Genomic DNA, 57,671 nt, shown 5'->3' with positions numbered 1-57,671 from the left:
CAAAGCCCGCAAAATCGAACACAGCGCCGGCATGCCCGCGCTGTGGCTCGACACCGACCACAGTTCACCCGCATCCGCCCCGCAACCCACCCACAGGAATACCCGTCCCATGTCCACCCCCATTTCCACCATCCCCGAAATCCTGGCCGACCTCAAAGCTGGTAAAATGGTCATCATCACCGATGCCGAAGACCGCGAAAACGAAGGCGACCTGCTCATGGCCGCCCAATTCGTTACCCCCGAAGCCATCAACTTCATGATCAAACACGCCCGCGGCCTCGTGTGCCTACCCATGGCCGAAGAGCTGGTGGACAAACTCAAACTCCCCCTCATGACCCAACACAACGGCGCGCAATACGGCACCAACTTCACCGTATCCATCGAAGCCGCCCACGGCATTTCCACCGGAATTTCCGCCGCCGACCGCGCGCTGACCATCCAAACCGCCGTTTCCCCCGCCGCCCGGCCGGAAGACATCGTCCAGCCCGGCCACATCTTCCCCCTGCGCGCCCAAAAAGGCGGCGTATTGGTGCGCGCCGGCCACACCGAAGCCGGCGTCGATTTAGCCCAAATGTGCGGCCTCATCCCCGCCGCCGTTATCTGCGAAATCATCAATGACGACGGCACCATGGCGCGCATGCCCGAACTCACCGAATTCGCCCGGCAGCACGGCCTCAAAATCGGCACCATCACCGACCTCATCGAATACCGCAGCCGCACCGAAACCCTGCTTGAAGAAATGGGCAGCAGCCCCATCCATACACCCTGGGGCGACTTCCGCCAGCACGTTTATGTAGACAAACTCTCCGGCGAAACCCACCTCGCCTTAGTGAAAGGCAGCCCGCAGCCCGACACCGAAACCCTCGTGCGCGTACACGAGCCCTTCAGCGCCATGGATTTCCTGCAAACCAACCCCCGCCACTCCTGGCCGCTGCCGCGAGCCCTCGAGCGCATCCAAGCCGCCGAACACGGCGTAGCCATCCTGCTGCACCGCACCGAAGACGGCGCCGCCCTACTCGACCGCACCCTGCCCAAAGGCAAAAGCCAAACCCGCCAGTGGGACAGCAAAACCTACGGCATCGGCGCGCAAATCCTCGCCAACCTCCACGTGAAAAAAATGCGCGTACTCGGCCAGCCCTCCTCCCTCACCGGCCTCACCGGCTTCGGGCTGGAAGTAACAGGGTTTGAGAGCATGGAATAAAAGCGATTGCTGCCAATAAAGGCTACCTGAAAACGAACGAAGTGAGTTTCTGCGAAGCTAAAACGAACGAAGTGAGTTTCTGCGAAGCTAAAACGAACGCTAGTGAGTTTCTGCGAAGCTAAAACGAACGCTAGTGAGTTTCTGCGAAGCTAAAACGCAGCGCAGCCAAGTTCCTGCGAAGCTAAAACTTTCAGGTAGCCTTTGCTTACCCGCCAATTTATATGGTGATCGGCACATCATCAGCCCGTAGCAAGATGGCAATCTCTCGCTCATACAAAACCCTCCCCATTACTGTAAACCGTAGATCAGGCATTTATGTCCAATAGCCCTCAACCGAGAAACTTAAAATAAAGGCTACCTGAAAACCTAATTTCGCACTTTCAGGTAGCCTCTCATTCGCGGCCATTGCCTTTATCTATCAAGCCCAAACGACAGCCGCCAAGCGGGCTGACAAGGGTTTCAGCCACGGCGTATAATCCCACAAGTTATCCGAAGCTCTGCCGATAACCTGCCTACCACACCAATTAACAGCTAAACAACTAATAAACAATAACAATTTTAGAACAATCCAAAGGAACACCCTCATGGCACAACCCGCAGCCCAACCACCCAAAGAACAGGTGATTTCCCTGTATCAGGGCGCGAAACGTATTCATCCCAAGCTGGCCAAAGGCCGTTTTGCCAACCTGCGCCTGTGGGCGATTCTGGCCACGCAATTCGTGTTTTATGTTACCCCTTGGTTCAACCTGCACGGTCGTCAGGCAGTGTGGTTCGACATTCCCGGCCGCCGCTTCCACATCTTCGCCTTTACTTTAGTGCCCAATGATTTAATCTACCTCACCGGCCTGCTGCTTCTCTCGGCCTTCGGCCTGTTTTGGTGGACCACCATCGCCGGGCGCTTGTGGTGCGGCTATGCCTGTCCGCAAACGGTCTATACCGAAATCATGCTGTGGATCGACCACTTAGTGGAAGGCGACCGCAACAAGCGGCTCAAGCTCGATAAATCACCGTGGAACTTCACCAAAATCCGCATCAAGGCCACCAAATACCTGCTGATTTTCTTGGTGTGCGCTTGGACGGGCATTACCTTCGCCGGCTGGTTCAGCCCCATCCGCGCGCTGGTAACGCACATATTCACCTTCAATTGGGCGGCCATTTCCGGCGCAGCGCTGATTGCCGCCACGCTGTATGGCGGAGCCACTTGGCTGTTTGCCCACATCATGCGCGAACAGGTGTGCAAATACATGTGCCCCTACGCCCGCTTCCAAAGCGCCATGTTCGACCGCGATACGCTGATTATTTCCTACGACCCGGCACGCGGCGAGCCGCGCGGGGCACGCAAGAAAAATGTGCAGCGCGAAGACTCCGATTTGGGTGACTGCATCAACTGCACCCTGTGTGTGCAGGTGTGCCCGGTGGGCATCGACATCCGCAACGGCCTGCAATACGAATGTATCGGCTGTGCCGCCTGCATTGATGTGTGCGATGAGGTGATGGACAAAATGGGCTATCCGCGCGGCCTCATCCGCTACACCACCGAAGGCGCGTTGGAAAAAGACTATCCGGAAAACAAAATCCCACGCCGTATGTTGCGCCCGCGCGTGTTGGGCTACGGAGCGGTGTTGGCCGCAGTGGCCGTGGGTTTGGTGGTCGGTCTTCTGCTGCGCCAGGATGTGCACATCGACATCATCAAAGACCGGGGCGTAATGGTGCGTCAAAACCAAGACGGCTGGCTAGAAAACGCCTACAACCTGCGCATTACCAATGCCAGCGAACACACCAAAATCCTCACTGCTTCGGTGGCCGGCTTGGAAGACATCAAAATCACCGGCCTGCCCGAAGGCGGCCTGCGCCTCAACGGCAGCGACAGTATCTCCATTCCTGTTCAGGTAGCCGTGCTGCCCGATTATGCTGAGCCGGGCAGCAACCCCATCGTCTTCACCTTCCGCTACGCCGACCCCGAAAAGCCGAACGAAGCTGAAACCTTCACCACCAAAAGCACCTTCACTGGAGAATAAGCGCATGAGCACGCCCACCCCGCCCCACGCTGGCCGCAGCCCGGCTAAACCGTGGTACAAATATCCTTGGCCGTGGCTGCTGATGGCCGGGCCGGCCATTGTGGTGGTGGCCGCTTTCTATACTTATCACCTCGCCGCCACCCGCAACAATCCCTCGTTGGTTACCGACGACTACTACCGCGAAGGCAAAAACATCGCGCTGCAAATGGAGCGTGATGAAGAAGCCGAACGTCGGCAAATCCGCGCCGAGTTGCTCATCAGCCCCGACAACAACCGCGCTAAAGTCCTGCTCAGCGGCAATATTGAGCCCAATGTGCCGATCAAACTGCTGTGGCTGCACCCCGCCCGCAGCGAATACGACCAAACCGTCGAGATGCAGCAGCAAGGTAGTGCCGCAGCGGCAGCGAATCGGGTAGAATATGCCGCTGTCTTCCAAACCCTGCGCCCTGCCGACCATTGGTATGTGCGCCTGGAAGACGGCACCGGCAAATGGCGTGTGCAAGGCATTTGGTACCCCAAACGCGGCAATAGCCTGAGCCTGGTGCCGATGCCGCAGCCGGTGGCGCCCAATCCGCCGAAAACCGAGCAATCCAGCTAAAGCCCTTCTTACCTTCTAGCAAGCCTAGCTCAATCTGTATGAAGCAAGAACCGCTGCGGCTATCGTTGCTTTATTCGGCGTAGCAGCGCAGATTACGATTTCATTTTATTGATGCCTCCACTTTCAGGTAGCCTCACTCTTCCACCCATCATTAAGGACTATATTCCATGGACGATATGCTGAAACAAGCCGCCCTCGATTTTCACCAATATCCGCAGCCCGGCAAAATTCAGGTAGCCCCTACCAAGGCGCTGGCCACCCAGCACGACCTGTCGCTGGCCTATTCCCCGGGTGTGGCTGCTCCCTGCCTGGAAATCCAAGCCAATCCGCAGGATTCCTATAAATACACCGCACGCGGCAACCTGGTGGCCGTGGTTTCCAACGGCACGGCCGTGCTCGGTTTGGGCAATATCGGTGCCGAGGCCAGCAAACCGGTGATGGAAGGCAAAGGCGTATTGTTTAAAAAATTCGCCGGTATCGACGTATTCGATATCGAAATCAATGAAACCGACCCCGAAAAACTGGTAGACATCATCGCCTCGCTCGAGCCCACTTTCGGCGGCATCAACCTGGAAGACATCAAAGCGCCCGAATGTTTCTACATTGAGAAAAAACTGCGCGAACGCTGCAAAATTCCGGTATTCCACGATGACCAGCACGGCACGGCCATCATCACCGCCGCCGCCGTTCTCAACGGCCTGCGCCTGGTGGGCAAAGACATCGGCCAAGTGCGCTTGGTATGCTCTGGTGCCGGTGCGGCTGCCATTGCCTGCCTCGACTTGCTCGTGGCTTTGGGCATGAAACGCGAAAACATCACCGTATGCGATTCCAAAGGCGTGATTTACCAAACCCGTGAAGACCGCGAACGCATGGACGCAAGCAAAGTGCGCTACGCCATTGCAGACCAAGGCTGGCGCAAACTGGGCGACGCCGTGCCCGGTGCCGACATCTTCCTCGGCCTCTCCGGCCCCAATGTATTGAGCACCGACATGCTCAACCAAATGACCGCTTCGCCCATCGTGCTGGCCATGGCCAACCCGCAGCCCGAAATTTGGCCGCCGGAAGCCAAAGCCGCCCGCCCCGACGTGATTATCGGCACCGGCCGTTCCGACTTCCCCAACCAGGTGAACAACGTTCTCTGCTTCCCCTTCATCTTCCGCGGCGCACTCGATGTGGGCGCCACCACCATCAACGAAGAAATGAAGCTGGCTGCCGTGCGTGCCATTGCCGATTTGGCCATGGCCGAGCAAAACGACAAAGTCGCTACCGCCTACACCGGCGCCGAGCTGAAATTCGGCCCCGAATACCTGATTCCCAAACCCTTCGATCCGCGCCTGATTGCCCGCGTGGCGCCCGCCGTGGCCAAAGCCGCCATGGATTCCGGCGTGGCCACCCGCCCGATTGCCGATTTTGCCGCTTACGAAGAAAAACTGAACGAGTTTGTTTATAAATCCGGCCTGTTCATGAAACCCATCTTTGCCCAAGCGCGCCAATCGCTCAAACGCGTGGTGTTGGCCGAAGGCGAAGACGAGCGTGTACTGCACGCCACCCAACAGATTGTGTCTGCCAAACTGGCCACGCCGATTCTCATCGGCCGGCCGGCAGTAATCGAAGCCCGTATCCAAAAAATGGGGCTCACCATCCGCCCCGGCAGCGATTTCGAAATCGTCAACAACGAAAACGACCCCCGCTTCCGCGAATACTGGCAAACCTACTACAACCTGCAAAAACGCAACGGCATCAGCCCCGATTTGGCGCAACGCCACGTGATTGCCAACCCCACCCTCATCGGCGCGCTCATGCTGCACTTAGGCCACGCCGATGCCATGGTGTGCGGCACAGTCGGCCACTTCCGTCATCATTTGGATGTTGTTTCTAATGTTGTCGGCTACAGCAACCCCGAACACACCGCCTGCGCCATGAACGCGCTGATTTTCGGCGGCCAAAGCCTGTTCATCGCCGATACCTATGTAAACGCCAATCCGACCGCCGAGCAGATTGCCCAAAGCACGCTGATGTGTGCCGAAGAAATCCAACGCTTCGGCATCACGCCCAGGGTCGCGCTGTTGTCGCACTCCAACTTCGGCTCTGTGCCCGCTGAAAGTGCCGAAAAAATGCGCCGTGCGCTTGAACTCATCCGTCAAGCCGCCCCGCAGCTGGAAATCGACGGCGAAATGCAGGGCGATGCCGCCTTGGTGGAAAGCCTGCGCCAGCAAAGCATGCCCGACTCCACCCTGAAAGGCGCTGCCAACCTCCTGGTGATGCCCAATGTGGAAGCCGCCAACATCAGCTGCAACCTGCTGCGCGTCGCCAGCCCCGACGGCGTAACCGTGGGTCCGATTCTGCTGGGCATGAAAAAGCCTGTGCACATTATCAACCAGCTCGCCTCTGTGCGCCGCTTGGTAAACATGGTGGCACTGGCCGCCGTGGATGCACAACGCCAAGGCTAAACAGCTGAAGCAGCAAAAATCAAGGCTACCTGAACTTTCAGGTAGCCTTTTCTTTACTCCGCACATTTGCCGCCCACAAACACCGAATTAGCTTATAATCCAGCCTTCAAACACATACCCACCGCTGTGAGCAAAATAATGAACTACTTTGAACAAGCCCGATTCAACATGGTCGAACAGCAAATCCGCCCCTGGAGCGTATTGGATTTCGACGTTCTCGACGCCTTGGCCGAAGTGCCGCGCGAACAATTCGTTGCCCCCGAACAGCAAGCCTACGCCTATGCCGATCTTTCCCTGCCCCTGCCCAACGGCAGCGCCATGCTCGAACCCAAAGTGGTTGCCCGACTGATTCAAGGCCTGAAGCTTACTAAAAAAGACACCGTGCTCGAAATCGGCACCGGCTCCGGCTACGCCACCGCCGTGCTGGCTAAACTCGCCGGCCGCGTCATTACCATCGACACCGACGAAGCCCAGCAGCAACAAGCCAAAGCCGTGCTCGACCGCCTTGGCCTCACCAATATCGACTACCGCATCGGCGACGGCCTGGTAAACCCGCCCATCGCCACCGTAAGCGCCATCTACGTGGGCGGCTCCTGCCCCGTGATGCCGGAAACCCTGCGAAATAAATTAATCGCCGGCGGCCGCATGGCCGTAATCGTCGGCCAAGAGCCCGTAATGCGCGCCCTGCTCGTGCAATGCAACGGCGAAGCCAGCTACGAACAAAGCGTGATGTTCGACACCGTTGCCCCCGCTCTCGGCGGCCCCGCCGTGAAAAAAGCCTCATCATTCCGCTTCTAAAAATTTTCAGGTAGCCTCACTGGAAAGGCTACCTGAAATTTATAGTCGTCAGCTGGTATAAAAATAAGATGAATCAACACCGTATCATGCCATTTTAAAACGACCAAGCAACAAAAAAGCAGCCAAACGGCTGCCTTCCTAAAAACTGGCGCACCCAACAGGGATCGAACCTGTGACCTTCAGCTTCGGAAACTGACACTCTATCCAACTGAGCTATGGGTGCGAGAAGCGCGTAAGATTAACCCAAAACCGGCACAAAGGCAAAAAATTTTGTCTCCTTCCGGCGGCAAAGCAGCACAGAATAGAATTTTACGATTGGAAGCTATAAGCGAATTCAGTATAATTTCGCACAATCTTACAAACCGAAACCAAACCTGTATCAGCCGGATTGAACGTGAATCCCAAAGAAGCTTTCAATAATCTGATTATGCGAAGGTTTCACACCAATAAACAAGCATGCTGCCGCATGCGCCCATAACGACCACAAACCATAAAGCCCATACCATGAACACCACTGCTAACAACATCAAAGGCTCAGCCGCCATCACCTTTATCGGCGGCCTGCTCGTTTTGCTGATCACCCTCTTCCTCCTGGTTAAGCTTGCCACCACCGGCTACTACAGTAACGTTTCCGATATGCAGCCCAGCGCTGTGGAAACCCGCATTCAGCCCACCGGCCGCCTCACCATGGGCGATGGTACGCCCGTAGGCGAACGCGAAGGCAAGCAAGTGTTCGACAAAGTTTGCATCCAATGCCACGGTGCCGATAAAAACGTTGCCTTCGCCCCCAAAGTTACCCATAACGACGAATGGAGCGCCCGCATCGCCAAAGGCTTCGACACGCTCGTTGCCCACGCCGTCAACGGCTTTAACGGCGCAGGCCAAATGCCCGCACGCGGTGGCGACAGCACCCTCACCGATGATGAGGTTGCCCGCGCCGTGGCCTACATGACCAACCAATCCGGTGGCAACTTCACTGCCCCCGCCGTACAAAAAGGCGATGCTGCCGCCTCTGGTGCATCCGCCCCTGCCGGCCAATCTGCCGCAGCCAATGGCGAAGCCGTGTTCAACAAACTTTGCATTGCCTGCCACGCTGCCAACTCCGCCTTCCCCAACTCGCCCAAAATCACTCATAACGATGAATGGGCACCGCGCCTGGCACAGGGCCGCGCCACCTTGGTGCAACACGCCCTCCAAGGCTTCAAAACCATGCCCGCACGCGGCGGTGATGCCAACCTGAGCGATGCCGACGTGGAAGCTGCCGTGGTGTATATGGCCAACCAATCCGGCGGCAAACTGTAAGCCTGTCCTTCCATCATAAAGGCTACCTGAAAATTTTCAGGTAGCCTTTATTTCGCATATTAATCAAGCGGCCGAGCTATCCTGCCGCTTGCAAAAACGCCGCCATCCGTCGCTCGAATGCCCGCACTGCCTGTCGATCGGCACGCGGCGCCGTACACAACTGCGCTTGGCGGTAACCGTTCAACGGCCGGCAGCGCACGCCGTCCAACTTATCCCAGCCGACGTAGGCCTGCAAACCACGCCGGTTAAACAGGAAATAGCTGCTCGGCACCGTGCTCGGTTGGCTGTCGCCTTCCGCATACAGCCCTTCCCAAATATTGCCTTCCAGATTTTGCAGCTTATACTGCTCGATCAGCGCACGGTCGGATGCGTGTGGCGCCGTTTTCAGCAGTTGCACGGTTTCACCGCGTAAACGCTGAATCTGCTGCGCCGAACCATATTGCTGAGCCAGAGCCGTGCCGCCAACGGTAAGCAACAATGCTGTCAACATCATCTTTTTCATCATTTTCTCCCAATCAACCGCGGATACTCCGCAAAACTAAAAACTGCCAGCAGTCTAACACCCACCCTAAATAACAGGCTACCTGAAAAACAAGCTTCCTTGCCTTCCGGCAATATTTTTGGGGCTTAGGAAGCAAAATTTATTTTAAAGGATTTTCCCGCAACATTCTCAGCAGTATTTTATATAAATCATCATGCCTGTGATTGAAGCGGAACTCGGTTTCTTTTAAATGCAGGTAAAACGTATGTTTCGGCACCCCGTTAAATTGCACCAAGCGATGCTTGGCGTAACTCCAAAAAGATTCAATACCGTTAATATGCCGCGTACCACGGACAAACTCATTGTCACCATGATGTACCCTGAAATGTTTGGCAAAACCCATGTCAACCAATCCCTGATAACCGCGCCAACCGTCGGTATTGATGACACTCTCGATACCGACACGACCTCTAATGACCTTTTGCAGCGTTGCCTTGGAGGCATCGGGAACAATCTCGGTATAAACCTTGTCCCCGCGTTTCAAAATGCCGAAAACGATGGTTTTCCCACCCGCACCGCGCCCGCGTTTGCCTCTGATGCGTTTGGCACCAAAATAGGATTCGTCCAATTCTACAATGCCGTATAAAGGTGCCTGCCTCCCGCATTCGTCAGCCAAACGCCGGCGCAATTTCAGGTACAGGTTATTGACACTTCTGATGCTGACACCCGTCAGTTTTTCGGTATCGGAGGCAGTCAAATCCAAAGCAAACAGCCGCAGGAGCTGGCGAAATTTGGGCTCGGTAATTTTACTGAACTTTTGGTACTTGTTTTTTAAATTCATTTCAGAAGCTTATCACTATATTGAGTGATTTTGCTTCCTAAGCCCCTATTTTTAATTTTGCTGATTTCAGGTAGCCTTTCCCTGCCCTGAACCAGAAGCTGCACTTAAAACGATGAGCCCGGCTCTTGCAAAAATGCCAGCTCCTCGGCGGTACTCTGCCGCCCGAGTACCGCATTGCGGTGCGGATAGCGGCCGAAACGCTCAATGATTTCCCGATGTTTGATCTCAAAATCCAGCACGTATTCATTGGTATAGCGGGCAAACAGCTCCACTGCCTGCTGGTGGATAGCGCGGCTTTCGCTATGCATGAGCGGCATCAACATAAACTGCCGCTCTTCCGACTGCATTTCGGCAAAGCCTTGTTCCCGCACGGCTTCTTGTGCCAGCACCACAGCCATATTGTCTTGGGCGAAAGCCTGCGGGCTGTTGCGGTGCAGATTGCGCGAAAATTGGTCGAGCACGATGATTTCCGCCAGCCGCCCGCGTAGATTGCTGCGCCAGCTGTTTAGCTCGGATTGCGCGGCCTGCGACCATACCACAGCGAAACGTTCGCGGATTTGTTGATCGAAATCGGGGTTTTTGGCAAACCAAAATGCTTGATTGGTCGGGTTAAACCAAAAATCTAACACGTCATCGGGGCAGATGGCATTCATGGAGTTTCCTTTCATATGGTATGAGTAAATTAACTTACCCCTTACTTCCACTATGATAAAAGGCTACCTGAGAACCAGTTTTTCTAGTTGTCAGGTAGCCTTCTCATATTCGGCGCTGTGATTTAGTGCTTCATAATCAGCAAATAATAAAACAGCTGCATAATCAATACTGTGAGTGCGGCCAGCGAAGCCAGCGTCCAGTTGAATTCGCTGTGTACGGCAGCGGCAGATGCAGGAACACTCGGATGGCTAGAAGGCGCAGAGAGCAGGTTGTCGGCGGGCTGCTCGATAATGGCGGGCAGCTTGGCTGCGGCAGGCAGCTGGATGCCGCCGGGGTCGCGGCCGGATACTAAGTTGAACACCAAGCTCTCGGCCTGGATGTGGATGTTTTGGGTTTGCCCATGGCCGGCAGCGGCAGATTGCGCGCTTTTGAGCAGGGTGTCGATGCTGGGCAGCACGGCGGGCGGCGGCGGGGTGGCAGCAGAGCGTTGCAGCAGGGCTTCGATGGCATCGGTGCTGTTGGCAGTGCGATCGGCTTCAGCCAATTTGAAGGGCATGGCGTGGCCGGTGTCGTTATCCAGCGCCATGCGCTGGCGGCGCAGGCGGCTGTCGATTTCGTCCAGCTCGGCAGCCAGCGGTTTTTTCTGGGTGTGCAGGGATTCGTCGGCGTCTTGCCCCGCCTGCTTTGCCGCCAAGGCGGCAGATTGTTGTTTGAGGCGGGCAAGTTTCTCGTGCAGGGGCATTTTGGCGTGAATCACGTCTTCCTGCAGAATCTCGGCTTTGGCAGCGGGCGCACTCTGGGCTTTTGGCTTGCGCGTTAACGTGAAGGCATGCCGGCACTGGCTGCACTGCACCCGCCCGTTGGCTGCCTGCAAATCGGCTACGGCATAATGATTCTCCGCTTGGCAGCGGGGGCAACTGAGTTTGACGGTTTTCATGTGTCGGCAATCCAAATACTGATGTTTCGGCCGCTATTTTAAGAAAATTAATGCGCTTTTACCATTTTCAGTTAGCCTTTTAGCGGCTAACTGTCGGTTTTTTGTATATTTTGCAGGGGATTTATGCTGGCGGTTCACTCTCGCCAAACCATTTGCCATGAATTTAGCCGTTCCAAAAAAGAAGGATACGCGGCCTTGGCTTGCCCGGTTTCACTCCCATTCGAAACGGCTCTATGGCACTACCGGCAGGTTATCCGACTTTGCGCACACCCACTAAACGCACCCAGCCGCCTTCGGCAACCGGCGGCTGCATATCGAACCATTCGCTATAGATGCCGTTTAGCTCTTCGGCCTGCTCTTCCAAAATACCGGAAAGCACAATCCGCCCGCCCGCCTTGGTGCGTGAGGCCAGCATACCGCCCAACAGGCGCAGCGGATTAGCCAGAATATTGGCCACCACCACATCGTATTCCGCTTCCGGTAAGTCGTCGGGCAGGAAAAAACGGGCGGCAGCTTCGTTTTGCTCGGCATTGCTGCGGCTGGCAACAATGGCCTGCTCATCGATATCCACGCCGTCGGCGACGGCAGCGCCAAGTTTGAGCGCGGCAATAGCCAAAATGCCGGAGCCGCAGCCGTAGTCGAGCACGCGGTCGGCAGCTTGGATATTTTCATCGAGCCACTGCAGGCACAACCGGGTGGTGGGGTGGCTGCCTGTGCCGAAAGCCAAGCCGGGGTCGAGCCGCAGGTTGACGGCCGATTGGTCGGCAATATCGTGCCAGGTGGGCACAATCCACAGCCGCCCGGAAATGCGGATGGGGTCAAACTGCGATTGTGTCAGGCGTACCCAATCCTGCTCCGGCAGCTGCTCGATGCGGTAGGGCGGCACTTCCAACCGGCATTCCTTGGCCGCGGCCGCCACGGCGGCAGCTACGTTGCATTGATCGTCAAACAAGGCAATCACCAAGCTGCGCTGCCAAATTTGGCCGTTTTCTTCGCCCGGCTCGCCGAAAATAGCCTGTTCTTCGTCTGTGCCGGCATAGGCATCTTCAATCGCGGCCGACAATGCGCCGGCGGCCATTAAAGCATCGGAAAACTGCTCGGCACGGTCGGCACCAATCGGAATACTGGCTTGTTGGTAGGGCATAATCGCATTTCTTTCAAACGGTAAGGGCGCGTATTGTATAGCAAGCCGCCGCCCTTCCGCCAGCCGCGGCGCTTGCGGGCTACCTGAAAGCGGGTGCGGCAAGCTTCGCCAAAACCGCCCGCCGCCGTTTTCAGGTAGCCTCATCTTGGCGTTTGCCTATACAATTCCATCTTTAGAAAAGGCTACCTGAAAGCACACACATGCCCCGCGAATTCCAACTTTTCAACCTGCCCGCGCAGTTCGACCTCGACCCCGCCGCGCTGGAACAAACCTACCGCCAACTGGCCGCCCGTTTCCATCCCGACAAAACCGCCACCGCTTCCGCCTTCGAGCAGAAACAGGCCGTGATGATGGCCGCCGCCGTCAACGAAGCCTACCGCTGCCTCAGCCGGCCGCTGGAACGCGCCGTTTTGCTGCTGCAGGCGCAAGGCATCCAGGCCGATTCCGAAGAGCGCACCGCTTTCGACCCCGAGTTTCTGATGCAGCAAATGGAATGGCGTGAAGAGCTGGCCGCCGCCCGCGCTGCAAACTCCGCCGAACGGCTTGCCGCACTGGATAGCCAAGTGGCTGCCGAAGAGGCTCGGCTGCTGACCAAACTCAGTACTGCCTTTCGGCAGGCAGACTACGCCCAAGCCGCCGAACTCGTGCCGCAAGGCCGTTTCCTCGATAAAATCCGACAGGAAATCCGCGCTGCGTTGTAAGCCTGAAAAGGCTACCTGAAACCCCAAAACCACAATATTTTGCCATCTAATTTTTTCAGGTAGCCTACCGCCTACTCTTCCAACCAACCAGGGAAACCATAATGGATAATCAACAATTCAACCGATATGCCCCGCCGCGCACCAACGGCGAACCGGATTCCACCCGCCACGGCAACTATTTGGCCGAGCCGCAGGCTTTGCCTGCTGGTAATGCTAAAGAGTGGATTGGCGCTGCCTGGCGTTTGTTCAAACTGCGCCCGGGCAAACTTATTGGCGCCGCGCTGTTGTTTGGCGCCATCAATATCGGCTTGGGCATGATTCCGTATATCGGCGGCCTGCTGCAGGCGGCCATCTCCATATTTGAAATAGCCGGCTTTGCCTTTATTGCCAAACAATTGGAAGAAGAAGGCGATTTTGAATTCGGCCAGATTTTTATCGGCTTTCAGGAAAACACCAAATCGCTGGCGATAATCGGCGCAATCGGCGCGGTAGTGGCTTTAATTAGCAACCTTGCTGCAATCATCTTGTTCGTCGGACAAGTAGGTGATGTGAGCAGTGCTGCCAATCTGGATCTAGATGAAGCACAGATGATGTCTGCCGGCCTTTCCGTGATGGCACTGTTTCTTATACTGGGCATAGTTTATTCTGCCTTTACCTTCCTCGCCCCAGCCTTGATTATCTTGGAAAACGAACCACCCAAGCGTGCCATACTGCTGAGCTGGCAAGGTTTCAGCCGTAATATCGGCGGTGCGGTATTCTGTAGTTTGATGATGGGCCTGCTGTTTATTGTTGGCATGATTCCCATATTCCTCGGCCTGCTGGTGGTGATGCCCTTGCTGATGCTGGTACCTTATGCCGTGTATCGCGATCTATTCTTCAAATAACAGCCAAAAGGCTACCTGAAACTTTCAGGTAGCCTTCTTATTATCTGCCTCATGCTAAAATCCGCTACCATTGTTTATCACACCTCCGAGGCTACTCCATGAACACCCGCCCCGAAATCCGCGCCGCCGCCTTTGATTTAGACGGCACCTTAGTCGATTCCCTTGCCGACCTCGCCGCTGCCGCCAACGAAGCCCGCCGCAGCGAAAACCTACCCCTGCTCGACGAAAAACTGATGATGTCCTATGTGGGCGACGGCGTGGGCAAACTCGTACACCGCGCCCTCACTGCCGACCCGGACGGCCAAGCCCCTAACGAAGTGTGGCAGCACGCCTTCGCCGTGTTCGCCCAACATTATTCCGAACACCTCGACCGCCACACCTACATCTACCCCGAAGTGCAAACCGGCCTCCAGCTCCTGAAAACCCTCGGTATCCCGCTGGCCGTGGTAACCAACAAACGCGAAGCCTGGGCCGCCGAGCTGCTGCGCCGCCTAGGCCTGGCCGACCTGTTCAGCCTTGTGGTGGGCGGCGACACCCTGCCGCAGCGCAAACCCGATGCCGCGCCGCTGCTGCACGCCGCCGAAGTATTGGGCGTGAAGCCGGAAAACATGGCGATGGTGGGCGATTCGCGCAACGACATCCTGGCCGCCAAAGCCGCCGGCTGTTTTGCCATCGGCGTGCGCTACGGCTATGCCGATATGGACAAACTAGCTGAAAATCCCGCCACCCGCGCGGATTGGATCGTCAGCACCCTGCCCGAAATCTACGACCGCCTGCGCCCCGATGACCGCCGTTAAATCCCTGCGCAGCCGCGCCTTAGATTTGTTGTCGCGTCGGGAAATGTCGCAGGCCGAACTGCGGCGCAAACTCGCGCCCTACGCCGAAGACCCCGCCGAAATCGACGCTTTGCTGCAAGAGTTTGCCGACCGCAACTGGCAATCCGACCGGCGCTATGCCGAAAGCTACGTATACAGCAAAGGCAGCCGCTACGGCCGCCTGCGCCTTGCCCAAGGCCTGCAACAGCAAAAGCTGGACAGCGAGCTCATCGAAGCCGCCCTGCCCGGGCACGACAGCGAACGCGCCACCGCCTGCGCCGTGCTGCGTAAAAAGTTCAAACAGCCCCCCGCCGACTTCGCCGCACAGCAACGCGCCGCCCGCTTCCTCGCCTACCGCGGCTTCGACCACGACACCATCCGCCACGCACTGGATAAGGCCTGGCAGGACGAAGAAGAGTGGGATGAATAAACAGAAAGGCTACCTGAAAACACCCGTTCGGCATTTTCAGGTAGTCCCAGCACCCCTCCCACGGCGGCGTCCCCTTAGTCTGCTGTGCCATAGCCCACGCAAACAGGCAGGAACGCCTGCTGACTGAACATCCAAACCCGTCCTTCCGGCCACAAGGCATACGTCTCTTCCAACGCTTTCCCTTAGGAATCGTTGCCATCTAAATTATCTATCCGCTTCCCCTGCTGGGGCTACCTGAAAACCATCGGCAGAAAATGGCAGAATCTTTGCCATGCCTGCCGCAAGCACCCTAATTTAGGCTACAATACAACCGTCTGTTCCAATCCCCCACCACCTCAACACTGAGCAAGCAGAAAGGATGCAGGATCATGAAGTTTAACGAACTCTTCCACCACAACGACTTTATCGGCCGCCACCTCAGCCTGTCCGACCGCGCCGCCCTTTTGGCCGCGTTGGGCGAAAAAGATGTGAGCAGCTTTGTGGAGCACACCGTGCCGCAAAGCGTGCGTATGCCCGGCTCGCTGCAGCTGCCCGAAGCATTAAGCGAAGCCGATGCCTTGGCCAAGCTCAAGGGCATCGCTGCCAAAAACCGTATCAATAAAAGCTATATCGGCCTAGGCTACTACCCCACCCGCCTGCCGAATGTGATTCTGCGCAATGTGCTGGAAAATCCAGGCTGGTACACCGCCTACACGCCCTATCAGGCCGAAGTGTCGCAAGGCCGTTTGGAAGCGTTGTTGAACTTCCAACAGGTGTGTATCGACCTCACCGGCTTCGAGCTGGCCGGCGCCTCCCTGCTCGACGAAGCCACCGCCGCCGCCGAAGCCATGACCATGGCGCGCCGCGTGGGCAAATCCAAATCTAACCAATTCTTTGTGGACGAGCGCGTTTACCCGCAAACGCTGGACGTGATCAAAACCCGGGCCAAATATTTCGATTTTGAGCTGGTGGTGGGCGATTTCGATACCGCTCGCAACGGCGAATACTTCGGCGCGCTGTTCCAATATGTGGGCAAAGACGGCGACGTGGCCGACTTGGGCGATGTGATTGCCGCTGTGAAAGCCAAAGGCGCAGTGGTGGCCGTGGCTGCCGATATCATGAGCCTGGTGCTGCTGAAAGCACCCGCCGAGTTGGGTGCCGACATTGCCTTGGGCAGCACCCAGCGCTTCGGCATCCCGATGGGCTTCGGCGGCCCGCACGCTGCTTATTTCGCATTTAAAGATAAAGACAAACGATCCGCTCCCGGCCGCATCATCGGCGTATCGGTGGATGCCTCCGGCAAGCAGGCGCTGCGCATGGCGCTGCAAACCCGCGAGCAGCATATCCGCCGCGAAAAAGCCAATTCCAATATTTGTACTTCGCAGGTGCTGCTGGCCAACTTGGCCGGTATGTATGCGGTGTATCACGGCCCCGAAGGTGTAAACCGCATCGCCCGCCGTATCCACGCGCTGGCTGTTGCTTTTGCCGATGCGGTGCAGGCTGCCGGCGGCAAAGTGGTGCATTCGGTATTCTTCGACACTGTGGCCGTGGATTTCGGCAGCAAGGCGCAAGCCGACGGCGTGTACCAAAAAGCACTGGATGCCGGCTTCAACCTGCTGCGCATTGGCGAGAACGTGCTGGCTGCCGCCTTCAGCGAAACCTCCAGCGCCGAAGAGTTTGCCCAACTGGTTGAATTGTTCACAGGCAAGGCGGCTGCCCTGCCCGAGAACGCACCCGCCAGCAGGCTACCTGAAAACCTGCAGCGCAAAGGCGCGATCTTGCAACACCCCGTGTTCAACAGCTACCACACCGAACACGAAATGCTGCGCTACCTGAAAAAACTGGAAGAGCGCGATTTGGCCATGAACCGCAGCATGATTTCGCTCGGTTCCTGCACCATGAAGCTGAATGCCACCGCCGAGATGATTCCGATTACCTGGCCGGAATTCACCAACGTGCACCCGTTTGCCCCTCGCGAACAAGTGCAAGGCTGCCTGGAAATGATCCACGGCCTGCAAGAGCAGCTCAAGGCCGTTACCGGCTTCGATGCCATCTGTATCCAGCCCAACTCCGGCGCGCAAGGCGAATACACCGGCATGGTTACCATCCGCCGCTACCACGAAGCGCAAGGCCACCCCGAACGCAACGTGTGCCTGATTCCGCGCTCCGCCCACGGCACCAACCCCGCCACCGCCCACATGGCCGGTATGCAGATTGTGATCGTGGATACCGACGAGCACGGCAACGTGGATATTGCCGATCTGAAAGCCAAGGCCGAACAACATAAAGATACGCTGGGTGCGCTGATGATTACCTACCCGTCCACCCACGGCGTGTATGAAGAAGGCATCCGCGACATCTGCCGCATCATCCACGAGAACGGTGGCCAGGTGTATATGGACGGCGCCAATATGAACGCCCAAGTCGGCATCATGCAGCCGGCCGAAGTGGGTGCCGACGTGTTGCACATGAATCTGCACAAAACCTTCTGCATCCCGCACGGTGGCGGCGGCCCTGGTATGGGCCCCATCGGCTTGAAAGCCCACCTTGCACCGTTTGCGCCAAGCCACGTTGTGGCACCGGTGGAAGGTGCTACTGTGGGCATGGGTGCCGTATCTGCCGCACCCTACGGCTCCGCCAGCATCCTGCCGATTACTTGGATGTACATCAGCATGATGGGGGCAGACGGTTTGCGCCAAGCCACCGAAACCGCCCTGCTCAACGCCAACTACGTTGCTAAGCAGCTCTCCGCCGATTATCCGGTGCTCTATACCGGCAAAAACGGCCGCGTGGCGCACGAATGCATCATCGACCTACGCCCGCTCAAGGCCGAAAGCGGCATCACCGAAGTGGACATCGCCAAACGCCTGATGGACTACGGCTTCCATGCCCCGACCATGTCCTTCCCCGTAGCCGGTACGCTGATGATCGAGCCCACCGAAAGCGAAAGCAAGGCCGAGCTCGACCGCTTCATCGCTGCGATGAAACAGATTAAGCAGGAAGCGCTGAAAGTACAGCGCGGCGAATGGCCGAAAGACGACAACCCGCTGGTCAACGCACCGCATACCGCCGCCGATGTAACCGGCGAATGGAAACGTGCCTACAGCCGCGAAGAAGCCGTCTACCCCCTGCCCTATGTGCGCGAGAACAAATTCTGGCCGAGCGTAAACCGTATCGATGATGTATACGGCGACCGCCACTTGGTTTGCTCTTGCCCCAGTATCGAGCACTATGAAGGCTAAACATAGGTATTAACCCTGTCATAAAAGAAAGGCTACCTGAAATCAAATTTTCAGGTAGCCTTTATTGTCCTTATGCAAAGCGAAATAAAACCAAAGAAACTCGCCATTTCTAAAGCTCATTTAGCATACAAAGCAGCAAAGTAGTAAGCAATATGGTCGCACAGCAAGCTGAATGCATGCGGTATGAAGAAATCGGCGGCTTTAACTAGAAAATCTGTTACACTGCTTTCAGGTAACCTAAATCAAATGTTACCAATCATCCATCCAAATAACACCAAGGAGTCATTATGATTACTGTAGTTGCCCAATTCGAAGTCAAACCCGCCGAACTGGATAAATTCCTGCAACACTGCGACGAATTGATTGCCGAAACCCGTAAGGAAAACGGCTGCCTGTCTTACCACCTATACCAAAATACCCAACAACCCAACCAAGTCAGCTTCATCGAGCTATGGCAAAACCAGGCTGTATTGGATACCCATTCCGCTTCTGCACACTTTACCCGCATTGTGCCAACCTTGGTAGAAGCCTGCGAAAAAGCCCCGGATATCCAACTCTATATACAGATCAAATAATTTTCATCCAAGGCTCAAGCGGCTACCTTAAACTTTCAGTTAGCCTCTTATGGGCAAATACTGTGTAGAACATCTATCTTCTACGCCACAAAGAATGACACCCGCCGTTAGGCGGGTGTCATAAATAGGTGTTTGGCAGTGTCCTACTTTCGCACGGGTAATCCGTACTATCATCGGCGCTGGTTCGTTTCACGGTCCTGTTCGGGATGGGAAGGCGTGGGACCAAACCGCTATGGCCGCCAAACTTAAACTGTACAAATCGTCAAGCCACCGGTAATGTCACTCCGGTTAATCAAATCAAACTGTTCTGTCCGGCTACTAACCAAACAATCGGGTAATGTGTATCGATTCCAGTAAGCTTTATTCTATTGAGTACTCTTCCCGGTGTCTCTACACCGCAAAGCACTTCAAATGATAGAGTCAAGCCTCACGAGCAATTAGTATGGGTTAGCTGCACGCGTTGCCGCGCTTCCACACCCCACCTATCAACGTCCTGGTCTAGAACGACTCTTCAGCGCGGTTATACCGCAAGGGAAGTCTCATCTCCAGGCAGGTTTCGCGCTTAGATGCTTTCAGCGCTTATCCTTCCCGAACTTAGCTACCCGGCGATGCCACTGGCGTGACAACCGGTACACCAGAGGTTCGTCCACTCCGGTCCTCTCGTACTAGGAGCAGCCCCTGTCAAACTTCCAACGCCCACTGCAGATAGGGACCAAACTGTCTCACGACGTTTTAAACCCAGCTCACGTACCACTTTAAATGGCGAACAGCCATACCCTTGGGACCGACTACAGCCCCAGGATGTGATGAGCCGACATCGAGGTGCCAAACTCCGCCGTCGATATGAACTCTTGGGCGGAATCAGCCTGTTATCCCCGGAGTACCTTTTATCCGTTGAGCGATGGCCCTTCCATTCAGAACCACCGGATCACTATGTCCTGCTTTCGCACCTGCTCGACTTGTCGGTCTCGCAGTTAAGCTACCTTTTGCCATTGCACTATCAGTCCGATTTCCGACCGGACCTAGGTAACCTTCGAACTCCTCCGTTACTCTTTGGGAGGAGACCGCCCCAGTCAAACTGCCTACCATGCACGGTCCCCGATCCGGTTAACGGACCTGGGTTAGAACCTCAAAGTCACCAGGGTGGTATTTCAAGGACGGCTCCACAGAAACTAGCGTCTCTGCTTCTAAGCCTCCCACCTATCCTACACAAGTGACTTCAAAGTCCAATGCAAAGCTACAGTAAAGGTTCACGGGGTCTTTCCGTCTAGCAGCGGGTAGATTGCATCTTCACAACCACTTCAACTTCGCTGAGTCTCGGGAGGAGACAGTGTGGCCATCGTTACGCCATTCGTGCGGGTCGGAACTTACCCGACAAGGAATTTCGCTACCTTAGGACCGTTATAGTTACGGCCGCCGTTTACTGGGGCTTCGATCCGATGCTCTCACATCTTCAATTAACCTTCCAGCACCGGGCAGGCGTCACACCCTATACGTCCACTTTCGTGTTTGCAGAGTGCTGTGTTTTTAATAAACAGTCGCAGCCACCGATTCTCTGCGACCCTCCAAAGCTTACGGAGTAAATCCTTCACCTCAGAGGGCATACCTTCTCCCGAAGTTACGGTATCAATTTGCCGAGTTCCTTCTCCCGAGTTCTCTCAAGCGCCTTAGAATTCTCATCCTGCCCACCTGTGTCGGTTTGCGGTACGGTTCGATTTAAGCTAGAGCTTAGTGGCTTTTCCTGGAAGCGTGGTATCAGTCACTTCGTATCCGTAGATACTCGTTATCACTTCTCGGTGTTATGAAGAACCGGATTTGCCTAATCCTTCCACCTACCGGCTTGAACAAACTATTCCAACAGTTTGCTGACCTAACCTTCTCCGTCCCCACATCGCACTTAAATCAAGTACGGGAATATTAACCCGTTTCCCATCGACTACGCATCTCTGCCTCGCCTTAGGGGCCGACTCACCCTGCGCCGATGAACGTTGCGCAGGAAACCTTGGGCTTTCGGCGAGCGGGCTTTTCACCCGCTTTATCGCTACTCATGTCAACATTCGCACTTCTGATACCTCCAGCATTCCTTACGAAACACCTTCTCAGGCCTACAGAACGCTCCCCTACCATGCACTAGGTGCATCCGCAGCTTCGGTTATAGATTTGAGCCCCGTTACATCTTCCGCGCAGGATGACTCGACCAGTGAGCTATTACGCTTTCTTTAAATGATGGCTGCTTCTAAGCCAACATCCTGGCTGTCTAAGCCTTCCCACTTCGTTTACCACTTAATCTATCATTTGGGACCTTAGCTGGCGGTCTGGGTTGTTTCCCTCTCGACAACGGACGTTAGCACCCGCTGTCTGTCTCCCATGATTGCACTTTCCGGTATTCTGAGTTTGCCATGGGTTGGTAAGTCGCAATGACCCCCTAGCCATAACAGTGCTTTACCCCCGGAAGTGATACATGAGGCACTACCTAAATAGTTTTCGGGGAGAACCAGCTATCTCCGAGTTTGTTTAGCCTTTCACCCCTATCCACAGCTCATCCCCGCATTTTGCAACATGCGTGGGTTCGGTCCTCCAGTACCTGTTACGGCACCTTCAACCTGGCCATGGATAGATCACTCGGTTTCGGGTCTACACCCAGCAACTATGACGCCCTATTAAGACTCGGTTTCCCTACGCCTCCCCTATCCGGTTAAGCTCGCTACTGAATGTAAGTCGTTGACCCATTATACAAAAGGTACGCAGTCACACCATAAGGTGCTCCCACTGTTTGTATGCATCAGGTTTCAGGTTCTATTTCACTCCCCTCCCGGGGTTCTTTTCGCCTTTCCCTCACGGTACTGGTTCACTATCGGTCGATGATGAGTATTTAGCCTTGGAGGATGGTCCCCCCATCTTCAGACAGGATTTCTCGTGTCCCGCCCTACTTGTCGTATGCTTAGTACCACTGCCGGAATTTCGGATACGGGGCTATCACCCACTATGGCGGAAGTTTCCAATTCCTTCTCCTATCCCGACAACTATCACATACAGGCTCCTCCGCGTTCGCTCGCCACTACTTGCGGAATCTCGGTTGATTTCTTTTCCTCCGGGTACTTAGATGGTTCAGTTCTCCGGGTTCGCTTCTCTAAGCTTATGTATTCAGCTTAGGATACACATTGCTGTGTGGGTTTCCCCATTCGGACATCACCGGATCAAAGCTCTATTGCCAGCTCCCCGATGCTTTTCGCAGGCTTACACGTCCTTCGTCGCCTATCATCGCCAAGGCATCCACCTGATGCACTTATTCACTTGACTCTATCATTTGAAGTGCCTTTTTGACTTCGCCTGCGCTGCGTTGACTACAGCTGGGGCTTAAGGCCTCTACTTTGATAAAGCTTACTGCTTGTTGTGTCCGAATCCTGCCTTTTGTGTTTCAGGATTCGGTCGATACAATCATCACCCAAATTTCTGTATGACTTATCTCAAAGATAAGCCCTACTTCGTTTGTTTGTTGATTTCGGCTTGCCAATTTGTTAAAGATCGATGCGTTTTGACTTCGCAAATAAAAATAAACTACCGCGCAAACTGCAAGATGCAGCAGCTTACTCGTATATTTAGCATACTTTTATTTGGAAAGTATTGTGTGGTGGAGGCAAACGGGATCGAACCGATGACCCCCTGCTTGCAAAGCAGGTGCTCTACCAACTGAGCTATGCCCCCAGTACCTGGGCGGATCTGCTCCGCTCTACGACTACTGGTGGGTCTGGGAGGACTTGAACCTCCGACCCCACGCTTATCAAGCGTGTGCTCTAACCAGCTGAGCTACAAACCCAACATTCTCTTCGCATCTGTATCTGATTACCGATAGGTGTGGATGCTCTACCCCTACTTTTTCTCTAGAAAGGAGGTGATCCAGCCGCAGGTTCCCCTACGGCTACCTTGTTACGACTTCACCCCAGTCATGAAGCATACCGTGGCAAGCGGGCTCCTTGCGGTTACCCTACCTGCTTCTGGTATCCCCCACTCCCATGGTGTGACGGGCGGTGTGTACAAGACCCGGGAACGTATTCACCGCAGTATGCTGACCTGCGATTACTAGCGATTCCGACTTCATGCACTCGAGTTGCAGAGTGCAATCCGGACTACGATCGGTTTTCTGGGATTGGCTCCACCTCGCGGCTTGGCTACCCTCTGTACCGACCATTGTATGACGTGTGAAGCCCTGGTCATAAGGGCCATGAGGACTTGACGTCATCCCCACCTTCCTCCGGTTTGTCACCGGCAGTCTCATTAGAGTGCCCAACTAAATGATGGCAACTAATGACAAGGGTTGCGCTCGTTGCGGGACTTAACCCAACATCTCACGACACGAGCTGACGACAGCCATGCAGCACCTGTGTTACGGCTCCCGAAGGCACCCTTCCGTCTCTGGAAGGTTCCGTACATGTCAAGACCAGGTAAGGTTCTTCGCGTTGCATCGAATTAATCCACATCATCCACCGCTTGTGCGGGTCCCCGTCAATTCCTTTGAGTTTTAATCTTGCGACCGTACTCCCCAGGCGGTCGATTTCACGCGTTAGCTACGCTACTAAGCAATCAAGTTGCCCAACAGCTAATCGACATCGTTTAGGGCGTGGACTACCAGGGTATCTAATCCTGTTTGCTACCCACGCTTTCGAGCATGAACGTCAGTGTTATCCCAGGGGGCTGCCTTCGCCATCGGTATTCCTCCACATCTCTACGCATTTCACTGCTACACGTGGAATTCTACCCCCCTCTGACACACTCTAGCTATCCAGTTCAGAACGCAGTTCCCAGGTTAAGCCCGGGGATTTCACATCCTGCTTAAATAACCGTCTGCGCTCGCTTTACGCCCAGTAATTCCGATTAACGCTCGCACCCTACGTATTACCGCGGCTGCTGGCACGTAGTTAGCCGGTGCTTATTCTTTAGGTACCGTCAGCAAAAAGTGGTATTAGCACTTCCCTTTTCTTCCCTAACAAAAGTACTTTACAACCCGAAGGCCTTCTTCATACACGCGGCATGGCTGGATCAGGGTTGCCCCCATTGTCCAAAATTCCCCACTGCTGCCTCCCGTAGGAGTCTGGGCCGTGTCTCAGTCCCAGTGTGGCGGATCGTCCTCTCAGACCCGCTACTGATCGTCGCCTTGGTAGGCCTTTACCCCACCAACTAGCTAATCAGTTATCGGCCGCTCGAATAACGCGAGGTCTTGCGATCCCCCGCTTTCTCCCGTAGGACGTATGCGGTATTAGCCAATCTTTCGATTGGTTATCCCCCATTACTCGGTACGTTCCGATATATTACTCACCCGTTCGCCACTCGCCGGACAGTAGTGCAAGCACTACCCCGCTGCCGTTCGACTTGCATGTGTAAAGCATGCCGCCAGCGTTCAATCTGAGCCAGGATCAAACTCTTATGTTCAATCTCTAACTTAATAACTTCTGGTCTGCTTCAAAGAAATCGACAGAACAATGTTAAACATCGTCTTGTCTTCTTCTCAACAGTGCAGGTGTAAAACACCCACACTTATCGGTAATCTGATTGTTAAAGAGCTGCTGAACCAAACCGGCGACAAACAAATTGCGCCATGCGGGACAGCGAAGATGCGAACTATACGCCTCAAAAAAAACTTTGTCAAATACCTAAAAACAAAAATACCACCACGAAGCACTAAATCCCTAAGCCAAAATGAAATTTATCTAGTAGGGATGCAACTGGACACCGGCTACCTGAAAACTACTTGCACAAAAAATAGCCGGGCAATACCCGGCCATGAATTCTTTCACGCTAAAACTATTCAGAACAATCCGCTAATTACCCCATCGTCATCCACATCAATTCGCTCTGCAGCCGGCACTTTTGGCAAACCCGGCATTTTCATCATATTACCGCACAGCACTACAACAAACCCTGCTCCAGCAGACAAAGTCAACCCACGCACAATGATGCGGAAGCCTTTTGGAGCACCCAATAACTTAGCATTATCACTGAATGAATATTGCGTTTTTGCCATACAAACGGGCAACTTATCCCACCCCAATTTTTCCAAATTAGCGATATCAGCCAGCGCCTCCGCACTGAAATCCACATCGTCTGCACCATAAATCTTCTGTGCAACCATGCGGATTTTCTCCGGGATACTTTGCTCTACTTCATAAGAGAAGCTGAATTGTGCAGATGATTGTTCGACAGCAGCAGCTACTTTACGCGCCAAATCCTCACCACCGGCACCACCCTTACCCCACACTTCAGTAAATGATATTTCCGCACCACGCTGCCGACAGGCTTCTGCCACCAAATTCAATTCAGCCTGAGTATCAGCACTGAATCGGTTGAGCGCCACCACCACCGGCAAGCCAAATACATTTTTCAGATTATCAATATGGCGCAACAGATTGGGTAACCCTTTTTCCAATGCAGCCAGATTTTCACCGGACAACTCATCTTTTAATAAGCCTCCGTTATATTTCAATGCCCGCACGGTAGCCACTACCACTGCAACATCCGGCCGCAAACCGGACAATCGGCACTTGATGTCGCAAAATTTCTCGGCGCCCAAATCTGCACCAAAACCAGCTTCGGTAACGGCATAATCGGCCAAATGACAAGCCAAGCGCGTAGCGATAACTGAATTACATCCATGGGCAATATTAGCGAACGGGCCGCCATGCACAAAAGCAGGTGTACCTTCAATGGTTTGAACCAGATTTGGCTTAATGGCATCTTTTAACAGCACTGTCATTGCGCCTTGTGCTTTCAAATCACGTGCATACACCGGACTACCGTCTTTGGTATACGCCACCAATATATTACCCAACCTCTGTTTGAGGTCAGCAATATCTTTAGCCAAACAGAATACCGCCATCACTTCGGAGGCAACAGTTATATCAAAACCATCATCACGCATCACACCATCGGCGGTTTTACCTAACCCACCGATAATATTGCGCAAATGGCGATCATTCATATCCACTGCACGCCGCCACAGAATCCGTTTTGGATCAATATTGAGCGCATTACCATGATGGATATGATTGTCGATAAGGGCAGCCAAAAGGTTGTTTGCTACACCAATAGCATGGAAATCGCCAGTAAAGTGTAGGTTGATGTCTTCCATTGGCAGCACTTGGGCATAGCCGCCACCGGCTGCCCCACCCTTGATGCCGAACACCGGGCCGAGTGAGGGCTCACGCAAGGCGATAACAGCATTTTTACCGATACGGTTGAGCGCATCAGCCAAGCCAATGGTGACTGTCGTTTTCCCTTCCCCGGCAGGCGTAGGGCTGATAGCAGTTACCAAAATAAGCTTACCTCGTTTTTCAGGTAGCCTGTATGCATCAGCCGGATTAATTTTGGCTTTATATTTGCCGTAATGCTCCAGTTGTTCCGGTTTCAAGCCGAGCTTGGCGGCGATTTCATCGATGTGTCGGATGTTGGCGGCTTGGGCAATTTGCACGTCAGACAATTGGGGCATAACAGTCTCCAAATATAAAGAGTCAGAAAAGAAGAGTGTAGCACTCGGGATTGTACCCTAAATCTGTTACTAGAAAGCGAACATCCATCATTAGATACAACATATCGTCACATAACTAAAATTGACACAAGGTAGTGGAGTGACAATTTAAACACAAAGAGCGGGCACACCACCCGCTCTTCATTGCTACCATCAAACTTAACCCATAATCTTCAAAGCCGGGAATAAGCTTCGCAAACCAGCCAATACAATCTCCACCGCAATGGCTGCCAGCAGCAAGCCGGACACGCGGTTGATGATCTTGATGCCAACATTGCCAAGAATTTTGCTTAGTCTGGCCGAGCCGGCCAAAATCAAATAGCAGGTTACCCCCACCATAAAGCAGGCAATCAACAGCTCCAATGCGCCCTGCCACGTCCCCACATGGCTGCTGTAAATAATCACGATAGAAAAGCCACCGGGGCCAACAATAATCGGCGTAGCCATTGGCACCACGGCAAAAGCGAATTGCTTCTCCGGCGGTAGGCTTGAATGCTCCTTATTCAAATTGGGTTTCACCGGATTGTCCTCCCCCCCCATCATGCTCATCGCAATCACAAACACCAGAATACCACCGGCAATTTGGAAGGCCGGAATACCAATGCCCAAAACTTTCAACAACGGGGTGCCAATCACTCCGGCTACCACCATACAAATAAACGCACTAATCGACACCAGGCGTGCAGTTTTGCGCTGCTCCTTCAGTGTGAAGCCCGCCGTCTTATCCACAAAATAACCAAGCGCAATCAATGGATTATTTAAAACAATCAAACCAGTAAACAAATATAAGATATGAGTAATCATCTTTTCTCTCGTTAAACATCAAATCAGTCAGACAACAGCGCCACGGCTTCTTCTACGCTCGGCATGGCGGCAAAACGACCGCGCATAATATCGAAATTATGGTGTTCATACAGCTCTTGAGCCGACCAGCGGCCATTATCCAGCGTACTGTTGGCACCTTCTGGCAAAATCACTTCAAAGCCCAAATCGCTGGCAGCCCGTACCGTAGTTTCCACGCAATATTCAGTCATCATGCCAACCACCACTAAGCGCTCAACTCCACTGCCACGCAGGTAATCCAGCAAATCCGTACCGCGAAAAGCGCTGCTATACCATTTATCCACTACTTTCTCACCGGCCTGCGGTGCAACGGCAGCAGCAATCTGCCAACCGGGCGAGTTCGGTGCAAAGGGCGAATCCGCCTCATTGTGCCGAACATAGATGACTTCACGCCCATGTGTGCGGGCTGCAAGCAACATTCGACCGATGGCATCCAACATTTCTACCCCGCGATAAGCACCCCTATCCAGTAATGCCTGCTGAGTATCAATAACCAACAAAACCGTTTTCTTCATTATGCTCTTTCTGTAGCCAAGGCTACCTGAAAACGCTTGCTTCCATGAAGCTGGAATACTTATTTCCAAACAACCAAAAAGAATAACCCCGGCATCGGCCGGAGAACTGCCGACATTCTATACGGGTGGCAAAAGCTTTGCCATGACTAGATACCGTATCAGGTCAAATATATTGCAAATTCAACACATATATCATCATTTTTCTCGGCAAGCATCCCATCCATAACAAAGGCTACCTGAAATTTCAGGTAGCCTTTTTCAGGTAGCTTCCAACTTTACATCTTACTCTGCTGGTTACTGATGCCCATCAGCATAGCCACAATAATCATGATAGAAAGCGTGGCCGTACCGCCGTAACTTACCAACGGCAGCGGCACGCCCACCACCGGCAGAATGCCGCTCACCATGCCCATATTCACAAACACATAGCAAAACAGCGTCATGGTCAGCGCGCCGGCCAAGGTTCGGCTGTAGAGCGTGGGGGCTTTGGCGGCAATATAAAGGCCACGCCCCAGCATGATGGTGTACACCGCCAGCAGCAAGAGATTGCCAATAAGGCCGAACTCCTCGCCATATACAGCGAAGATGAAGTCAGTAGTAGATTCCGGGATGTAATCAAGATGCGTTTGTGTGCCGTTAAGCCAGCCCTTGCCCCACACGCCGCCGGAGCCAATGGCGGTCATCGACTGCAAGATATGGTAGCCCGCGCCCAGCGGGTCTTTAGTCGGGTCGAGCAGGGTCAGCACACGGGTACGCTGGTAGTCGTGCATACCGTATTGCCACAGCAGCGGCAGTGAAGCAAAAAAGCCGACCACGGCCACCGCAATCACCCGCCACGGCAACCCAGCAAAAAATATCACAAACAGTCCAGACGCCATAATCAACACTGCTGTACCTAGATCAGGTTGTTTCAAAATCAAGAAGCCCGGCGCGGCTATCAGCACCAATGCAGCCAAATAATGCCGCCAGCCCAGATCCGTTTCGTGCTGTTGCAGATACCACGCCACCGTCATTGGCAGCGCAATTTTCATCAATTCAGAGGGTTGCAAGCGAATAATGCCCAAATTCAGCCAGCGTTGCGAGCCGTTCACAATCACCCCGAAAAAGTGCACCCCCACCAGCATCAGCAGACTCACCCCATACAGCACAATAGCAAAGTTGCTCAGCACCTGCGGCCGCGTACGGGCAATACACCACAGCAGCACAAAGCCTACTATCGTGTGCAGAGTTTTATTTTCCAGCTGACCAATATTCTGACCGTCGGCCGAATACAGCAAAAACAGGCTCATCACATAGATGGCCAGCATGCTGTAGAACAGCCACATATCCATCGGATCCCAGATTTTCCGCCAGTAGCGGCGGATAGCGTGTTCAGACGGGTGTTGCATATTATCGAACCTCGGATGCGGCAGCCGGCTGGCTACCTGAAACCGCCCGATAGGCAGACAGGGTGCGTGCTGCTTGAGCATGAATCAGCGGATACTCAGCCTGGCTCATCGCGCCATCTCCCGGCACAGAGGGTTTAGGCAACGGCAGGTTTTTGCCATTTTCGCCCTGCAGCTGCAACAGGTAGAAATCAGCCAACTGGCGCGCCACCGGCGCGGCATTCGCACCCCAGCCGCCGTTTTCCAACAGCACGGCGATGGCTATTTTCGGATTATCTGCCGGTGCAAAGGCAATGAACCAGGCATGGTCTCGATGGCGTTCGGCCAGCGCGGCCGCGTTATACGATGCGCCCTGCCGAATCTGCACCACCTGCGCTGTACCTGTTTTGCCGCCCATGCTGTATTTCAAGCCCACACCCACACGCCAGGCCGTGCCGCCCGGGCGCAACACGCGCTCCATACTCTGCTTCACAAAAGTGAAATACTCCGGCTTGAACGGTAAGGTGGCGCTGGGCTGGGTACCCACCAGAATACGGGTTTGCTTTTGGTGGTCGATGAGTTCGCGCACCAAGTGCGGCCGGTACATCACGCCGTTATTGGCCAGCGTGGCGGTGGCGTGTGCCATCTGCAGCGGCGTGTAGGCGTTGAAACCCTGACCGATGCTGATGGTTACCATATCGGCAGGCTTCCACTGGCGGGCGGTTTCGTTTTTGGCATGGGCAAAGCGCCGCGCCTTCCATTCCGGGCTGGGCAGGATGCCTTTGTATTCATTGGGCAAATCGATGCCTGTCGGCTGACCGAAACCAAAGTGCGCCAGATAGGGATAAGCCTTTTCTATGCCCATTTCGTAGCCCAGGCGGTAGAAAAAGGTGTCGGATGACACTTGGATGGCCTTACCCAAATTGGCCGAACCGTGCCCGCTGCGCACTGAATCACGGAACTGGTGGCGGCTACCGGGAATGCTCCATGCGCCAGGCGCAGGCAGCACAGTGTTGGGGGTAATCTGCCCGCTTTGCAGCGCGGCCATACCCATAAATGGTTTGAAAGTAGAACCGGGCGGATACAGCCCTTGAGTAACGCGGTTGATAAGCGGACGCTGCCAGTCGTCGTTCAGGCTTTTCCACGTATCGCTGTCGATGCCATCAATAAACAGGTTGGCATCGTAAGTTGGCTTCGATACCAAGGCCAACACCCCTCCGGTTTGCGGGTCGATAGCCACCACAGCACCACGCCGGTTGCCCAACAATTCGCTGGCCTTCTGCTGCATACGGATATCAAGCGACAGACGCAGGGTTTGCCCACTTACTGCCGGTGCGGTTTTTAGAGTGCGCACAATATTGCCTTGCGCGTCTTTTTCCACTTCCTGATAGCCGGGCATGCCGTGCAGCTGCTGCTCGTAATAGTTTTCCAAGCCCATTTTGCCGATATGGGTGGTGCCGCGATAAAGCTCATAGCGGTCTTCGCTTTCCAGTTGGTCGCGGTCTTTGTCGCTGATGCGGCCAATATAACCGATGATATGAGTGGTGAGCTCGCCATAGGGATATTCGCGGAAAGTGCGTGCGTTCACTTCCACACCTTTGAAACGGAACAGCACCGCAGCCAGCCGAGCGGCTTCTTCGGTACTCAGTTTTAATTTCAGGGGGATACGTTCGTAGGAGCGGGATTCGGCACGGAAACGCTGGAAGCGCTTCATATCGGCCTCACTGATTTCCACATATGGGCTCAAAGCAGGTATCAAATCCTCAATTTTCATTTCCAACTCGTTGGGAATCACTTCCAACGAATAGGCCGGATAATTGTGCGCCAGCACCACACCGTTCACATCGGTAATTTCACCGCGAATCGGCGGAGTGGGAATCAGGGAAACCCGGTTGGCAACGGCTTTGTCTACAAATTCCTCGTGCCGGGCTACCTGAAGCCGCACGAACTGCCATACCAACACGCCAAAGAATATCAAAACCATAGCAAACGCCACCACCAAGCGCAGCAGATAATCCTTCCGCTGGCTACGGGGTGGCGCTTTGACGGGCGTATAATGACGTCTCGACTTCATTTGCGGGGACGGCGGTAGTGGGCGATGGCAAGCATCACATTGTTCAACTGCGGCCACAACAGGCCGGTAACGATTGAAGGCAGCCACAGCCGCCATAGGGGAAACGGCTGCTGTTGAAACAGACTAACCAAAAAAACCACCAATTGGCTAACCAACATGGCGCCGGCCACCGCTACAGCCTGCCAGCCGAAAGAATTGAGCACAATCTGCCGCCGGTTGCGTTCAATCAGAAACGCAGCCACGCTATAAGCCAAACCATGTTGCCCCAATAGCGAGTTGCTACCGATATCCACCAACAGGCCAAGACAAAACGCCACGCCGATGCCGATAAGCTGCGGCCTGTGCAGCAGCCAATACGCCAGCATAATCAGCGTAAAATCAGGCAAGGGATATGCCCAGGGTGGAGCAACCGGGATGAAATCGATAAGCAGCACCAGCAAAAAGCTGAATGCCACCCAGCGTTTGGGTGTGGACTCTTTGAGCGGGTAGATTGGAGACATGCTTACTCCTGCGCCTCCTGTTCGATTGGCGGCTCGGAAGCAGTTTCAGGTAGCCTAGCGGGCGACTGCGGTTTTTGCGGAATCACCAGCACATAACTGCTGCTACTCAGATTGGCCGCCGGTGTTAGCACCGTACGGTAATACGGTGTGCCGGAGTTGCGGTCGGCATGTGTTACTTTGGCAATCGGAATGCCAGCCGGGTAGATACTGTCGATGCCGGAAGTAACCAGCAAATCGCCCTCTTTCAACTCGGCTGACACAGGGAAATAACGTAAATCCAGCGTTTCCCCCCGTCCATACACCAACGTGCGTACACCGCTTTCGGCCACCATCGCAGGAATCACCGACTGACGGTTGTTAATCAGCGTAACCTCTGCCGTGGCTGGCTGCACGCCGGTTACCTGCCCGATTAAGCCTTTTTCATCACTTACCGGATCCCCGACCTGAATCCCGCTACTGCTGCCTTTGGTAATCAGCAGGCGATCGGCACGTGGAATGCGGCCGTTAGACACAATCTCCGCCAGCACCGTCTTGGGCGCGAGCAGTGGCTGCAAATGGTTCAGCGTTTTCAGCTCGCTCAATTCTCGTGCCGCTGGTGCTTGCAGCTGCAGTTGCATATTCAGGCGAGCGTTTTCTTCTTTCAGGCGAGTGTTTTCGGCAAGTAGTTGCCGTTTGTCACGCATAAATACCATGCTGCCGCTTGCCCATTCGGCCGGCTGGCGTGCAACCCATTGCAAGGGATAGAGCCCGGTGGCCACATAAGATTTAGCCTGCTGCAATGCCGCATAACGGTTGTCCAACACCATCAGTGCCATTGAGGCTATCCCCAGCAGCACCAGCTTGCCGGCAGAGCTGATAATCGGGCTGACAAAATTGATTTCTTGCGACATAAGGGAATACAGGCTACCTGAAAACTGAAGACACCGCGCAGGCAGGTCTGATACAAAATAAACCGATCGGCATCCCGCGCCAGTTTTGCAGCGCACGGGATGCCGGAATAAAGATTACGGATTGGGCACAAACACAGAGTTCATCTTGCCGATTAAATCCAGTGCCTTACCAGAACCGCGCACCACGCAGGTGAGCGGGTCTTCAGCAATGCTCACCGGCAGGCCGGTTTCCTCGGCCAGCAAACGATCCAAACCATTAAGCAGCGCACCACCGCCGGTGAGCACCAAGCCGCGGTCGGCAATATCCGCACCCAATTCCGGCGGGGTTTGCTCCAATGCATTTTTCACTGCCTGCACGATTTGATTCAACGGCTCGGCCAAGGCCTCCAGCACCTCATTGGAGCTGATAGTGAAAGCACGCGGAATACCTTCGGCCAGATTGCGACCTTTGGCTTCAATTTCACGCACAGCATTGCCCGGGAAGGCTGTACCGATGGCTTTTTTAATTTCTTCAGCCGTAGCCTCACCAATCAACATACCGTAGTTGCGGCGCACATAATTGATGATGGCTTCATCAAACGCATCACCAGCCACGCGAACGGAATGGGAATACACCACACCCGACAAAGAAATAATACCCACTTCGGTGGTACCACCGCCGATATCCACTACCATGGAGCCGGTCGGTTCTTCAATCGGCAGACCTGCACCGATAGCCGCGGCCATCGGCTCTTCAATCAAATTCACCGAAGCCGCGCCAGCCTGCTGTGCCGAATCGTGAATCGCCTTGCGCTCCACTTGGGTTGAGCCGCAGGGCACACAAATCACGATGCGCGGTGCAGAGGCAAAGCGGCTGTTATTCGCCTTACGGATGAAGTGTTTGAGCATTTTTTCGGTAACATTAAAGTCGGCAATCACCCCGTCTTTCATTGGGCGCACCGCCTGAATGCCGCCGGGCGTACGCCCCAGCATACGCTTGGCTTCCGCACCCACCGCTACAGTAGCATTTTTATTATTTATGTCACTGGGCAGTGCCACCACCGAAGGTTCGTCCAAAACGATACCGCGGCCTTTGATGTAAATTAGAGTGTTGGCCGTACCTAAATCGATGGCCAGATCATTAGAGAAATATCGGGTAAGAAAGCGGAACATTGCTTTAAATCCTAGCGTTTGAATACTGATGAATACTTTAAAGAAACCAAGCCTATGGAGAGACCAGCACTACTTTGCGCAACCTTATTCTTATGCCGTGCCGAGAGGCAAGCTTTTAGGCTATAATTCTAACTTTGCAAGCCAGTCTCAAAAGAAACGCGTAATGATACCTGAGATTGGGCTGTTTGCTAAACATAATTTAAGGAATTTTTATGTCGCTTACACTTTCCGACGTTGAAAAAATCGCCCGCCTCTCGCGTTTGAGCCTAACCGAAGCCGAGAAAGCCTCCACCCTCGACGAGCTCAACGGCATTTTCGCCATGGTAGAGCAGATGCAGAGCGTAAATACCGACGGCATCGAACCGATGACCCACCCGCACGAACTCGCCCTGCGCCTGCGTGCCGACCAAGTAACAGAAACTGACCACGCCGCCGAATACCAAGCCGTTGCCCCCGAAGTGCACAACCGCCTGTATATCGTGCCGCAGGTGATTGAGGAATAATTTTCAGGTAGCCACAAGCCCTTTAAGGCTACCTAAAAACACAAACTGGATATCCTACGCGGCCATGGCAAACACCAATTCATGATAAGCCTACTCCCGCCTCCGCTCTAAGCTTACCAAGCCGAGCAAATGTGCCATCCACAAACCCAATTCTGCAGGTATTTTGAGCAACACACCGCCAAAATGATACAAGCCGTGTGCGGCCACGTTAGTGCAGCCAAATAAACCTGCCCGCAAAATTTTCAGGTAGCCTCAAAACAGCAAAGGCTACCTGAAAACTAAAGGAACCCCATGTCCACCGAGCAACAACACCTGCATACAGCCGCCGTCGAACACATCCGCCAATGTTTCAGCCGCATCAAGCAGCAGGTTGAACAGGCAGGTAAAGAAGTTGCCGCGTATTATTTCTATCTGGTAGACGACTTTTTTGCCGCAGGCAACGCCGCGATTACCCATCAGGATTTAGCAGCCTTTGCTGCCAAGCACAGGAAAAAATACAAAAATTGCACCATCCTGCAGGCGATTTGGGATGGCAGATGCACACTTTATGAAGGCAAAACCGAAATCCAGAATGCTTCAGATAACTGGCTGAAAAACCAAAGCGAGCTCTACCAAGTTGCATACCGCAGCATAGAAAATCTAGATGACGATGACGACATCTATCAGCAAAAACGCACCGAATACGAAACAGCCCTGATAGCCGCACTGCAGCAATGCGACCAAGAAGTCCTGTTCGGCAACCGCGCCGAAAACGGCATATTGCTGTTTGCGTTTTATATTGATGATTATGATGAAAATGACGAACAATCGCTGCTGTACCGTTCCGCCACGCAACTCAACCAACCGGATACTTACCAAAAATTGATAGGCTGATATTTTCAGACGGCCTCAAAAAGCAGCCTGCACCATTAACCCTTTAAAATTCCAATTATTTTCAACTGAAAGACCCTCATGACCCAATACACCCTCAAACAAGCCAGCCAACTGCTGCAATCTAAACAAATCTCCTCCGTCGAACTGGCAACCGAATACCTCGCCGCCATTGCTGCGCAAAACCCGGCTATCAACGGCTACATCACCCTCGACCAAGACAAAACCCTCGCCGAAGCCCGTGCCGCCGACGCGCGTATCGCGCAAGGTAATGCTACTGCACTCACTGGCGTACCCATCGCCTACAAAGACATTTTCTGCCAAACAGGCTGGCGCAGCGCGTGCGGTTCCAAAATGCTGGATAACTTCGTCTCCCCCTACACTGCCACCGTCGTACAAAACCTGCTCGATGAAGGCATGGTAACGCTCGGTCGTACCAACATGGACGAGTTCGCTATGGGCTCGACCAATGAAACCTCGTTCTACGGCGCAACCAAAAATCCGTGGAATCCCGAACACGTTCCCGGCGGTTCGTCCGGCGGTTCCGCAGCGGTCGTTGCCGCACGCCTTGCCCCTGCCGCGCTCGGTTCAGACACCGGCGGCTCCATCCGCCAGCCTGCTTCCCACTGCGGTATCACCGGCATCAAACCTACCTACGGCACTGTTTCCCGCTTCGGCATGGTTGCCTACGCCTCCAGTTTCGACCAAGCCGGTCCGATGGCGCAAACCGCCGAAGACTGCGCGATTTTGCTTAATGCAATGGCGAGCTTTGACGAGCGCGATTCCACCAGTTTGGAACGCAGCAAAGAAGACTACACCCGCGATTTGAACAAACCGCTCAAAGGTATGAAAATCGGTCTGCCTAAGGAATATTTTGGCGAAGGCGCGGATGCCGATGTGCAGGCTGCTTTGCAAAACGTTATTGACCTCTTAAAAGCGCAAGGCGCGGAAACCATTGAAGTTTCCATGCCGCAAACCGCCCTGTCCATCCCTGCTTACTACGTCCTCGCTTCCGCCGAAGCCAGCACCAACCTTTCCCGCTACGACGGCGTACGCTACGGCCACCGCGCCGCCCAATTCGGCGACCTAGAAGAAATGTACAGCAATACCCGCGCCGAAGGTTTCGGCAGCGAAGTCAAACGCCGCATCATGATTGGAACTTATGTGTTGTCGCACGGCTACTACGATGCCTATTACCTGAAAGCCCAAAAACTGCGCCGCCTCGTTGCCAACGATTTTCAGACGGCCTTCGCGCAATGCGACTTCATCCTTGCTCCGACTGCACCCACTGCCGCTCCCAAACTCGGCAGCGACATCCACGATCCCGTGCAGATGTACCTTTCCGACATCTACACCATCGCCGTGAATCTGGCCGGTTTGCCCGCCCTGACCCTGCCCGCAGGTTTCAGCAGCAGCGGACTGCCCATCGGCGTGCAATTTATCGGCAACCACTTCTCCGAAACCAAAATTCTTGGCGCAGCACATCAAGTACAGTTGGCGAGTGATTGGCACACGAAAGCGCCGGCGTGAAAGTTTTCAGGTAGCCTTTGAGGTCGTCTGAAAGGCTACCTGAAAATAGTAGAATTCGTAGCATTATTGTTTTGAATCATCTTTTTCAGATAGCCTGAAGTAATGCACCAACCCAAAATCCCAGAAAACTACGCCAAACTACTCAAAAAATATGAAGGCTTGGTTGGCAAGTTTAAAACTAGGAATAGCTTATAAATTAGGTATTTGTAACCCATACCGCTTCCCTACTCATGAGGCTACCTGAAAATTTAAAACGGAAAACAAAGATTAAAGAGGAAAACATTTATGCCACAGTTTATCCCCGAACTGAGCGAGCACATCCGCAAAGCCATGACTGCAGGCGAGCGTAAAACCGCCGATTTCCTGCGCGAATATTTGGCCGAAGACTGCATCGTTTGGTACAACGTGCCGATGGGTAAGAAACGGCTGTATGCCGATTTCCTCGTACTGTTTCCAAACAGGGGGCTGCTGTGCTTGGAAGTAAAGGACTGGGCGGGCAACAGCTTTAGGCGCATGACCCAGACCGAATGCGAAATGGTGTTCGAGCACACCGCGAAAACAGTCAAGCACCCGCTGGAGCAGGCGCGCGGCTATATGTTCCAAATCATCGACTTGTTATCAAAAGAAACCCGCTTGCAGCACACCGAGGGTGAATACAAAGGCAGGCTGCGCATCCCCTACGCGCACGGCGTAGTTTTTACCCGTTTCAACCGCAGCGACATCGCCAAAATTACCGACATTGCCAAATTCGACCATCTGATGCCGCACACGCAAACGCTGTATAAAGACGATTTGAAAAGCGGGCAGGACAACGCGCACATCGCCGACAGGCTGGCCGCCATGTTCCCCTACCGCATCGAATGCAGCCTGAGCCGCAGCGAAACCGACCTCATCCGTTGGCATTTGTTTCCCGAAGTCCGCATCAACCCGCCCGAGCAGCAGGAACTCTTCTCTGCCGACCAAGCTGACGGCAAAACGGAACAGCAGCCTGAGCACCCAGCTGCCGACTCTGTGCCGCACCCCATCGCCGCACCCGACATCATCAAAATCATGGACATCCAACAGGAGCAGCTTGCCCGCAGCATCGGCGGCGGCCACCGCGTCATCCACGGCGTGGCAGGCAGCGGCAAGACCCTGATTTTGCTGATGCGCTGCCAATATCTGGCCGAACAGTCCGACAAACCCGTTTTAGTGCTGTGCTACAACCGCGTATTGGCCGATAAATTACGTACCGCCGTGGCCGACAAAGGCTTGGCGGAAAAAGTGGAAGTGTGCAGTTTCCACCAATGGTGCGGCAAACTGCAAAAAGCATACGGGCTGGACACGCCCGAGCGCTACCGCCACTTGCCCGGTTACGAACACGCCCCGCTGACCGTGCTGCAAGCCATGCACGACGGCACACTGCCCGGCAGCCGCTACGACGCAGTGCTCATTGACGAAGGCCACGATTTCGAAGCCGACTGGCTGCGCCTGAGCGTGCATATGCTCGACGCTGACAACGGCCATTTGCTGCTGCTCTACGACGATGCCCAGGCCATCTACAAAAAAAGCGGCACAGGCTTGGGCTTCACCCTATCCAGCGTCGGCATCAAAGCCCAAGGCCGCACTACCATCCTGCGCCTGAACTACCGCAATACCAAAGAAATCATCGGATTCGCCTACCTGTTTGCCCAAAACAAAATGCAGCCGTACGAAAGCGGCGAAGACGGCGTACCGCTGGTCGAGCCCGAGGCTGCAGGTGTAAACGGCATTTCGCCCTACATCAAAGAATGCCCCGACTGGCAGGGCGAGCTCGACTACCTTGCCCGCTGCCTCGACAAATGGCTCAAAGACCGCATTCCGTCGCAAGATATCGCCGTCATTTGCTACAACAAAGAACAATGCAACGACGTAGCCAAACTGTTGAAACAAAAAGGCATCCGCCACTCCCTGCATTATGGCGGCAGCAAAAAGGCCTACAATCCGCACGACAACGCCGTTGCCGTCTTTACTATGCACAGCAGCAAAGGTCTCGAATTCCAACGCGTGATGTTGATGGGCATCTGTACCTTGAAGCATAAAGATGCAAACCAAGAGGCCGACAACACGCGCCTGCTCTACGTTGCCATGACCCGCGCCCAAAACTACCTGATGATTACCCTTTCCGGCAGCGGCCTCTACCAAAGCCGCCTGCTCGACAGTTATCGGCAGTTCAAGCAGTTAAACGGCAACAATGCAGATTAAGGCTACCTGAAAGCAATTTAAGATTACTAACAAGCATGAATGCCCAACCCATGAAACTTTTCAGGTAGCCTCTAAGGCCGTCTGAAAACCTATTTAACCACCTAACACTGCCTGTAAGGCTACCTGAAACCATGACCACCACCGACTTCATCCAAATCATCGGCACCGCCGCCTTCGCCGTGTCCGGCTACCTCGTCGGCTACAGCAAGCGGCTCGACGTGCTCGGCGTGATCATCACCGCCTTGCTCACCGCCGTGGGCGGCGGCATGATGCGCGATGCGCTGGTAGGACATGTGCCGCAGGTGTTCCGGCATACCGATGCGCTGATTGTGGTATTCGCCACCCTCACTATCGCCTGGCTGCTGCGCGTGCAACGCTACCGCCGCACCCACCTTGCCGCCGCTTTCCTGATTGCCGACGCCATCGGCCTGGCCGCCTTCAGCATCACCGGTGCGCAAATCGGTATCGGCCTGCAGCTCAACCTGTTCGGCGTGATCGTGCTCGCCTTTGTAACCGCTGTGGGCGGCGGCATTGCCCGCGATATTTTGGTAAACGACGTGCCCATCGTATTGCGTGCCGACCTCTACGGCAGCGTTGCCATCTTCATCGGCGGGCTGATGTATTTCCTCGCGCGAATCGGCTGGATAAACGCCTTTACCCTGCATCTGCTGTTTGCCGCCGGCCTATTCCTGCGGCTAGCTGCCTACCGCTTCCACTGGCAGCTTCCCGGCTTCCAGCCGCGCAGAAAATAGCGGCAAAAGGCCGTCTGAAAGATAGAATCTGGGTTTTCAGGTAGCCTCTGCCCAACCGGAAACCCTTACGAACCGATTAACCCTTCTTCAACAGAAAGACCCCTTATGACCTGGGAAACCGTAATCGGACTGGAAATCCACGTCCAACTCAACACAAAATCCAAAATCTTCAGCGGCGCATCGACTGCATTCGGTGCGGAACCCAATGCGCACGCCAGCGTGGTGGAATGCGCGCTGCCGGGCGTACTGCCGGTAATGAACCGAGAAGTCGTTGAAAAAGCTATCAAATTGGGCTTGGCTTTGGATGCGAAAATCAATCAGAAAAACGTGTTCGACCGCAAAAACTACTTTTATCCCGACTTGCCAAAAGGCTATCAAATCAGCCAGTTGGATTTACCGATTGTCGAACACGGCAAGCTGGAAATCGTGGTCAGTGACGATGTAAAAACCATCAACGTAACCCGCGCGCACATGGAAGAAGACGCGGGCAAATCCGTGCACGAGGGCTTGAACGGCGCAACCGGTATCGACCTGAACCGTGCCGGCACGCCGCTGTTGGAAGTAGTATCCGAACCTGAAATGCGCTCCGCCGCCGAAGCCGTTGCCTACGCCAAAGCCTTACACAGCTTGGTTACATGGCTGGACATCTGCGACGGCAATATGGCGGAAGGTTCGTTCCGCGTCGATGCCAACGTATCCGTGCGTCCGAAAGGCCAAGCGGAATTCGGCACGCGCCGCGAGATTAAAAACCTCAATTCCTTCCGCTTCTTGGAGCAGGCGATTAATTACGAAGTGGAAGCGCAAATCGAGATTTTGGAAGACGGCGGCAAGGTGCAGCAGGCAACCATGCTGTTCGACCCTGAAAAAGGCGAAACCCGCGTGATGCGTCTGAAAGAAGACGCGCACGACTACCGCTACTTCCCTGATCCCGATTTGCTACCCGTCATCATTTCAGACGACCGGTTGCAAAAAGCCAAAGCAGAAATGCCCGAGCTGCCGAAAGAAATGGCGGTACGTTTCGTGGCGGACTACGGCGTGAGCGACTACGACGCGCGCTTGCTCACCGCCAGCCGCGTGCAGGCTGCCTATTTTGAAGAAGCTGCCAAAGCCAGCGGACAAGGCAAGCTGACTGCCAACTGGATGAACGGCGAACTCGCCGCCACGCTGAACAAAGAAGGCATGGAACTTGCCGACAGCCCGATTACCGCTCCGCGCCTCGCTGCGTTGGTAGGTAAAATTGCTGACGGCACTTTAAGCAGCAAGTTGGCGAAAAAAGCCTTTGAAGCCATGTGGGCAGAGCCAGAAGCCACCATCGCCGAAATCATCGAAAAACACGGTTTGCAACAAATGACCGATACCGGCGCGATTGAAGCCATGGTGGACGAAGTGCTGGCAAACAACGCCAAAGCCGTGGAACAGTTCAAATCCGGCAACGAAAAAGCCCTGAATGCGATTGTGGGACAAGTGATGAAAGCCAGCAAAGGCAAAGCGAATCCCGCGCAGGTGCAGGAGTTGATTAAAGCAAAGTTGGCTTAAGGCAAGGATAAGGCTACCTGAAAACGGTAAAAGGTTTTTCAGGTAGCCTTAATAATGCCGCTTGAGTATCTGTCTAAACTGCAAACTAAGGTACAGGCTGCTTTGGTCTGCTAGAAAGCAAGCTGCGCTGTTTGCTCAATCAACCCACGCTTCTGTAGGAATAAGCAAGGGTTTCTTCTTGGGAGATAGTTATGAAAATTGCCAAAATCATGGTTTTGTGGCTGGCTTTGGCCGGCAGCGCATTCGCGGCCGGTTTGGACGCATCCGATGCCGGCGAATATGTGCTGCTGGATAAAGACCAGCGCCCCACGCAGATGCAGATGCGCTATTACCAGCGCGGCGCGCAATGGATGATGGACGGGAAAAACGGCAACAGCCCATGGTCGCCGGTGTGCCAAGGCACGGGCGAATGCCGACTGCAAACTTCTTCCGCGCAAAAAATTCACGAATGGAAAACCTTGCTGCCGTCTGAGCTCCGAGCGATGCCGATGGCGTGTATCCACAATCAGGCCTTTGCGTTTTGCCGCATGAGCAAGCCCGATAATCCGAATATGCGCCTGTATTGGTGGTTTGCTTGGCAAAACGGGCGAACCTATGCGCTAGGCTTAAACCGCCTTCGCTGATGCGGGCGCAAATAAAGTTTGTCGCTCAAGTATGTATGCCCAACAGCATAAATGCAGGGCAAAACAGATTGGCACTGCCGATTCTGCACAAACTTTGCAGATGCAGCCTTAAACCATCCTGAAAGGCTACCTGAAAATGCCCAGCCGTTTTCAGGTAGCCTCCTCTTCTGGAAACAAGATGACCAACCTATCAACAGATGAGGCATTGGGCGCCGCTGCCATCGCCGCACACCAATTTTCTTTCAAGAATAAAGCCTATCTGCTGCCACCCCAGCGTTGCGGCTGCTTCTCCTGCCTCGCCATCTTCCGCTCCACCGAGCTGGAGGAAGGCGACTTTGTGCCGGAAAACGACGGGCAATACACGGCATGCTGCCCTTATTGCGGCATCGACAGCGTCATCGGTGAAAATTGCGGATACGCAATCACCCCGGAATTATTGGCAGCCATGCAGGACTATTGGTTTTAAAGGATGTGCATGCCGCAGAATGTTCAGATAGCCTGTTTAGCTCTTATATCATATTGAATCAAAAGAAGGATACTGCTGCGCTAGTTCTCCTTACCCCACTCTGACTTTAATCCACCATACATACACAACCACCTTATGAACCCAGAAGTCTGCTTAGAAAACGGCAAGGTATATCGGCTTGCCCCTGCTTGGAAACGAATCGCAGCCGCCGCCCTAAACTTCGGCCTAGCCTATGCCCTGCTGCAAGCCTTGCTGTATTGCTTCCCCGGCAACAACGATTTCCATTTGGTGCTGCTGCCGATGCTGGCTTATATGCTGCTACAAACCATATTGATGTCGCTGAAAGGGCAGTCGTTCGGCAAATGGCTGTTCCGCATCCGTGTGCTAGACAAAAACGGCAGCAATCCCGGCTTTCTCGGCACGGTATTGGCTCGGGAAGCGGCTTTTGTGTTGCTGCTGATTTTCTTCCGCTGGCCGGCCGGTTTTGCGTATCTCATTTGCCTGGCCATGCTGCTGATTCCCAAATTCGAACGGCGCACTCTGCAAGATCGGTTTATGGGCTCGGTGGTGGTATCGCTATAGCAAAGGCTACCTGAAAGCCCATGCTGCCGCTTTTCAGGTAGCCTCTCCCGTCCACAATCCGCTAGAATACGCCCCTAGCCGTCGCCTCTTGCGGCGCAAGCCAAGGAAACACCATGAAAAAATATCTGATGCTGCCCCTTTTGCTGTTGTTGGCCGCCTGCGGCTTCCGCCTGGCCGGTAGCGACCCCGCGCTCAACCCGCCCCTGCCCTACCAAACCTGGGCCGTACAAGGGCGCGAATTGCAGCAAAACATCGAAACCGAACTGCTGCGCCGCCATGCCAAGCTCGACAGCGCCTTTGCCGATGCCGTGGTCAAAGTAACCGATATCCAAACCAATAAAAACATCCAAACCCTCAACCTCTCCGGCACGGTAACCGAATACCAGCTGGAGCTCAAAGTATCCGCCCAAGCCTGGCGCGGCGAAAAAGCCCTGGGCGAGCCAATGATGATTACCGTATACCGCACGCTGGACTACAGCGACAGCGAAATCCTCGGTAAACAAGAAGAAGAAGCCCAACTCTGGGCCGATATGCGCGTGGACGCCGCCCGCCAGCTCGTGCGCCGCCTGGGCTACCTGAAAGCCGAATAATGGCCGCCATCAGCACCGAACGCCTGCTGCCGCAGCTCAAACAGCCCCTGCAAGCGCTGTATGTGCTGCATGGCGAAGAAGCCCTGCTGCGGATAGAAGCCTTAGATGCCATCCGTGCCGCCGCCAAAGAGCAGGGCTACCTGAACCGCGAAACCCACACCCCCGACACCGCCGCCGACTGGCAAGACCTCCTCGCCTCTGCCAACAGCATCGGCCTGTTTGCCGAACTCAAACTGCTCGAAATCCACCTGCCCGGCGGCAAGCCCGGCAAAGCCGGCGGCGAAGCCCTCGAACAACTGGCCGCCAACCTCCCGCCCGACACCGTAACCGTTATCCTCCTGCCCAAACTCGAACGCGCCCAAACCCAGGCCAAATGGTTTGCCGCCCTCAGCCGCAGCGGCACCGTGGTCGAAGCCAAAGCCGTTGATGCCCAGGCCCTGCCCGGCTGGATACGCGGCCGCCTCGCGCAGCATCATTTATCCATCGGCAACGAAGCGCTGGCCCTGTTTGCCGAGCGCGTGGAAGGCAACCTCTTGGCCGCCAAGCAGGAAATCGACAAACTCGCCCTGCTCTACCCCGCCGGTCACGAATTGGGCATTGCCGAAACCGAAGCCGCCGTGGCCGACGTAGCCCGTTTCGACGTATTCCAGCTTGCCGCCGCCTGGATGAGCGGCGAGCCCGCCCGCGTGGTGCGCCTGCTCGAAGGACTCGAAGCCGACGGCGAAGAGCCCGTGATGCTGCTGTGGATGCTGGCCGACGACATCCGCACCCTCATCCGCCTCACCGCCGCCCTCAAACAAGGGCAAACCGTCGCCCAAGTGCGCAACAGCCTGCGCCTGTGGGGCAGCAAACAACAGCTCGCCCCCCTGGCCGTGCGCCGCATCGCCACCCCGCGCCTCATCGCCGCCCTGCAAGAATGCGCCCGCATCGACCGCATCATCAAAGGCGCAGAAACCGGCGAAGCCTGGCCCGCCATCCGGCAGCTGCTGGTGAGTTTGGCTGGCTAATGGTGTTAATGCCATACGGGAATACTGGCAGCTAACCTGCCCAATATAACGATCGAGTGTGCACCCCTCCCCGATAAACATTTATTACCACCCAAATCACCACAGACTACCTGAAAACCTTCCTGCCTTGCTGCAGAAATTTTTCAGGTAGCCTGATTTCATCATGCCGGGTATCAGTGCCCAATCCATTGCTATTGGCACAATGCTTTTCAGGTAGCCTACTAAGGCTACCTGAAATCTCTCCGGCCGTCCTTTTCAGGTAGCCGCTACCAATTCACGCCCACCTGCCGCTCGCCCAAGAGCGACACCAGTTCTTCCAAAAGTTCGGTGGTCAAACATGGCTGCCAGCGGCTGTCGGGGATGAGCTCGCCGCTGGCTTGGCCGTTGGCGTAGTGCAGGCGCAGGGGGACGCGTTTGCCTTCGCCGCTTCGTTGCAACAGTTCGGCCAGGCAGGGAATGTTGTGGTGGGGGGCGAGGTGCAGGGTGAGGGCGCGGGCGTAGTGGCTGCGGGCTTCCTGCAGGGTATAAACACGGTTGGCGATGATGCGCAGGCCGTCTTCGCCGCCGTAGTCGTCGCGGCTGATGCGGCATTCGGCAATCAACACTTGGTCGGCTCGCGGGGTGTCGCGGCCGAGCTGCTCAAGCGTTTCGCCGCTAACCATCACTTCGGCTTTGCCGCCGGTGTCTTCCAGCGTGATGAAGGCGATTTTGCCGCGTTTACCCACCATGCTGCGGATGGCGGTGGCGAAGCCGGCCACGCGCACGTTGTCGTTGGGCTTAAGCTGGGAGAGGCGGGTGGGGGCGAATTGGCGCACTTCTTTTTCGGCCGGGCCGAAGGGGTGGCCGGAGAAATAAAAGCCGATGGCCTGTTTTTCTTCGGCCAGAAGTTCGGCTTCGCCCCAGGCTGGCACGTCGATCATCTCCAAGGGGGCAATCGCGTCTTCCACCATATCGAACAGGCCGCCTTGGTTGGCATTTTCTTCCTGCTGCTCGGCATTGCTCATGGCCAGGTCGATGTTGGCAAGCAGGCGGGCGCGGTTGGGCTCGATGCTGTCGAACGCGCCGCCGCGCACCAGGGCTTCGATGGTGCGGCGGTTGATGTGCTGGCGGCTCACGCGCTCGCAGAAGTCGAACAGGCTCTTGAATGCGCCGCCTTCTTCGCGTGCGGCCACAATGGCTTCTACCGCGGCTTCGCCGGTGCCCTTAATCGCGCCCAGGGCATAACGAATGCGGTGTTGGGCGTCGGGCTGGAAGTGGTAGCCGGAATGGTTGACATCGGGCGGCAGGAAGCGGATGCCGTTATCGCGGGCATCGTCATAAAACAGCTTGAGCTGGTCGGTGTTATCCAACTCGCTCGACATGGTGGCAGCCATGAATTCGGCCGGATAGTGGGCTTTGAGCCAGGCGGTTTGGTAGGCCACCAAGGCGTAGGCGGCGGCGTGGGATTTGTTGAAGCCGTAGCCGGCGAATTTTTCCATGTAGTCGAAGATTTCATCGGCTTTTTCGCGGGCAATGCCCTGCTTGGCCGCGCCTTCGGCAAAGATTTCGCGGTGTTTCGCCATTTCTTCTGGCTTTTTCTTGCCCATGGCGCGGCGCAATAAGTCTGCCCCGCCGAGCGAATAGCCGCCGATTACCTGCGCGGCCTGCATCACCTGCTCCTGATACACCATGATGCCGTAGGTGGGCTGCAACACGGGCTCGAGCAGCAGGTGCATATATTCAAAGCGCGCACCCTTCATGCGGGCAATGAAATCCGGAATCAGATCCATCGGGCCGGGGCGGTAGAGCGACACAAAGGCGATGATTTCTTCCAACTTGGTGGTATTGGCCTGCGCCAGCATCTTTTTCATGCCGGTGGATTCAAACTGGAACACCGCCGTGGTGTTGGCCTTGCGGAACACTTCGTAGGCTTGCTGGTCGGTGAGGTCGATGTGGTTCACATCGATGCGCTCGCCGGTGGTTTGCGCAATGAATTCCTGCGCCATTTCGATGATGGTGAGATTGCGCAGGCCGAGGAAGTCGAACTTCACCAACCCGATGTCTTCCACGTCGCCTTTGTCGTACATGGAAACGGGCGAGGCGGATTCGTCGGCCTGATACACCGGGCAGAAATCGGAAATCTTGCCCGGCGCAATCAATACGCCGCCGGCATGCATGCCCAGCCCGCGCGTGAGGTCTTCCAGCTTTTTGGCCAGCTCCATCAGCTCTTCGGCCTCTTCCTCTTCCAACACCTTGGCGATCTCCGGCTCGGCCTCCATCGCCTTTTCCAGGCTCAGCGGCTTGTTGGCTTCCAACGGAATCAGCTTGGAGAGCCGGTCGCACACGCCGAACGGCAGCTCCAGCACACGCCCCACGTCGCGGATCACCGCTTTAGACGACAAAGTGCCGAAGGTAACAATCTGGCTCACCGCCTCGAAGCCGTATTTTTGGCGCACATATTCAATCACGCGGCCGCGGTTGTTTTGGCAGAAGTCGATATCGAAGTCGGGCATCGACACGCGCTCGGGATTGAGGAAACGCTCAAACAGCAGCGCATAGCGCAGCGGGTCTAAATCGGTAATTTTTAAGGAATAAGCCACCAGCGAGCCCGCACCCGAGCCGCGCCCCGGCCCCACCGGGCAGCCGTTGTTTTTCGCCCAGTTGATGAAGTCGGCCACAATCAGGAAGTAGCCCGGGAAGCCCATCTGCACGATGGTGCCCAGCTCGAAATCCAGCCGCGCCTGGTATTCCGGCAGCTTTTGTTCGCGTTCCGCCTCATCCGGATAAAGCGCGGCCAGCCGTTCGCGCAGGCCTTGGTTGGATAAGTGGGCGAGATAGTCGTCCAAGCTCATGCCGTCGGGCGTGGGAAACTGCGGCAGGAAGTTTTTGCCCAGCGTGAGCGTGAGGTTGCAGCGCTTGGCGATTTCCACCGTGTTTTGCAATGCCTCGGGCAAATCGGCAAAACGGGCGGCCACCTCTTCCGGCGAAGCAAAATACTGGCCGGCCACAAAATCGCGCGGGCGGCGTTTATCGGCCAGCACCCAGCCGCCGGCAATGCACACGCGCGCATCGTGCGCCTTGAAATCGTCGGGGTTTAAAAACTGCGCCGGATGGGTGGCCACCACGGGCAAGCCCAGCTCTGCCGCCAATTTGAGGCTACCTGAAACCGAAGTTTCCCATTCCGGTTTTTCAGGTAGCCTTTGCAGTTCCAAATAAAAAGCATCGGGAAACCATTGCGCGTATTTCTGCGCGGCGGCGCAGGCGGCGCTGTCATGGCCGTTCATCAGCTGGCGGCCCACTTCGCCCAAATGCGCGCCGGACAGGCAGATCAGCCCTTCGTTGCCGCCTTCGGCCAGCCATTGCGGCTCCAGCTCGGCGTGGGCAACATTGCGATCCGTGCCCACATAAGCGCGGGTGAGCAGCTCGCACAGGCGGCGGTAGCCCGCTTCGTTGCGCACCAAGAGCATGGCGCGGAAAGGCTGCTCGGGGTTTTCCGGATTCGCCACCCACACATCCGCCCCCACCACCGGCTTGATGCCCGCGCCGCGGCAGGCTTTATAGAATTTCACCAGGCCGAACGTGTTCATCAAATCGCTGATGCCCAGCGCGGGTAGGCCGAAAGCGGAGGCCTTCTTCACCAGCTCTTTGATGCGCAAAGTGCCGTCGGTGATGGAAAATTCGGTGTGTTGGCGCAGGGGGATATAAACAGGGGCGGTCATATTTCGGGCTTGCGGAGGGGTTGGGCTACGCGCTTTCAGGTAGCCTGATTGGAAACAGGAAGGGCGCACATTGTACCGCAAACGGCTGCTGAACGCGGGCGAGTGATGAAGTAGCGGCAAGATTTTCAGGTAGCCTCTCAATCCACCAACAGGCTACCTGAAACCCTCATTCCTCAAACGGCTTGCGCTGCCAAAACCTCCTGCCCAAGCACTGCGGCTGCATTGCCCCGCCCTGCCCCAGCACGAAATCCAGCTGCCCGCTGCGGGCGGTGGTGTAGAGCCGGATGCGGTGGGCGGAGAGGCGGTGCCGCACAATGGCGGCGGGGTGGCCGTAGGGGTTGGCAAAACCGTTGGCCGCCACCGCTGCTTCAGGCGCCACGGTATTCAGATAGGCCGAATCAGATGAAGAGCGGCTGCCGTGGTGCCCCAGCACCAATAATTGGCTGTGCAGCGAATCGCCATATGTGCCCACCAGCCAGCGCTCGCCCGCGATGCCCAAATCGCCGCCCGCCAGCACGGCCTGCCCGTTGGCCAACACGCGCAACACGCAGCTTTGTTCGTTGTCATCGGCTTCGGGGTTTCGCGGCGGGGTGAGGAATTCAAAATACACGCCGTCCCATTCCCACGTGGTGCCGCCGGCGCACCATTCGGCTGCGCCGGCATAGGCTTCCGGCTGGCCGGCATACAGTTTGTGCGGCGCAAAGGCTGCCTGAACGGCGGGGAAGCCACCGTCGTGGTCGGCATCGTGATGCGAGAGCACCAGCACATCGGGCGGCGGCAGCCCCTGCGCCAGCAGGTTGGGCACCAGCTGCGTCTGTGCCGCCCCTGCCGTGCCGGTGTCGAACAGCAGCCAATGGTTTTGCGTGCGCACCTGCAAGGCAAGCCCCTGCCCTACGTCCACAATCCGCACCGCCGCCGTGCCGTGCTCCGGCGCGGGCGTGCGATACAGGCAGGATGCCGCCAACACCAGCGCCGCCCAAGGCCGCAATCCCAGGCCGCGCGGTAATAGCCACACCGCCAGCGCGGCCAACACGGCCAGCCAAAACAGCGGCGGCAAATGCGCCAGTGCGCCGGTGGGCACGATGCCGCCCGCCCACACCACCGCGCCCATGGTGTATTCGCTGATGGCAGCCGCCATTTTCAGGTAGCCTTCAAACGGCAGCAGCACCGCCAGCAAAGCTAGCGGCACCAACACCCAGGAAAACCACGGAATCAGCAGCGCATTGGCCAAAGGCGCGGCCAGCGGCACGGTGCCGAATACCTGCCCGGCCTGCCAAAACCCCAACAGCGTGGCCGCATATTGGGCACGCAGCGCGATGCGCCATTTGCCGGAATGCTTGGCCGTACGCAGCCAGCCGCCTTCTAGTGCATCGTCATCCGGCATGGCCTCCAGCCGCCCTTGTGCCACCCAAATCAGCGCCGCCACCGCGCCGAAGGAAAACCAAAAGCCCACGCCCAAAGCCGAGAGCGGGTCGAACAGCAGCACCACGGCCAAAGCCTGCCACCAAGCCCGCCACGGCGCAGGGCTGCCGCGCCGATACCATTGCCAGGCAAACACCGCCAGCATCAGCAAACTGCGCTGAATCGGCACGCCGAAGCCGGCCAAGGCCGAATAAAACAAAGCCGCTGCCAAGCCCGCCGCCAAATACCAGCGTCGCGGCTCGGCCATCGGCAGGCGCAGCAGAAAAAGCCGCGCCAAATACGCTGCCGCCAGCGCCACCATACCGATGTGCAGCCCCGACACGCTAATCAGATGATTGATGCCCAACACCCGAAACGCCTGCCAATGCTCATCCGCCAGCCCGCCGTATCCGCCGCCGCCCAAAGCCCGCATCAGCGCTGCCCCGTTCGGGTAGCTTTCCGCCGCCTGCTGCCAAGCCTGCTGCCGCTCGTAGCGCCAGTTTTGCCAACGCGATTGCCAGCCCGTGTCCGGCGGCAGTTCCACCCGCTCGCGGGCAGCCGAAGCTATGCCGTCGATATGCTGGCTCAACGCCCAAGCCTCGCGGTCGAAGCCGTTTTCATTGCGCTCGCCCACCGTAGGCCGCACCCGAACCGTCATCCGCCAGCGGCTGCCCGGCCGCCACTCGCGCAAATACCGGTCGGTCACCAGCAGCCGAAACCGCGCCCCCGCTTCCGTTTGTGCCCAAGCCTCAAACCGCACCGACTGCGCCGATGCCTCCGCCACCGAGGCTACCTGAAAATCCAGCCGCACCCGTTGAAACTCCGGTTCCGCCGGCCACTGCTGCGATAGCGCCAACTGCACCCGCCACACGCCGTAAAGCAGCCCGCACAGCAGCCACCACGCCCCACGGGCGCGCCGGAAGCAGCCAATCAGGGCGAGCAGCAGCGCCGAAGCTGAGGCAACGGCAACAAAATGTGCTGCCGGCAACAAAAAAGCCAGCAGCACACCCGTCACCCAACAGCACAACCCGCCCAAACGCATAGCTACCTCATTGTTTATTATTTTTAATCAACTATAGATTGCCTTATAGCAAACCGCTGCCGAATTGGCAAAGAAGGATAAAGGCTACCTGAAACAACTTTCAGGTAGCCTCTAGCGCAAATACACCCCGCTCTGCGCATCCACAATCCGGCTCGGCCGCTTCGATCCGCCGCAGCGGCCGTTAACCACATACACATCCCTTCCAAAGCAGCGCCGCACCTCGCGCTGATGCCGCAAAGCCCGCCGTCCGCTGCGGTTGCACGAAGTGGACACCAGCGGCGTGCCCAACAGCGCACACAAGCGGCGGGCCCCATCATGTGCCGGCACGCGCACCGCCAGTTTTTCCCGCCCGCGCCCGCGCAACAGCGCCGGCACGCTATCGGCTGCCGCAAATAAAAACGTGACCGCCGCCGGCCAAGTACTTTGCGCCAGCCGGCGTTGGTTTTCAGGTAGCCTTTGCAGCAACGGCTCAAGCTGCTTCAAATCATTGCCGATAACAATCAATCCTTTATGCTGTGGCCGCTTTTTCAGCTGCATCAGCCGGCGCAAGACACGGCGATGCGTGGGCAGGCAGCCCAAGCCGTAGCTGGATTCCGTAGGATAGGCCACCAAGCCGCCACGGCGCAGGTGCGCGCGCAACCCTCGGGCGGCAGCAGCGGAAAGGATTCGTGGGAACATGATTCTTGCGGGATGCTTATGCGGGATGAAAAGCGGTATTGTAATCTGAAACCGGCAGGCTGTTTACCGTGTTGCTATCCTGTTTGGGTTTCGCAGCAGCTCGTCTTCCTGCAAAGACCTCGTTTTAGCTCCGCAGAAACGCGCCCTCCTCCGGAAATCTCGTTTTCGCTGTATCGACTTTCAGGTAGCCCGCCGTTTGCACTCTTCCGCACCCGCTTGCCCCTGACCAATTTCCTTTACTTGCCCGCTAATAGTTCTTTCGGCATAAACCGAAAGAACTATTGCCCGCTAAGCAGCCGTTGCTAGAATTTCGCGCGCTTCAGGTAGCCCTTATGCTTGGGCTGCTATTTACACCACCTAAAAGAGAAAACAAATGCGCCGTTTCAGCCAAACTGCCCTCATGCTAGCCCTAGCCTGTGCCGCCCTGTCGGCCTCAGCCAAAGAAATTACCGTTTCCGCCGCCGCCAGCCTGAAAGAAGCGTTCCAGGAAATCAACACTGCCTATAGCCGTGCCCACCCCGACACGCAAATCCGTTTGAACACCGCCGCTTCCGGCGTGTTGCTGCAACAGCTGGTGCAGGGTGCGCCGGTGGATGTGCTGGCCACTGCCGACCAAGAAACCATGGATAAGGCTGCCGAAGCCAAGGTAATCGCTCCCGCCAGCCGCCGCACTTTCGCCATGAACGACTTGGTGCTGATTCAGCCGCAAAACGCCGCCGTGCGCGTGAACACCCTGCAAGATTTGAGCAAACCGCAGGTGCAGCGTGTGGCCGTGGGCAACCCCGCCAGCGTGCCGGCCGGCCGCTACACTAAAGCCGCACTGGAAAAAGCCGGCCTGTGGCAAGCGGTGGAAGGCAAAATGATTTCCACCCAAAACGTGCGCCAGGCGCTGGATTATGTGTCGCGCGGTGAAGTGGATGCGGGCTTTGTATACCGCACCGATGCCATGCTGATCCGCGACCGAGTGCGCATCGTACGCGCCGTACCGCTGGAAAAACCGGTGTCCTACGCGATTGCCGTGACCGCTTCCAGCAAAGATGCCGCCGAAGCCGCTCGCTACTTAGACTTCATCCGCTCGCGCGAAGGCAACCGCATTTTGCAGAAATACGGCTTCAACCCGGCTAGACGCTAAACCGAAATTGTAGGAAAAGAGGCTACCTGAAAAGTAGAATAACGCTTTCAGGTAGCCTTTGGCATAGCAGCAGGCAGGTATAAAATCTGCTCCTGCCAAGTTTCAGGTAGCCTCTGATGGTTGCAAAACCTACGCTGCCAGCTAAAAATTGGCAGGCTGCCTAAACCCAATTTGCAATGGCTCACAAACCATATTGTGCAGTCTCAAGCCATCTCTCCATTCCACCACCAATTATTACGCTATTTCAAAGGAATCTGTGTGTTTCAAGACGTATTGCCCGCACTGCTGCTCTCGCTGAAAGTCTCTTTTTGGGCGAGCGGGCTGAACCTCGTGCTGGGCGTGGCCGTGGGCTGGCTGCTGGCGCGCTGCCGCTTTCCCGGGCGCAACCTGCTAGATGTGGTGCTCACGCTGCCAATGGTGATGCCGCCCACCGTGATGGGCTACTACCTGTTGGTGCTGTTCGGGCGCAACGGCGTGCTCGGGCAGCTATTGCAGGAATATTTCGGCATCAGCCTGATTTTCACCTGGCAGGGCGCGGTGTTGGCAGCAACGGCGGTTACCTTCCCGCTGGTGTGCAAGCCGGCGCGGGCGGCGTTTGAAGAAGTCAACCCGCAGCTGGAGCAGGCAGCGCGGGTGCTCGGCTTGGGCGAATGGGCGGTGTTTTTGCGGGTTACGCTGCCTTTGGCCTGGCGCGGTATTTTGGCCGGCCTGCTTCTGGCCTTTGCCCGCGCGTTAGGTGAATTCGGCGCCACGCTGATGATTGCCGGCAGCATCCCCAACCAAACGCAAACCCTCTCCATCGCGGTATATGAAGCCGTGCAGGCCGGCGACGACGCGCTGGCCACCAAGTTGGTAATCCTGATTTCGGCGGTGTGTGTGGCCGTGTTGTGGAGCGTGAACCATCTGGCCAAAGCAAAGGATAAAGCATGAGCGGCACACCGGTTTTCGATTTCGCCTTCCATACGCGCCTTGTCGGCGGCGGGCAGACTTTTGAACTGAATTGCCGCTGTCAAAGCCAAGCTAAACGGCTGGCCATCGTGGGCGAATCCGGCTCGGGCAAAAGCCTCACTTTGCAGCTGCTGGCCGGGCTATTGCACCCGCAGGCCGGGCATGTGCGCATTGGCGGCACATGCTACGGCGACACCGACAAGCGGCTGTGGCTGCCGCCGCAACAGCGGCAGGCCGGGCTGCTGTTTCAGGATTACGCCCTGTTCCCGCACCTTACGGTGGCGCAAAATATCGCCTTCGGCCTGCGCCACGGCTGGCGCACCCCGCCGCAAAAGCAAGCCGTGCGGCTGGCCGAATTTTGGCTGGACAAAATGCAGCTCACTGCCCTGGCCGCACACTATCCGTACCAAATCTCCGGCGGCCAGCGCCAGCGCACCGCCCTCGCCCGTGCCTGCATCGCCAGCCCGCGCTGGCTGCTCCTGGACGAACCCTTTTCCGCCCTCGACATCGGCCTGCGCAACCGCATGCGGCAATGGCTGCTGGATTTGCAGCAGGAGCTAGATATCCCCATGCTGCTCATCACCCACGATCCGGAAGATAGCGAAATCCTCGCGCAGGAAGTGGCGCATATGTCGGCCGGCCGGCTGGCATACGGCGTGTCCGGCTAAACGCTGTGCTAATGGTTATAAAAAGGCTACCTGAAAACCGAAAAATGGTTTCAGGTAGCCTTTTCGCCATTTATTCATTCCACAAAAGGCCGTAGCCCCAAACTATCAATAATTTGATCAGACAGATTTTGCACCTCGCGACCGCCTTCGCTGATCTGCGGTTCTTTCTGCCGGAGGGCGCGTTCGGTTTGGCGGGCACCGGCAAAAGCAGGCTGATGCAGGCAGGGTTCGATGCTAAAACGTTGCATTTCAGCCTGATTGGTGGGGAAGGCACAGTGGCGGCCGGCAATATTGCGGCTGCCTGTGGCTAGGGTTTCATAAATGCCTTGAGTGGCAGAATCCACCATATCTGCTCCCATTTGGCTGATGCTTTTCAAATTAACGGGCTCGTCTTTGGCGAAAACCGGGCTGCTGATGAGCAGGCAGAGGATGAGCATGCTGTATTTCATGTTTGTTTTCTGGTGTGTGTTGCAGAAAAAACAGCCTGATGTGATTTACATTTCAGGCTGCTTTCGCTCTCGCGCGGGGATTAGCGGTGCTGCTTTTGATAATCCTCGTTCCACGCCTGAACGGCAGTGTTGGCATCGCGCGCGGCAGAGTGCAGGGTGTTGCAGGCAGACAAAGTACCCAGCAAAACAGCGCATAAAACGATTCTTTTCATCTGGATTTTTCCTTTTAATTGATTGATATGTGTGCTTGATGATTAAGCTTGTTTGGCGGCTTGCATATTTTGGATAAACCGGTCAAACAGATAACCGACATCTTGCGGGCCGGGGCTGGCTTCGGGGTGGCCTTGGAAGCAGAACACGGGTTTGTCGGTCAGCTCGATGCCTTGCAAGGTGTTGTCGAACAAGGATTTGTGGGTAATCCTTGCGTTGGCGGGCAGGGTGTCGGCATCGACGGCGAAGCCGTGGTTTTGGCTGGTGATGACGACTTTGCCGCTATCCAAATCTTGCACGGGGTGGTTTGCGCCGTGGTGGCTGAAGTGCATTTTCAGGGTTTTTGCGCCGATGGCTAGGCTGATGAGCTGGTGTCCCAAGCAGATGCCGAAGATGGGTTTGCCGCTTGCCATCAGTTTTTGCACGGCTTCGATGGCGTAGGTACAAGGCTCGGGGTCGCCGGGGCCGTTGGAGAGGAATACGCCGTCGGGGTTGAGTGCCAACACGTCTTCCGCGCTGGTTTGGGCGGGGACGACGGTCAGGCGGCAGCCGCGTGCGGCGAGCATACGCAAGATGTTGGTTTTTACGCCGAAATCGTAGGCAACAACGTGGAACGGTTGTTCGGCAGGAGTAACGAAACCTTTGCCCAACGCCCATTCGCCTTCGGTCCATTCGTAGGCTTCTGTGCAGGAAACTTCTTTTGCCAAGTCTTTGCCGACCATGCTGCCGAACGCGGCGATGAGTTCTCGCGCTTTTTCAACCGCGGCGTCCGCGCCAGTCAGAATCGCGCCGCCTTGTGCGCCTTTTTCACGCAGCAGCGTGGTCAGGCGGCGGGTGTCGATGTCGGCGATGGCGACGGTTTTGTTGCGCACCAGATAGTCATGCAGGCTTTCGGAGGCGCGGAAGTTGCTGTGCAGCAGCGGCAGGTCGCGGATAATCAAGCCTGCGGCATAAACGCTGCGGCTTTCTTCGTCTTCGGCGTTGGTGCCGGTATTGCCGATGTGGGGGTAGGTGAGGGTAACGATTTGTTTGCAGTAGGACGGGTCGGTCAGGATTTCCTGATAGCCGGTCATGGAAGTGTTGAACACGACTTCGCCGGAAGTCGAACCTTCGTAACCGATTGATGTGCCGTGAAATACGCTGCCGTCAGCGAGAACGAGAAGGGCGGGAGTGGTCATGATTGGTGTCCGGATGCGGGGGATAAAAAAACACGTTTCGCGGCTTTCTAAGCGGGGCAAAACGTGCTTCGGCGCGGGCGGTGCTGCCTGCCGGAAGCACGTTATTTTAATGGACAACGGGAGGTCGGGGCAAGTTTGAACCGGGCGGTTTCAGGTAGCCTGAACGTTGGCGCAGGCGGCTTATATCCGGCCGCTGCCCTACCGAAGGCTACCTGAAAATTGAGGAAGGCAGACAAAACAAAAGGCTGGCACATCCACACCAACCCATCTCTTTGAGGCTATCTGAAAACATAACCTAAACGAAATTCAAACGAGGGCTTTGCCGGGAAACCGGTTGCTGCAGAACCCAAACAAGGCCGCCGTATAGTGAATTAACAAAAACCAGTACAGCGTTGGCTCTCCTTACCGTAACGTGTGTACTGTCTGCGGCTCGCCGCCTTGTCCTGATTTTTATTAATCCACTATATTTTTCAGGTAGCCTTTGAGTATGATTGCAAAGGCTACCTGAAAGCCTGCGCTTATTCCGGCAGGCGGCTGATGCGGATTTGTTCGATGCGCTGGCCGGCTTTGGCGGCCACGGTGAAACGCCAGCCGTGGTAGTCGAGAATATCGCCCACTTCGGGCAGGGTTTTCAGCTCTTCAATCATCAGGCCGGCCACGGTGTGGTAGTCGGCATCTTCTTCGGGCGGCGGCAGACCGAGCTGGGGGGCAAGTTCGGCGTATTCGTGGCTGCCGTCCACCAGCAGGCTGTCGCTGCTGTCGGTGCTGTGTTCGCCAGGCTGGGCGTTGGGCTCTTTGCGCTCGTAGGCTTCGGGGAATTCGCCGGCAATGGCGGAAAGCAAGTCTTTGGTGGTAACCATACCCTGCACGGCGCCGAATTCGTCCACCACGAGGGCGTAGTCGGCGCCGCTTTGGCGGAACTGCTCGATGGCAGAAAGAGTGTTGGTGCTGTCGGGTAGGATGAGCGGCTGGCACAGGGCGGCTTGGATATCCGGCTCTTGCCCGGCCAGAAGCTGGTTGAGCAGGTCTTTTTTGTTGATGTAGCCCAAAGGCTCGTCGGCACCGGCCTTGCCCACCACGAGGAGGCGGGAATATGGGGTGTTTTGCAGCTGGGCGTATTGCTGCTCGCGGCTTTGGGAAATATCGAGCCGTTCAATGTCGCGGCGGGGCACCATGATGCCGGGCAGGGGGCGCTCGGCCAGGGTAAGCACGCTGCGGATCATGGATTTTTCGTTTTCTTCAAAGTGGCCGGCATCGTGGCTTTCTTCGCCGGCTTTGGCCAGCATGGTTTCGCGGATGCCCATCATACCGAGCACATTCTCGGCGGTACGGCGGCGCCAAGAGCGGCTGCCGTAGGCATTTTTGTCGGTGTTGCGCTGGGAGATTTGGTTGAACACTTCAATCAGCACCGAGAAGCCGATGGCGGCATACAGGTAGCCTTTGGGGATGACTACGTGGAAGGCTTCGGCAATCAGGCTGAAGCCGATCATCAAGAGGAAGCCGAGGCAGAGCATCACCACGGTGGGATGGCGGTTGACAAATTCGGTGAGTGGTTTGCTCGCCCAAATCATCATGGCCATCGCCACAATCACCGCTGCCATAGCGATTTGGATGTGCTGCACCACGGCTACGGCGGTCACCACGGCATCGATGGAAAACACAGCATCGAGCACGAGAA

Annotated in this window: 46 protein-coding genes, 3 tRNA genes and 3 rRNA genes (2 of these 52 running past the window's edge); 26 read left to right on the top strand and 26 right to left on the bottom strand. The window is 55.7% G+C overall.

The window, feature by feature from the left end:
- From ribBA to CKV94_RS08185, 5 genes are all read left to right on the top strand, one after another.
- Nucleotides 1-1,201 carry the 3' portion of a bifunctional 3,4-dihydroxy-2-butanone-4-phosphate synthase/GTP cyclohydrolase II gene (gene ribBA, locus CKV94_RS08205; RefSeq protein ID WP_003822176.1) on the top strand. Its footprint begins 158 nt before the window's first position, so only the last 1,201 of its 1,359 coding nucleotides appear in the window; its start codon lies off the left edge, out of view; the stop codon is at nt 1,199-1,201.
- 584 nt (nt 1,202-1,785) lie between these two features.
- Nucleotides 1,786-3,219 carry a cytochrome c oxidase accessory protein CcoG gene (gene ccoG, locus CKV94_RS08200; RefSeq protein ID WP_003822180.1) on the top strand — a complete coding sequence of 478 codons (1,434 nt, stop codon included), beginning with the start codon at nt 1,786-1,788 and terminating at the stop codon, nt 3,217-3,219.
- Nucleotides 3,220-3,223: 4 nt separating this feature from the next.
- A complete protein-coding gene (locus CKV94_RS08195; protein ID WP_050754429.1) occupies nt 3,224-3,817 on the top strand; it encodes a FixH family protein in 594 nt (197 codons plus the stop codon).
- 167 nt (nt 3,818-3,984) lie between these two features.
- Entirely contained in the window at nt 3,985-6,267 is a 2,283-nt protein-coding gene (locus tag CKV94_RS08190) for an NADP-dependent malic enzyme (protein ID WP_003822183.1), read from the top strand.
- Between the two features lie 138 nt (nt 6,268-6,405).
- On the top strand, nt 6,406-7,065 hold the full coding sequence (locus tag CKV94_RS08185; RefSeq protein ID WP_003822184.1) for a protein-L-isoaspartate O-methyltransferase family protein: 660 nt from the start codon (nt 6,406-6,408) through the stop codon (nt 7,063-7,065).
- Nucleotides 7,066-7,211: 146 nt separating this feature from the next.
- Here the strand turns inward: CKV94_RS08185 and CKV94_RS08180 are convergent.
- Nucleotides 7,212-7,288, bottom strand: a tRNA-Arg gene (locus CKV94_RS08180).
- 281 nt (nt 7,289-7,569) lie between these two features.
- Between CKV94_RS08180 and CKV94_RS08175 the strand changes: the two genes are divergently transcribed.
- Nucleotides 7,570-8,367, top strand: a complete 798-nt coding sequence (locus CKV94_RS08175; protein WP_035579823.1) for a c-type cytochrome — start codon at nt 7,570-7,572, stop codon at nt 8,365-8,367.
- 76 nt (nt 8,368-8,443) lie between these two features.
- Here CKV94_RS08175 and CKV94_RS08170 read toward each other — a convergent pair whose 3' ends face one another.
- The 5 genes from CKV94_RS08170 to prmA form a co-directional block, all read right to left on the bottom strand.
- On the bottom strand, nt 8,444-8,860 hold the full coding sequence (locus CKV94_RS08170; RefSeq protein ID WP_157727255.1) for a hypothetical protein: 417 nt from the start codon (nt 8,858-8,860) through the stop codon (nt 8,444-8,446).
- Between the two features lie 148 nt (nt 8,861-9,008).
- Complete coding sequence (locus CKV94_RS08165; protein ID WP_095114610.1) at nt 9,009-9,689, bottom strand: IS1595 family transposase; 681 nt, start codon at nt 9,687-9,689, stop codon at nt 9,009-9,011.
- A 104-nt stretch (nt 9,690-9,793) separates the two neighbouring features.
- Complete coding sequence (locus CKV94_RS08160) at nt 9,794-10,342, bottom strand: DUF924 family protein (protein ID WP_035579830.1); 549 nt, start codon at nt 10,340-10,342, stop codon at nt 9,794-9,796.
- Nucleotides 10,343-10,464: 122 nt separating this feature from the next.
- The gene (locus tag CKV94_RS08155; RefSeq protein ID WP_003822189.1) at nt 10,465-11,280 is read right to left on the bottom strand and encodes an MJ0042-type zinc finger domain-containing protein; all 816 of its coding nucleotides are present in this window, start codon (nt 11,278-11,280) and stop codon (nt 10,465-10,467) included.
- Between the two features lie 250 nt (nt 11,281-11,530).
- Nucleotides 11,531-12,424, bottom strand: a complete 894-nt coding sequence (gene prmA, locus CKV94_RS08150) for a 50S ribosomal protein L11 methyltransferase (protein ID WP_003822192.1) — start codon at nt 12,422-12,424, stop codon at nt 11,531-11,533.
- Between the two features lie 200 nt (nt 12,425-12,624).
- Here prmA and hscB point away from each other — a divergent pair, with 200 nt between their 5' ends.
- From hscB to CKV94_RS08120, 6 genes are all read left to right on the top strand, one after another.
- The gene (hscB, locus tag CKV94_RS08145) at nt 12,625-13,125 is read left to right on the top strand and encodes a Fe-S protein assembly co-chaperone HscB (protein WP_003822193.1); all 501 of its coding nucleotides are present in this window, start codon (nt 12,625-12,627) and stop codon (nt 13,123-13,125) included.
- Nucleotides 13,126-13,226: 101 nt separating this feature from the next.
- Nucleotides 13,227-14,009 carry a BPSS1780 family membrane protein gene (locus CKV94_RS08140; protein ID WP_003822194.1) on the top strand — a complete coding sequence of 261 codons (783 nt, stop codon included), beginning with the start codon at nt 13,227-13,229 and terminating at the stop codon, nt 14,007-14,009.
- A gap of 98 nt (nt 14,010-14,107) precedes the next feature.
- Nucleotides 14,108-14,806, top strand: a complete 699-nt coding sequence (locus CKV94_RS08135) for a phosphoglycolate phosphatase (protein WP_003822195.1) — start codon at nt 14,108-14,110, stop codon at nt 14,804-14,806.
- Nucleotides 14,793-15,254, top strand: coding sequence for a recombination regulator RecX (gene recX / locus CKV94_RS08130; RefSeq protein ID WP_003822196.1), 462 nt, complete (start codon nt 14,793-14,795; stop codon nt 15,252-15,254). Before CKV94_RS08135 ends, recX begins: the two co-directional genes overlap by 14 nt.
- Before the next feature lie 368 nt (nt 15,255-15,622).
- Nucleotides 15,623-18,475 carry an aminomethyl-transferring glycine dehydrogenase gene (gene gcvP, locus CKV94_RS08125; RefSeq protein WP_003822199.1) on the top strand — a complete coding sequence of 951 codons (2,853 nt, stop codon included), beginning with the start codon at nt 15,623-15,625 and terminating at the stop codon, nt 18,473-18,475.
- Between the two features lie 287 nt (nt 18,476-18,762).
- Nucleotides 18,763-19,050 (top strand): putative quinol monooxygenase, encoded by a 288-nt coding sequence (locus tag CKV94_RS08120; protein WP_088383832.1) that lies wholly within the window; start codon nt 18,763-18,765, stop codon nt 19,048-19,050.
- Nucleotides 19,051-19,180: 130 nt separating this feature from the next.
- Here the strand turns inward: CKV94_RS08120 and rrf are convergent.
- The 13 genes from rrf to CKV94_RS08055 all read right to left on the bottom strand — a co-directional run bounded on the left by rrf (nt 19,181) and on the right by CKV94_RS08055 (nt 33,907).
- Nucleotides 19,181-19,294, bottom strand: a 5S ribosomal RNA gene (rrf, locus tag CKV94_RS08115).
- A 172-nt stretch (nt 19,295-19,466) separates the two neighbouring features.
- Nucleotides 19,467-22,350, bottom strand: a 23S ribosomal RNA gene (locus CKV94_RS08110).
- Between the two features lie 329 nt (nt 22,351-22,679).
- Nucleotides 22,680-22,755, bottom strand: a tRNA-Ala gene (locus tag CKV94_RS08105).
- 35 nt (nt 22,756-22,790) lie between these two features.
- Nucleotides 22,791-22,867, bottom strand: a tRNA-Ile gene (locus CKV94_RS08100).
- Between the two features lie 68 nt (nt 22,868-22,935).
- Nucleotides 22,936-24,477: ribosomal RNA gene (locus tag CKV94_RS08095) — 16S ribosomal RNA — on the bottom strand.
- Together the 16S, 23S and 5S rRNA genes with 2 tRNA genes alongside form the textbook arrangement of a ribosomal RNA operon.
- 376 nt (nt 24,478-24,853) lie before the next feature.
- Nucleotides 24,854-26,530 (bottom strand): formate--tetrahydrofolate ligase, encoded by a 1,677-nt coding sequence (locus CKV94_RS08090; RefSeq protein ID WP_003824394.1) that lies wholly within the window; start codon nt 26,528-26,530, stop codon nt 24,854-24,856.
- 198 nt (nt 26,531-26,728) lie between these two features.
- Nucleotides 26,729-27,373: a MarC family protein gene (locus CKV94_RS08085; protein WP_003824393.1), complete on the bottom strand. Its 645-nt coding sequence runs from the start codon at nt 27,371-27,373 to the stop codon at nt 26,729-26,731.
- A 23-nt stretch (nt 27,374-27,396) separates the two neighbouring features.
- Nucleotides 27,397-27,927 (bottom strand): cysteine hydrolase family protein, encoded by a 531-nt coding sequence (locus tag CKV94_RS08080; protein WP_003824391.1) that lies wholly within the window; start codon nt 27,925-27,927, stop codon nt 27,397-27,399.
- A 275-nt stretch (nt 27,928-28,202) separates the two neighbouring features.
- The gene (gene rodA / locus CKV94_RS08075) at nt 28,203-29,315 is read right to left on the bottom strand and encodes a rod shape-determining protein RodA (RefSeq protein WP_003824389.1); all 1,113 of its coding nucleotides are present in this window, start codon (nt 29,313-29,315) and stop codon (nt 28,203-28,205) included.
- Nucleotide 29,316: 1 nt separating this feature from the next.
- A complete protein-coding gene (gene mrdA / locus CKV94_RS08070; protein ID WP_003824388.1) occupies nt 29,317-31,365 on the bottom strand; it encodes a penicillin-binding protein 2 in 2,049 nt (682 codons plus the stop codon).
- The gene (gene mreD / locus CKV94_RS08065; protein ID WP_003824385.1) at nt 31,362-31,865 is read right to left on the bottom strand and encodes a rod shape-determining protein MreD; all 504 of its coding nucleotides are present in this window, start codon (nt 31,863-31,865) and stop codon (nt 31,362-31,364) included. The genes mrdA and mreD overlap by 4 nt, the downstream gene beginning before the upstream one ends.
- 2 nt (nt 31,866-31,867) lie before the next feature.
- Nucleotides 31,868-32,755, bottom strand: coding sequence for a rod shape-determining protein MreC (mreC, locus tag CKV94_RS08060; RefSeq protein WP_003824383.1), 888 nt, complete (start codon nt 32,753-32,755; stop codon nt 31,868-31,870).
- Nucleotides 32,756-32,869: 114 nt separating this feature from the next.
- Nucleotides 32,870-33,907 carry a rod shape-determining protein gene (locus tag CKV94_RS08055; RefSeq protein WP_003824380.1) on the bottom strand — a complete coding sequence of 346 codons (1,038 nt, stop codon included), beginning with the start codon at nt 33,905-33,907 and terminating at the stop codon, nt 32,870-32,872.
- Nucleotides 33,908-34,119: 212 nt separating this feature from the next.
- On the opposite strand from CKV94_RS08055, the gene gatC reads away from it, so the two are divergent.
- The 11 genes from gatC (at nt 34,120) to holA (ending at nt 44,589) form a co-directional block, all read left to right on the top strand.
- On the top strand, nt 34,120-34,410 hold the full coding sequence (gene gatC / locus CKV94_RS08050) for an Asp-tRNA(Asn)/Glu-tRNA(Gln) amidotransferase subunit GatC (protein WP_003824379.1): 291 nt from the start codon (nt 34,120-34,122) through the stop codon (nt 34,408-34,410).
- A gap of 291 nt (nt 34,411-34,701) precedes the next feature.
- The gene (locus CKV94_RS08045) at nt 34,702-35,283 is read left to right on the top strand and encodes a DUF4303 domain-containing protein (protein ID WP_003824377.1); all 582 of its coding nucleotides are present in this window, start codon (nt 34,702-34,704) and stop codon (nt 35,281-35,283) included.
- 78 nt (nt 35,284-35,361) lie between these two features.
- The gene (gatA, locus tag CKV94_RS08040) at nt 35,362-36,810 is read left to right on the top strand and encodes an Asp-tRNA(Asn)/Glu-tRNA(Gln) amidotransferase subunit GatA (protein ID WP_003824375.1); all 1,449 of its coding nucleotides are present in this window, start codon (nt 35,362-35,364) and stop codon (nt 36,808-36,810) included.
- Between the two features lie 285 nt (nt 36,811-37,095).
- Nucleotides 37,096-39,033 (top strand): 3'-5' exonuclease, encoded by a 1,938-nt coding sequence (locus CKV94_RS08035; protein WP_003824374.1) that lies wholly within the window; start codon nt 37,096-37,098, stop codon nt 39,031-39,033.
- A 131-nt stretch (nt 39,034-39,164) separates the two neighbouring features.
- On the top strand, nt 39,165-39,785 hold the full coding sequence (locus CKV94_RS08030; protein ID WP_003824373.1) for a trimeric intracellular cation channel family protein: 621 nt from the start codon (nt 39,165-39,167) through the stop codon (nt 39,783-39,785).
- 105 nt (nt 39,786-39,890) lie between these two features.
- The gene (gene gatB / locus CKV94_RS08025) at nt 39,891-41,321 is read left to right on the top strand and encodes an Asp-tRNA(Asn)/Glu-tRNA(Gln) amidotransferase subunit GatB (RefSeq protein ID WP_003824372.1); all 1,431 of its coding nucleotides are present in this window, start codon (nt 39,891-39,893) and stop codon (nt 41,319-41,321) included.
- A gap of 191 nt (nt 41,322-41,512) precedes the next feature.
- Entirely contained in the window at nt 41,513-41,944 is a 432-nt protein-coding gene (locus tag CKV94_RS08020; protein WP_003824371.1) for a hypothetical protein, read from the top strand.
- A gap of 178 nt (nt 41,945-42,122) precedes the next feature.
- On the top strand, nt 42,123-42,410 hold the full coding sequence (locus CKV94_RS08015; RefSeq protein WP_003824369.1) for a hypothetical protein: 288 nt from the start codon (nt 42,123-42,125) through the stop codon (nt 42,408-42,410).
- Nucleotides 42,411-42,545: 135 nt separating this feature from the next.
- The gene (locus CKV94_RS08010) at nt 42,546-42,992 is read left to right on the top strand and encodes an RDD family protein (protein ID WP_003824368.1); all 447 of its coding nucleotides are present in this window, start codon (nt 42,546-42,548) and stop codon (nt 42,990-42,992) included.
- Between the two features lie 113 nt (nt 42,993-43,105).
- On the top strand, nt 43,106-43,582 hold the full coding sequence (locus CKV94_RS08005) for an LPS-assembly lipoprotein LptE (protein ID WP_003824367.1): 477 nt from the start codon (nt 43,106-43,108) through the stop codon (nt 43,580-43,582).
- A complete protein-coding gene (holA, locus tag CKV94_RS08000) occupies nt 43,582-44,589 on the top strand; it encodes a DNA polymerase III subunit delta (protein ID WP_003824366.1) in 1,008 nt (335 codons plus the stop codon). Before CKV94_RS08005 ends, holA begins: the two co-directional genes overlap by 1 nt.
- Before the next feature lie 266 nt (nt 44,590-44,855).
- Here holA and dnaE read toward each other — a convergent pair whose 3' ends face one another.
- The 3 genes from dnaE to CKV94_RS07985 form a co-directional block, all read right to left on the bottom strand.
- Entirely contained in the window at nt 44,856-48,287 is a 3,432-nt protein-coding gene (dnaE, locus tag CKV94_RS07995; RefSeq protein ID WP_003824364.1) for a DNA polymerase III subunit alpha, read from the bottom strand.
- Between the two features lie 166 nt (nt 48,288-48,453).
- Nucleotides 48,454-50,676: a DNA internalization-related competence protein ComEC/Rec2 gene (locus tag CKV94_RS07990; protein ID WP_223417308.1), complete on the bottom strand. Its 2,223-nt coding sequence runs from the start codon at nt 50,674-50,676 to the stop codon at nt 48,454-48,456.
- A gap of 165 nt (nt 50,677-50,841) precedes the next feature.
- Nucleotides 50,842-51,408, bottom strand: a complete 567-nt coding sequence (locus tag CKV94_RS07985; protein ID WP_080543253.1) for an L-threonylcarbamoyladenylate synthase — start codon at nt 51,406-51,408, stop codon at nt 50,842-50,844.
- A 373-nt stretch (nt 51,409-51,781) separates the two neighbouring features.
- Here CKV94_RS07985 and modA point away from each other — a divergent pair, with 373 nt between their 5' ends.
- The 3 genes from modA to CKV94_RS07970 all read left to right on the top strand — a co-directional run bounded on the left by modA (nt 51,782) and on the right by CKV94_RS07970 (nt 54,156).
- Nucleotides 51,782-52,540 carry a molybdate ABC transporter substrate-binding protein gene (modA, locus tag CKV94_RS07980; protein ID WP_003824359.1) on the top strand — a complete coding sequence of 253 codons (759 nt, stop codon included), beginning with the start codon at nt 51,782-51,784 and terminating at the stop codon, nt 52,538-52,540.
- Between the two features lie 258 nt (nt 52,541-52,798).
- On the top strand, nt 52,799-53,470 hold the full coding sequence (modB, locus tag CKV94_RS07975) for a molybdate ABC transporter permease subunit (RefSeq protein ID WP_003824355.1): 672 nt from the start codon (nt 52,799-52,801) through the stop codon (nt 53,468-53,470).
- The gene (locus tag CKV94_RS07970) at nt 53,467-54,156 is read left to right on the top strand and encodes an ATP-binding cassette domain-containing protein (protein ID WP_003824354.1); all 690 of its coding nucleotides are present in this window, start codon (nt 53,467-53,469) and stop codon (nt 54,154-54,156) included. The genes modB and CKV94_RS07970 overlap by 4 nt, the downstream gene beginning before the upstream one ends.
- A 74-nt stretch (nt 54,157-54,230) precedes the next feature.
- Here the strand turns inward: CKV94_RS07970 and CKV94_RS07965 are convergent, their stop codons facing one another.
- The 4 genes from CKV94_RS07965 to CKV94_RS07955 all read right to left on the bottom strand — a co-directional run.
- Entirely contained in the window at nt 54,231-54,605 is a 375-nt protein-coding gene (locus CKV94_RS07965) for a hypothetical protein (RefSeq protein WP_003824353.1), read from the bottom strand.
- An 80-nt stretch (nt 54,606-54,685) separates the two neighbouring features.
- A complete protein-coding gene (locus tag CKV94_RS11550) occupies nt 54,686-54,817 on the bottom strand; it encodes a hypothetical protein (protein WP_003824352.1) in 132 nt (43 codons plus the stop codon).
- Nucleotides 54,818-54,859: 42 nt separating this feature from the next.
- A complete protein-coding gene (gene carA / locus CKV94_RS07960; RefSeq protein WP_003824351.1) occupies nt 54,860-55,993 on the bottom strand; it encodes a glutamine-hydrolyzing carbamoyl-phosphate synthase small subunit in 1,134 nt (377 codons plus the stop codon).
- Nucleotides 55,994-56,511: 518 nt separating this feature from the next.
- Nucleotides 56,512-57,671, bottom strand: the 3' portion of a protein-coding gene (locus tag CKV94_RS07955; RefSeq protein WP_003824348.1) for a TerC family protein. The gene runs 412 nt beyond the window's last position; 1,160 of the gene's 1,572 nt are visible here — the last part of the coding sequence; its start codon lies off the right edge, out of view — the gene reads right to left on this strand; the stop codon is at nt 56,512-56,514.

Source organism: Eikenella corrodens, from assembly GCF_900187105.1.
Lineage (GTDB): Bacteria > Pseudomonadota > Gammaproteobacteria > Burkholderiales > Neisseriaceae > Eikenella > Eikenella corrodens.
The sequence above is the reverse complement of the archived record's forward strand: the minus strand, read 5'-3'. Positions and strand labels throughout refer to the sequence as shown.

Coding starts and splice junctions, on each gene's coding strand:
- ccoG (WP_003822180.1), top strand. CDS start 1,786: ATGGCACAACCCGCAGCCCAACCACCCAAAGAACAGGTGATTTCCCTG.
- CKV94_RS08195 (WP_050754429.1), top strand. CDS start 3,224: ATGAGCACGCCCACCCCGCCCCACGCTGGCCGCAGCCCGGCTAAACCG.
- CKV94_RS08190 (WP_003822183.1), top strand. CDS start 3,985: ATGGACGATATGCTGAAACAAGCCGCCCTCGATTTTCACCAATATCCG.
- CKV94_RS08185 (WP_003822184.1), top strand. CDS start 6,406: ATGAACTACTTTGAACAAGCCCGATTCAACATGGTCGAACAGCAAATC.
- CKV94_RS08175 (WP_035579823.1), top strand. CDS start 7,570: ATGAACACCACTGCTAACAACATCAAAGGCTCAGCCGCCATCACCTTT.
- CKV94_RS08170 (WP_157727255.1), bottom strand. CDS start 8,860: ATGATGTTGACAGCATTGTTGCTTACCGTTGGCGGCACGGCTCTGGCT.
- CKV94_RS08165 (WP_095114610.1), bottom strand. CDS start 9,689: ATGAATTTAAAAAACAAGTACCAAAAGTTCAGTAAAATTACCGAGCCC.
- CKV94_RS08160 (WP_035579830.1), bottom strand. CDS start 10,342: ATGAATGCCATCTGCCCCGATGACGTGTTAGATTTTTGGTTTAACCCG.
- CKV94_RS08155 (WP_003822189.1), bottom strand. CDS start 11,280: ATGAAAACCGTCAAACTCAGTTGCCCCCGCTGCCAAGCGGAGAATCAT.
- prmA (WP_003822192.1), bottom strand. CDS start 12,424: ATGCCCTACCAACAAGCCAGTATTCCGATTGGTGCCGACCGTGCCGAG.
- hscB (WP_003822193.1), top strand. CDS start 12,625: ATGCCCCGCGAATTCCAACTTTTCAACCTGCCCGCGCAGTTCGACCTC.
- CKV94_RS08140 (WP_003822194.1), top strand. CDS start 13,227: ATGGATAATCAACAATTCAACCGATATGCCCCGCCGCGCACCAACGGC.
- CKV94_RS08135 (WP_003822195.1), top strand. CDS start 14,108: ATGAACACCCGCCCCGAAATCCGCGCCGCCGCCTTTGATTTAGACGGC.
- recX (WP_003822196.1), top strand. CDS start 14,793: ATGACCGCCGTTAAATCCCTGCGCAGCCGCGCCTTAGATTTGTTGTCG.
- gcvP (WP_003822199.1), top strand. CDS start 15,623: ATGAAGTTTAACGAACTCTTCCACCACAACGACTTTATCGGCCGCCAC.
- CKV94_RS08120 (WP_088383832.1), top strand. CDS start 18,763: ATGATTACTGTAGTTGCCCAATTCGAAGTCAAACCCGCCGAACTGGAT.
- CKV94_RS08090 (WP_003824394.1), bottom strand. CDS start 26,530: ATGCCCCAATTGTCTGACGTGCAAATTGCCCAAGCCGCCAACATCCGA.
- CKV94_RS08085 (WP_003824393.1), bottom strand. CDS start 27,373: ATGATTACTCATATCTTATATTTGTTTACTGGTTTGATTGTTTTAAAT.
- CKV94_RS08080 (WP_003824391.1), bottom strand. CDS start 27,927: ATGAAGAAAACGGTTTTGTTGGTTATTGATACTCAGCAGGCATTACTG.
- rodA (WP_003824389.1), bottom strand. CDS start 29,315: ATGCAACACCCGTCTGAACACGCTATCCGCCGCTACTGGCGGAAAATC.
- mrdA (WP_003824388.1), bottom strand. CDS start 31,365: ATGAAGTCGAGACGTCATTATACGCCCGTCAAAGCGCCACCCCGTAGC.
- mreD (WP_003824385.1), bottom strand. CDS start 31,865: ATGTCTCCAATCTACCCGCTCAAAGAGTCCACACCCAAACGCTGGGTG.
- mreC (WP_003824383.1), bottom strand. CDS start 32,755: ATGTCGCAAGAAATCAATTTTGTCAGCCCGATTATCAGCTCTGCCGGC.
- CKV94_RS08055 (WP_003824380.1), bottom strand. CDS start 33,907: ATGTTCCGCTTTCTTACCCGATATTTCTCTAATGATCTGGCCATCGAT.
- gatC (WP_003824379.1), top strand. CDS start 34,120: ATGTCGCTTACACTTTCCGACGTTGAAAAAATCGCCCGCCTCTCGCGT.
- CKV94_RS08045 (WP_003824377.1), top strand. CDS start 34,702: ATGTCCACCGAGCAACAACACCTGCATACAGCCGCCGTCGAACACATC.
- gatA (WP_003824375.1), top strand. CDS start 35,362: ATGACCCAATACACCCTCAAACAAGCCAGCCAACTGCTGCAATCTAAA.
- CKV94_RS08035 (WP_003824374.1), top strand. CDS start 37,096: ATGCCACAGTTTATCCCCGAACTGAGCGAGCACATCCGCAAAGCCATG.
- CKV94_RS08030 (WP_003824373.1), top strand. CDS start 39,165: ATGACCACCACCGACTTCATCCAAATCATCGGCACCGCCGCCTTCGCC.
- gatB (WP_003824372.1), top strand. CDS start 39,891: ATGACCTGGGAAACCGTAATCGGACTGGAAATCCACGTCCAACTCAAC.
- CKV94_RS08020 (WP_003824371.1), top strand. CDS start 41,513: ATGAAAATTGCCAAAATCATGGTTTTGTGGCTGGCTTTGGCCGGCAGC.
- CKV94_RS08015 (WP_003824369.1), top strand. CDS start 42,123: ATGACCAACCTATCAACAGATGAGGCATTGGGCGCCGCTGCCATCGCC.
- CKV94_RS08010 (WP_003824368.1), top strand. CDS start 42,546: ATGAACCCAGAAGTCTGCTTAGAAAACGGCAAGGTATATCGGCTTGCC.
- CKV94_RS08005 (WP_003824367.1), top strand. CDS start 43,106: ATGAAAAAATATCTGATGCTGCCCCTTTTGCTGTTGTTGGCCGCCTGC.
- holA (WP_003824366.1), top strand. CDS start 43,582: ATGGCCGCCATCAGCACCGAACGCCTGCTGCCGCAGCTCAAACAGCCC.
- dnaE (WP_003824364.1), bottom strand. CDS start 48,287: ATGACCGCCCCTGTTTATATCCCCCTGCGCCAACACACCGAATTTTCC.
- CKV94_RS07985 (WP_080543253.1), bottom strand. CDS start 51,408: ATGTTCCCACGAATCCTTTCCGCTGCTGCCGCCCGAGGGTTGCGCGCG.
- modA (WP_003824359.1), top strand. CDS start 51,782: ATGCGCCGTTTCAGCCAAACTGCCCTCATGCTAGCCCTAGCCTGTGCC.
- CKV94_RS07970 (WP_003824354.1), top strand. CDS start 53,467: ATGAGCGGCACACCGGTTTTCGATTTCGCCTTCCATACGCGCCTTGTC.
- CKV94_RS07965 (WP_003824353.1), bottom strand. CDS start 54,605: ATGAAATACAGCATGCTCATCCTCTGCCTGCTCATCAGCAGCCCGGTT.
- CKV94_RS11550 (WP_003824352.1), bottom strand. CDS start 54,817: ATGAAAAGAATCGTTTTATGCGCTGTTTTGCTGGGTACTTTGTCTGCC.
- carA (WP_003824351.1), bottom strand. CDS start 55,993: ATGACCACTCCCGCCCTTCTCGTTCTCGCTGACGGCAGCGTATTTCAC.